At 68.0% G+C, this 57,216-nt stretch carries 45 protein-coding genes, 2 tRNA genes and 1 riboswitch (1 of these 48 only partly in view); of the genes, 22 read left to right on the top strand and 25 right to left on the bottom strand.

Annotation, left to right across the window (positions count from 1 at the left end; genetic code table 11):
* Together ACFRAU_RS09810 and ACFRAU_RS09805 are read right to left on the bottom strand one after the other, a co-directional pair.
* On the bottom strand, positions 1–147 hold the beginning of the coding sequence (locus tag ACFRAU_RS09810) for an RluA family pseudouridine synthase (RefSeq protein WP_377999833.1). Its footprint begins 807 nt before the window's first position; the window shows 147 of its 954 coding nt (coding positions 1–147); it begins with the start codon at positions 145–147; its stop codon lies beyond the left edge, outside the window.
* Between the two features lie 131 nt (positions 148–278).
* Entirely contained in the window at positions 279–854 is a 576-nt protein-coding gene (locus tag ACFRAU_RS09805; protein ID WP_377999767.1) for a TetR-like C-terminal domain-containing protein, read from the bottom strand.
* Between the two features lie 107 nt (positions 855–961).
* On the opposite strand from ACFRAU_RS09805, the gene ACFRAU_RS09800 reads away from it, so the two are divergent.
* Positions 962–1,465, top strand: coding sequence for a DUF4188 domain-containing protein (locus ACFRAU_RS09800; protein WP_377999766.1), 504 nt, complete (start codon positions 962–964; stop codon positions 1,463–1,465).
* A gap of 13 nt (positions 1,466–1,478) precedes the next feature.
* Here ACFRAU_RS09800 and ACFRAU_RS09795 read toward each other — a convergent pair whose 3' ends face one another.
* The gene (locus tag ACFRAU_RS09795; RefSeq protein WP_377999765.1) at positions 1,479–2,960 is read right to left on the bottom strand and encodes a PLP-dependent aminotransferase family protein; all 1,482 of its coding nucleotides are present in this window, start codon (positions 2,958–2,960) and stop codon (positions 1,479–1,481) included.
* Between the two features lie 60 nt (positions 2,961–3,020).
* On the opposite strand from ACFRAU_RS09795, the gene ACFRAU_RS09790 reads away from it, so the two are divergent.
* Positions 3,021–3,665: a YitT family protein gene (locus tag ACFRAU_RS09790; RefSeq protein ID WP_377999764.1), complete on the top strand. Its 645-nt coding sequence runs from the start codon at positions 3,021–3,023 to the stop codon at positions 3,663–3,665.
* Positions 3,666–3,700: 35 nt separating this feature from the next.
* Here the strand turns inward: ACFRAU_RS09790 and ACFRAU_RS09785 are convergent, their stop codons facing one another.
* From ACFRAU_RS09785 to ACFRAU_RS09770, 4 genes are all read right to left on the bottom strand, one after another.
* Positions 3,701–4,603 (bottom strand): Fpg/Nei family DNA glycosylase, encoded by a 903-nt coding sequence (locus ACFRAU_RS09785; protein ID WP_377999763.1) that lies wholly within the window; start codon positions 4,601–4,603, stop codon positions 3,701–3,703.
* A complete protein-coding gene (locus ACFRAU_RS09780; protein ID WP_377999762.1) occupies positions 4,596–9,719 on the bottom strand; it encodes a DEAD/DEAH box helicase in 5,124 nt (1,707 codons plus the stop codon). Before ACFRAU_RS09780 ends, ACFRAU_RS09785 begins: the two co-directional genes overlap by 8 nt.
* Before the next feature lie 51 nt (positions 9,720–9,770).
* Positions 9,771–11,261 carry an FAD-dependent oxidoreductase gene (locus ACFRAU_RS09775; RefSeq protein ID WP_377999761.1) on the bottom strand — a complete coding sequence of 497 codons (1,491 nt, stop codon included), beginning with the start codon at positions 11,259–11,261 and terminating at the stop codon, positions 9,771–9,773.
* A gap of 159 nt (positions 11,262–11,420) precedes the next feature.
* On the bottom strand, positions 11,421–12,086 hold the full coding sequence (locus tag ACFRAU_RS09770; RefSeq protein WP_377999760.1) for a DUF4232 domain-containing protein: 666 nt from the start codon (positions 12,084–12,086) through the stop codon (positions 11,421–11,423).
* A 459-nt stretch (positions 12,087–12,545) separates the two neighbouring features.
* Between ACFRAU_RS09770 and ACFRAU_RS09765 the strand changes: the two genes are divergently transcribed.
* From ACFRAU_RS09765 to ACFRAU_RS09755, 3 genes are read left to right on the top strand one after another with little or no spacing between them, the layout of a single operon-like run.
* Positions 12,546–15,719: an efflux RND transporter permease subunit gene (locus tag ACFRAU_RS09765; RefSeq protein ID WP_377999759.1), complete on the top strand. Its 3,174-nt coding sequence runs from the start codon at positions 12,546–12,548 to the stop codon at positions 15,717–15,719.
* On the top strand, positions 15,716–16,168 hold the full coding sequence (locus ACFRAU_RS09760) for a hypothetical protein (protein WP_377999758.1): 453 nt from the start codon (positions 15,716–15,718) through the stop codon (positions 16,166–16,168). Before ACFRAU_RS09765 ends, ACFRAU_RS09760 begins: the two co-directional genes overlap by 4 nt.
* A gap of 1 nt (position 16,169) precedes the next feature.
* Positions 16,170–19,307 carry an efflux RND transporter permease subunit gene (locus tag ACFRAU_RS09755; protein WP_377999757.1) on the top strand — a complete coding sequence of 1,046 codons (3,138 nt, stop codon included), beginning with the start codon at positions 16,170–16,172 and terminating at the stop codon, positions 19,305–19,307.
* Here ACFRAU_RS09755 and ACFRAU_RS09750 read toward each other — a convergent pair.
* Positions 19,297–19,884 carry an SRPBCC family protein gene (locus ACFRAU_RS09750; RefSeq protein WP_377999756.1) on the bottom strand — a complete coding sequence of 196 codons (588 nt, stop codon included), beginning with the start codon at positions 19,882–19,884 and terminating at the stop codon, positions 19,297–19,299. The two genes, ACFRAU_RS09755 and ACFRAU_RS09750, sit on opposite strands and share 11 nt — an antisense overlap.
* A 113-nt stretch (positions 19,885–19,997) precedes the next feature.
* Here ACFRAU_RS09750 and ACFRAU_RS09745 point away from each other — a divergent pair, with 113 nt between their 5' ends.
* On the top strand, positions 19,998–20,351 hold the full coding sequence (locus ACFRAU_RS09745) for a hypothetical protein (protein ID WP_377999755.1): 354 nt from the start codon (positions 19,998–20,000) through the stop codon (positions 20,349–20,351).
* 287 nt (positions 20,352–20,638) lie between these two features.
* Here the strand turns inward: ACFRAU_RS09745 and ACFRAU_RS09740 are convergent, their stop codons facing one another.
* A complete protein-coding gene (locus ACFRAU_RS09740; protein WP_377999754.1) occupies positions 20,639–21,244 on the bottom strand; it encodes a dihydrofolate reductase family protein in 606 nt (201 codons plus the stop codon).
* A 200-nt stretch (positions 21,245–21,444) separates the two neighbouring features.
* Positions 21,445–21,534, bottom strand: a tRNA-Ser gene (locus ACFRAU_RS09735).
* A 137-nt stretch (positions 21,535–21,671) separates the two neighbouring features.
* Between ACFRAU_RS09735 and ACFRAU_RS09730 the strand changes: the two genes are divergently transcribed.
* Genes ACFRAU_RS09730 through ACFRAU_RS09715 form a run of 4 tightly spaced genes read left to right on the top strand, consistent with a single transcriptional unit; the run spans position 21,672 to position 25,548 of the window.
* A complete protein-coding gene (locus ACFRAU_RS09730; RefSeq protein ID WP_377999753.1) occupies positions 21,672–22,715 on the top strand; it encodes a zinc-binding alcohol dehydrogenase in 1,044 nt (347 codons plus the stop codon).
* 3 nt (positions 22,716–22,718) lie between these two features.
* Positions 22,719–23,117, top strand: a complete 399-nt coding sequence (locus tag ACFRAU_RS09725) for a 6-pyruvoyl tetrahydropterin synthase family protein (protein ID WP_377999752.1) — start codon at positions 22,719–22,721, stop codon at positions 23,115–23,117.
* A gap of 7 nt (positions 23,118–23,124) precedes the next feature.
* Positions 23,125–24,318 (top strand): glycosyltransferase, encoded by a 1,194-nt coding sequence (locus ACFRAU_RS09720; protein WP_377999751.1) that lies wholly within the window; start codon positions 23,125–23,127, stop codon positions 24,316–24,318.
* A gap of 3 nt (positions 24,319–24,321) precedes the next feature.
* Positions 24,322–25,548 (top strand): DNA glycosylase AlkZ-like family protein, encoded by a 1,227-nt coding sequence (locus ACFRAU_RS09715; RefSeq protein ID WP_377999750.1) that lies wholly within the window; start codon positions 24,322–24,324, stop codon positions 25,546–25,548.
* A gap of 10 nt (positions 25,549–25,558) precedes the next feature.
* Here ACFRAU_RS09715 and ACFRAU_RS09710 read toward each other — a convergent pair whose 3' ends face one another.
* Positions 25,559–26,074, bottom strand: a complete 516-nt coding sequence (locus tag ACFRAU_RS09710) for a nucleoside deaminase (protein WP_377999749.1) — start codon at positions 26,072–26,074, stop codon at positions 25,559–25,561.
* 60 nt (positions 26,075–26,134) lie between these two features.
* Here ACFRAU_RS09710 and ACFRAU_RS09705 point away from each other — a divergent pair, with 60 nt between their 5' ends.
* From ACFRAU_RS09705 to ACFRAU_RS09690, 4 genes are all read left to right on the top strand, one after another.
* Positions 26,135–26,968: a phosphatase PAP2 family protein gene (locus tag ACFRAU_RS09705; protein ID WP_377999748.1), complete on the top strand. Its 834-nt coding sequence runs from the start codon at positions 26,135–26,137 to the stop codon at positions 26,966–26,968.
* Between the two features lie 12 nt (positions 26,969–26,980).
* Positions 26,981–27,616: a uracil phosphoribosyltransferase gene (upp, locus tag ACFRAU_RS09700; RefSeq protein ID WP_377994549.1), complete on the top strand. Its 636-nt coding sequence runs from the start codon at positions 26,981–26,983 to the stop codon at positions 27,614–27,616.
* Between the two features lie 69 nt (positions 27,617–27,685).
* Positions 27,686–28,063 carry a VOC family protein gene (locus ACFRAU_RS09695; protein WP_377994550.1) on the top strand — a complete coding sequence of 126 codons (378 nt, stop codon included), beginning with the start codon at positions 27,686–27,688 and terminating at the stop codon, positions 28,061–28,063.
* Positions 28,064–28,109: 46 nt separating this feature from the next.
* Positions 28,110–28,790 (top strand): HAD-IA family hydrolase, encoded by a 681-nt coding sequence (locus tag ACFRAU_RS09690; RefSeq protein WP_377999747.1) that lies wholly within the window; start codon positions 28,110–28,112, stop codon positions 28,788–28,790.
* Positions 28,791–28,846: 56 nt separating this feature from the next.
* Here the strand turns inward: ACFRAU_RS09690 and ACFRAU_RS09685 are convergent, their stop codons facing one another.
* The 6 genes from ACFRAU_RS09685 to ACFRAU_RS09660 form a co-directional block, all read right to left on the bottom strand.
* Positions 28,847–30,958 (bottom strand): ArnT family glycosyltransferase, encoded by a 2,112-nt coding sequence (locus ACFRAU_RS09685; protein WP_377999746.1) that lies wholly within the window; start codon positions 30,956–30,958, stop codon positions 28,847–28,849.
* A 6-nt stretch (positions 30,959–30,964) separates the two neighbouring features.
* Positions 30,965–33,106 carry a glycosyltransferase family 39 protein gene (locus ACFRAU_RS09680; protein ID WP_377999745.1) on the bottom strand — a complete coding sequence of 714 codons (2,142 nt, stop codon included), beginning with the start codon at positions 33,104–33,106 and terminating at the stop codon, positions 30,965–30,967.
* Positions 33,103–34,608, bottom strand: coding sequence for a glycosyltransferase (locus ACFRAU_RS09675; RefSeq protein WP_377999744.1), 1,506 nt, complete (start codon positions 34,606–34,608; stop codon positions 33,103–33,105). The genes ACFRAU_RS09680 and ACFRAU_RS09675 overlap by 4 nt, the downstream gene beginning before the upstream one ends.
* A gap of 251 nt (positions 34,609–34,859) precedes the next feature.
* A complete protein-coding gene (locus tag ACFRAU_RS09670) occupies positions 34,860–35,759 on the bottom strand; it encodes a hypothetical protein (RefSeq protein WP_377999743.1) in 900 nt (299 codons plus the stop codon).
* A gap of 5 nt (positions 35,760–35,764) precedes the next feature.
* Positions 35,765–35,916, bottom strand: a riboswitch (cyclic di-AMP (ydaO/yuaA leader).
* A 104-nt stretch (positions 35,917–36,020) separates the two neighbouring features.
* Positions 36,021–37,655: an ATP-binding protein gene (locus ACFRAU_RS09665; RefSeq protein WP_377999742.1), complete on the bottom strand. Its 1,635-nt coding sequence runs from the start codon at positions 37,653–37,655 to the stop codon at positions 36,021–36,023.
* A 3-nt stretch (positions 37,656–37,658) separates the two neighbouring features.
* Positions 37,659–38,399, bottom strand: a complete 741-nt coding sequence (locus ACFRAU_RS09660) for a response regulator transcription factor (RefSeq protein ID WP_377999741.1) — start codon at positions 38,397–38,399, stop codon at positions 37,659–37,661.
* Between the two features lie 197 nt (positions 38,400–38,596).
* On the opposite strand from ACFRAU_RS09660, the gene ACFRAU_RS09655 reads away from it, so the two are divergent.
* The 4 genes from ACFRAU_RS09655 to ACFRAU_RS09640 all read left to right on the top strand — a co-directional run bounded on the left by ACFRAU_RS09655 (position 38,597) and on the right by ACFRAU_RS09640 (position 43,244).
* Positions 38,597–39,718: a hypothetical protein gene (locus tag ACFRAU_RS09655; RefSeq protein ID WP_377999740.1), complete on the top strand. Its 1,122-nt coding sequence runs from the start codon at positions 38,597–38,599 to the stop codon at positions 39,716–39,718.
* A 598-nt stretch (positions 39,719–40,316) separates the two neighbouring features.
* On the top strand, positions 40,317–41,192 hold the full coding sequence (locus ACFRAU_RS09650; RefSeq protein ID WP_377999739.1) for a winged helix-turn-helix domain-containing protein: 876 nt from the start codon (positions 40,317–40,319) through the stop codon (positions 41,190–41,192).
* A gap of 46 nt (positions 41,193–41,238) precedes the next feature.
* Positions 41,239–41,766, top strand: coding sequence for a SixA phosphatase family protein (locus ACFRAU_RS09645; protein ID WP_377994560.1), 528 nt, complete (start codon positions 41,239–41,241; stop codon positions 41,764–41,766).
* 50 nt (positions 41,767–41,816) lie between these two features.
* Positions 41,817–43,244: a D-alanyl-D-alanine carboxypeptidase family protein gene (locus tag ACFRAU_RS09640; protein ID WP_377999738.1), complete on the top strand. Its 1,428-nt coding sequence runs from the start codon at positions 41,817–41,819 to the stop codon at positions 43,242–43,244.
* A gap of 27 nt (positions 43,245–43,271) precedes the next feature.
* Here ACFRAU_RS09640 and ACFRAU_RS09635 read toward each other — a convergent pair whose 3' ends face one another.
* Together ACFRAU_RS09635 and hisD are read right to left on the bottom strand one after the other, a co-directional pair.
* On the bottom strand, positions 43,272–44,087 hold the full coding sequence (locus tag ACFRAU_RS09635) for a nitrilase-related carbon-nitrogen hydrolase (protein ID WP_377999737.1): 816 nt from the start codon (positions 44,085–44,087) through the stop codon (positions 43,272–43,274).
* A gap of 62 nt (positions 44,088–44,149) precedes the next feature.
* A complete protein-coding gene (gene hisD / locus ACFRAU_RS09630; RefSeq protein ID WP_377999736.1) occupies positions 44,150–45,502 on the bottom strand; it encodes a histidinol dehydrogenase in 1,353 nt (450 codons plus the stop codon).
* A 72-nt stretch (positions 45,503–45,574) separates the two neighbouring features.
* Here hisD and ACFRAU_RS09625 point away from each other — a divergent pair, with 72 nt between their 5' ends.
* On the top strand, positions 45,575–46,480 hold the full coding sequence (locus ACFRAU_RS09625; RefSeq protein WP_377999735.1) for a LysR family transcriptional regulator: 906 nt from the start codon (positions 45,575–45,577) through the stop codon (positions 46,478–46,480).
* A gap of 151 nt (positions 46,481–46,631) precedes the next feature.
* A complete protein-coding gene (locus ACFRAU_RS09620; RefSeq protein ID WP_377994565.1) occupies positions 46,632–48,107 on the top strand; it encodes a purine-cytosine permease family protein in 1,476 nt (491 codons plus the stop codon).
* A gap of 78 nt (positions 48,108–48,185) precedes the next feature.
* Here ACFRAU_RS09620 and ACFRAU_RS09615 read toward each other — a convergent pair whose 3' ends face one another.
* The 5 genes from ACFRAU_RS09615 to ACFRAU_RS09595 all read right to left on the bottom strand — a co-directional run bounded on the left by ACFRAU_RS09615 (position 48,186) and on the right by ACFRAU_RS09595 (position 53,877).
* Entirely contained in the window at positions 48,186–48,875 is a 690-nt protein-coding gene (locus tag ACFRAU_RS09615) for a hypothetical protein (RefSeq protein ID WP_377999734.1), read from the bottom strand.
* 8 nt (positions 48,876–48,883) lie between these two features.
* Positions 48,884–49,531: a TetR/AcrR family transcriptional regulator gene (locus ACFRAU_RS09610; RefSeq protein ID WP_377999733.1), complete on the bottom strand. Its 648-nt coding sequence runs from the start codon at positions 49,529–49,531 to the stop codon at positions 48,884–48,886.
* A complete protein-coding gene (locus tag ACFRAU_RS09605; protein ID WP_377999732.1) occupies positions 49,528–51,564 on the bottom strand; it encodes a YhgE/Pip family protein in 2,037 nt (678 codons plus the stop codon). The genes ACFRAU_RS09610 and ACFRAU_RS09605 overlap by 4 nt, the downstream gene beginning before the upstream one ends.
* On the bottom strand, positions 51,561–52,307 hold the full coding sequence (locus ACFRAU_RS09600; protein ID WP_377999731.1) for an ABC transporter ATP-binding protein: 747 nt from the start codon (positions 52,305–52,307) through the stop codon (positions 51,561–51,563). Before ACFRAU_RS09600 ends, ACFRAU_RS09605 begins: the two co-directional genes overlap by 4 nt.
* 67 nt (positions 52,308–52,374) lie before the next feature.
* Positions 52,375–53,877: a dihydrolipoyl dehydrogenase family protein gene (locus tag ACFRAU_RS09595; protein ID WP_377999730.1), complete on the bottom strand. Its 1,503-nt coding sequence runs from the start codon at positions 53,875–53,877 to the stop codon at positions 52,375–52,377.
* A 130-nt stretch (positions 53,878–54,007) separates the two neighbouring features.
* Between ACFRAU_RS09595 and ACFRAU_RS09590 the strand changes: the two genes are divergently transcribed.
* On the top strand, positions 54,008–54,736 hold the full coding sequence (locus ACFRAU_RS09590; protein ID WP_377994573.1) for a FadR/GntR family transcriptional regulator: 729 nt from the start codon (positions 54,008–54,010) through the stop codon (positions 54,734–54,736).
* 142 nt (positions 54,737–54,878) lie between these two features.
* Here the strand turns inward: ACFRAU_RS09590 and ACFRAU_RS09585 are convergent.
* Positions 54,879–54,952: transfer RNA gene (locus ACFRAU_RS09585), tRNA-Arg, on the bottom strand.
* A 278-nt stretch (positions 54,953–55,230) separates the two neighbouring features.
* Between ACFRAU_RS09585 and ACFRAU_RS09580 the strand changes: the two genes are divergently transcribed.
* Complete coding sequence (locus tag ACFRAU_RS09580; protein WP_377999729.1) at positions 55,231–57,057, top strand: phosphoenolpyruvate carboxykinase (GTP); 1,827 nt, start codon at positions 55,231–55,233, stop codon at positions 57,055–57,057.
* The last annotated feature ends 159 nt before the right edge of the window (positions 57,058–57,216 follow it).

Below are 57,216 nucleotides of genomic sequence, written 5' to 3'. Positions count from 1 at the left end.
GGCGTCGAACCGGTCCTCGATGCCCTGGGGGTCGATGTGCCCCCAGCGGTGCATCATGTAGTCCATTGCGGTGTCCCAGGGCCCCTCGTCCGGGAGACGCAGGCGGGTCGCGTTCACGCCGTCGCGCACGGGAAGGGGGGATTGCATCACCGGTCCATTCTACTTTGCGCCCGAATCCCGCCTTCCCCGCCCCCACTTCGACGGTTCCCTGCCCACTCGACGGCCCGCGCCGTCGAACACGCAGGGAACCGTCGAAACGGCAAGGGACACCCCCCGGGTCAGGCGGCCCAGCCCCGGATCATCGCGTCCAGCGCCGCGGAATACGCCGACTGCCAGTCGGTTTCCGGCGGGCCGACGCGCGCCAATTCCAGGCTTACGAGGCCATGGACCTGTCCCCAGATAGCCGTGGCCACCGCTTCCACGGGCACCTGCAAGAGGGTGCCGGCGGACTGCGCCGATGCCACGGCCTCAGCCAGCGGAGCCATGGCGCCAGCGGCGACCTCGGGGCTCGGCTGACACTCGGTGTAGGCCGCCATGGCGCCGCCGAACATCAGGCGGTACAGGGCCTGGTGCTCCAAAGCCCAGGTCCTGTACGCCACGCCCAGGCCGCGGAGGCCGCCGGGTGCGGCGGCTTCCTGGGAATCGTGAAAGGACCGGAATCCATGGTCCATCACTGCGGTCAGGAGCTGCGACTTCCCGCCGAACAGCGAGTAGATGGCGGTGGTGGAGGTCTGTGCGGCTGCTGCCACGTCGCGCAGTGCCACCCGGCCTGGCCCCTCCCTGGCGACGAGATCGGCGGTCGCGGCAAGAAGCTCCTGCCGGAGGGCGTCGTTGTGCAGTACGGGTCTTGCCATGGGTCCCATTGTTTCATAACATCGTTTCATAACGGCGTTATGAAACGCGGTCAGCAAATGTCCCGAACAACTCTCCAGGGAACTTCGTTCCGGAAGTGAGAACCCCCATGAGTCAGAACGTATATTCCGGCCGCTTTACCGCGGACGTACAGCGCGGGTCTGTGACTGTCTTCCTCATCGGCATGCGTGCGAACCGGTGGTGGAAGGTGGGAACCGTGGCCAAGGTTGCGGCGGCAATGCCCAGGATGCTCCGCCACCTCGCCGGGAACCCGGCGTCGGGCATGCTGGGATGCGAGCAGTGGTTTGGGCGCACGACTGTCATGGTCAGCTACTGGGAAAGCCCGGAGCACCTGCAGAAGTTCGCGGCAGACCGTGAGTCACCGCACCTGGAGCCCTGGCGCCGGTTCATGAAGGAGGTGGCCGGTTCAGGGGATGTGGGCGTGTGGCATGAGACGTACCACGTGCCTGCCGAGGGGATTGAAACCATCTACAACGGGATGCCGCTCTTCGGCCTGGCCAAGGCTACGGCGCAGGTCGCCGTCGGGCCGGGCAGCAACACGGCGCGGCAGCGCATTGGGCGGCCGGGTAGATCCGCTCCCGCTGGAGCTTAGGCGCCACCGCAAGTCAGGCGATGGCGGTGGCGGGCGAGTCCCGCAGTGTCCGCCGGAGCTGCGGGGCGGCGTCCAGCCTGTCCTGGGCCGCCCGCAGCGCGAGGACTGCGGTCTCCAGCTGGTCCGGCGGCAGGGTGAACGGAATGCGGAGGAAGTTTTCGAACACCCCGCCCACACCAAAGCGCGGCCCGGCGGCAAGGCGGATGCCGAACTCCGGGGCGATGACGGTCAGGGCCGTGCTGCTGGGTGACGGCAGCCGGCACCAGGCTGCCAGGCCGCCGTCGGGCCGTTCCGCCTCCCATTGCGGCAGGTGCGCCTGCAGCAGTTCCAGCAGCGCGGACCGGTTCTCCCGGAGCGCAGACAGGCGGGCCGGCAGGGGGTCGGCCAGGTTCCGCACCAGGTGCGCCGCCGCAAGCTGCTCCACCACCGGACCGCCCAGATCCATCGTGGTCCGGACGGCCGCGAACCGCTGAATCAGGCTCTCCGACGCGCGGATCCACCCGGTGCGCATGCCCGCCCAGTGGGACTTGCTCAGCGATCCGATGGACACCACGGCCGGGCTGAAGGAAGCCAGCGGTGCCGTCGTGGCGCCGTCGAGGTTTAACTCACGGAGCGTCTCATCCACCACCAGGACAGTGCCCGACGCCGCAGCGGCGCGGACCAGGCGGCGGCGCTGCGCGTCGGGCATCAGCCGGCCGGTGGGGTTGTGGAAATCCGGGACCGTGTAGAACATGCGGGGCCGCTGCTGCGCGAGGGCTGACTCGGTCGAGTCCAGGTCCCAGCCCCGCTCCGGCGCAGGCGGCAGGGGCACCGGAACCATGCGGCAGCCGGTGGCGCGGATGGCGTCCAGCGCGTTCGGGTAGGTGGGCTGCTCCACGAGGACCCTGTCCTGTTTGCCGACCAGCGCCCGCAGCGCGACGTTGAGGGCATGCTGCGCGCCGGACGTTACCAGAATCTGGCTGGCCGTGGTGGGCACGCCGGCGTCGGCATAGTGGCCGGCAATCGCCTCCCGAAGGGCCGGCACGCCTAGGGCGTCGTAGCCGAAGCCCGGCAGCAGGGCGGGCAGCTCCGTGAGGGCGGCGGCGAAGGACTGGTGGACCGCCTCCCCGCTGGCCGGGAGCGACGCATACGCGAGGTCGATGACGCCGTCGGGAACAGCCAGGCCCGGCGCCCCCGATAACGCCGCCCGGGAGTCCCGTTCCTGGCCTGCTGTGTAGGCCGTCCGCGGCAGGCACGTGCGGCCGCGAGTGCCCTGGCCGCTGCTCAGGAACCCCTGTTCGCGCAGGCTTGCATACGCCGCCGTCACAGTGGTGCGGCTGACGGCGAGCGTCGCGGACAGCGTCCGCTCGCTGGGCAGCGCGGTGCCCAGCGGGATGCGTCCGTCCAGGACCAAAAGACGGACGACGTCGGCCAGCTCGCGGTAGGCGGGAGCGTTGCCGCGGTGCCACTGGCCCAGAAAACGGGCGAGGGCGGTGGGCGTGAGTGATCCGGACATGAGGCCAGTATTTCAAACTGGCCATGGAAAACAAGGCCAGTTATGCCGCAGGATGGTTCAATGATGATCCGCAGACTTGTACAGCTCTTCACCGGCCTCGCCATGTACGGCATTTCGCTGGCCCTGTTCATCCGGGCCGGACTCGGCCTGGACCCCTGGGACGTGTTCCACCAGGGTGTCGCCGGCAAGACGGGCCTGAGCATCGGCGTCGTGGTCATCATCATCAGCTTCCTGGTGCTCCTGCTGTGGATTCCGCTGCGGCAGCGGCCGGGCTTCGGTACCCTGTGCAATGCTGTCCTCGTGGGCGTCTTTGCCGACGTCGGGCTCGCCCTGATCCCCTCGTTCTCGCACCTCGGGGGCCAGATCGCGATGCTGGGCGGTGCGGTGGTGCTGAACGGGATCGCCTCCGCGTGCTACATCGGTGCCCGCTTCGGCCCCGGCGCCCGTGACGGGCTCATGACCGGCCTGACGCGGCGCACCGGCTGGTCCGTGCGTCTGTCCCGCACCCTGATCGAGGTGGTGGTGCTCGGTGCGGGCTGGCTCCTGGGCGGTTCGGTGGGCGTGGGAACAGTGGTTTATGCTCTGGCGATCGGCCCGCTGGTCCAGTTGCTGCTGCCCTATTTCATGGTTCCGGCCGCCCTCGGCAAAACCGTCGATCCAAAGTCCGGGGACCGCGCGGGCCAGTCCGAGGTGGCCACCTCCTGACGCTGGCTGGCTACCCCGAGCCGTCCCGATAGTGTTCAGGCGTCGGAGCCGCCCAGCAGCGGCTGGCATGTCGGGCAGAAGTAGATGTCGCGCTCCTCGGTGACCGCCGGGGGCGCGCTGCCGGGATTCCCCGCCGCAGCCATTCCCGCACCACTCTTGCCAGGCACACTCTTCCCCAGCGCGCCGTGCCGGATGGGCGTCCGGCAGCGCAGGCACGGCTGGTGCTCGCGCCGGTACACCCAGTAGCCCGGACGGCCGGCTGCCCGGCCCACCGGAGTTCCGCGGGCGTTGAGCAGGGTGGTCCGGCGGCCCGGTCCCAGGTTCGCCTCGAGGAGCTGCTTGGCGTCGGCGAACATGGCCGGCCAGTCCTTCACCGCGGCAACAGGCGACGCCGGGTGGATGCCGGCCAGGAAGCACACCTCGCAGCGGTAGATGTTCCCGATGCCCGCGAGGTTGCTCTGGTCCAGGAGGGCCACGCCCACCGGCACGTCCGGCCTCGCCAGCACCCGGCGCTCGGCCTCGGCCGGGTCCCAGTCCGGGCCCAGCAGGTCCGGGCCGAGGAACCCCACAGCCCTGTCCTCCTCGCTGGTCCTGATCACCTCGAGCAGGCCAAGGGAAAACCCGACGGCGTCTGCCGCGGCCGTACGGAGCACGCACCGGGCCGTGAATCCCGGCTTCCGCCACCGGCCGCCCGGCGGGTAGACCTGCCAGCTGCCCTCCATCTTCAGGTGCGAGTGGATGGTCAGCCGCTCCTGGGCAGGTCCGGCCAGCCGCATCAGCAGGTGCTTGCCGCGGGGAACAACCTCCTCCATGGTCCAGCCGGCCAGGTTCAGCGTGGCGAAACGGGGCACGCGGAAGTCGGACGCGAGAAGTTTCTGGCCTGCAAGGGCAGCGTGCAGCTGGTTGGCGGCACGCCAGACGGAGTCACCTTCAGGCACGGATTCTCAGCCCCTTTGGTGTGGAGTAGGCCCCGGCGGCCGTCAAGGCCGATGCCGCAGCGGTGTCGAGGATGCCGTGGCCGTTGACCTTTTCCATCACGAGCTTGTCCACCGCGCCCCGTTTCACCACGTCCACGAGGGCACCGGCAGCCGCGGCGAGGACGGATTCGTCTTCGGCAAAGACCAACAGCGTCTTGCCGCCACGTTCGACATACAGCACCAGCGCGCCGTCGACCAGCACCACCAGCGCACCGGCTTTCCGCCCCGGCCGGTGCCCGGTGCCTGCTTCGACATTGCCGGCCGGCCACGGCAGGGCGGCGCCATAGGGGTTGGCCGGATCTGTTGCCGCCAGGGCCAGCGCCACGGGTTCCGGCTTGGCCAGCTGGGCGTCCTCCGTGTACGAGCGCAGCCGGTCGACGGTTGCGGGCACGGCGAACTGGGCAGCACCGAGATGCTCGATGAAGTACCCCCGCCTGCAGCGTCCCGCCTCCTCCAGCCGGGCCAGGACCTTGTACATGAGTCCGAATCCGCCCAGGATGTTCTCCGCCATGACCGAGCCGCGGGTCACCACGCCATACCTGTCGAGCAGCAGCTCCGCGGTGGCGCGGGCGTGGACAGTGGGATCGAGTTCAGGTGTCGGGAGTGCAGACCAGCGCCCAGCAGCGAGGGGCGGGGTGGGCACCGCGCCGCCGGCGGACCCGTACCGTCCGCCGGACAGGCCCGGCGAGCCGAGCAGGCCCGCGCCGTGCGACCGTCCCAGCCGGCTGAGGCGCGGCGCCCTGGCCCGCGGCGACCGCGCAACCTGCCGGTGGGCGGTGTGCCCGCCGGCGATCAGCGACCGGACCGGGGCGAACGTGTCCCCGGTGACCCGGCCGGCCCACGCCAGATCCCAGATCGCCGACACGACGTCCTGGTCGCCCAGTACCGCGTCCATGCCGCCGGCAATGTCCGTCAGCTGCCGGAAAAAGTAGCCGCCACCGTTGGCCTGCAGATGGTCCAGCAGCCGCCGCTGGGCGTCGCCCGGTTCAAAATCCGGGGCCGGATTCAGCGTCAGCTCCACCGAATCCGCCAGGTGCAGGCTGATCCAGCCGTCGTTGCCGGGCAGCGCACCGGCGCCTGACCAGAGGACCTCGCCGGCGGCCATGAGCTCGTCCAGCATGGCGGGCTGGTAATTGGACACCCTGCTGGCGAGCACCAGCGGTTCCCAGGCCGAAGCCGGGATGGGCACGCCGGAAAGCTGGTCCACGGCAGTGATGATGCCGTCGAGTCCGCGCAGCCCCGGCTGTCCCCGTCCAGCGCCGGGCGTGCGGATGTTCTGCCAGGCGGGCAGAAACCTGCCGTAGGCGGTGACGTCGACGGGCTCCACCTCGGCCCGCAGCGCAGCGAGCGAACGGCGGCGGAGCTTGCGGAGGACCTCTGCGTCGCACCATTCGCTGCCGGCCAGTGCCACTGTCGCGGAGGCGACGGCCGACGCCGCCGCGGCCTCCGCGACGGGGTCAAGGCCGGAATCGCGATCCGACTCGGCAGCTGAGCCTTCGCCAGCGGGCTCTGCGGCGGGAGGCTCCGTGTGGGGCCGGAACTCGCCCTCAACCACGCGGCCGTCGGCCGCCAGCCGCTTCAGGGCAGTTCCGACGACGGCGGCACCAAGTCCCAGCCTGGCCGCGGCTTCGGTGGCGGTAAACGGGCCATGGGTGCGGGCATAGCGGGAGACGAGGTCGCCCAGCGGGTCCGCCACCGGCTCGATGAAGGCAAGCGGGACGCCCATGGGCAGCGGAACACCGATGGCGTCGCGCAGCCTGGCCGCGTCTTCCACGGCGGCGAAGCGTTCGGCGCCGGCGATGGTCACCTTGATGGCCCGGTTCGCCCGCTGCAGGGCCGTGAGGTGGGCGGCGGCCTCGGACACTGTGGCCTCGGACACTGTGGCCTCGGACGGCGGGGTGTCTGCGGGCCTGGTTTCGACGGGTTCAACCAGCGGAGCTTCGACGGGCTCAACCAGCGGAGAGTCGGCGGGCTCAGCCGGCGGGGCGAGTCTGGCGGCGACTTCCCCGGGGTCCAGGGGGCCGAGCAGCCGCAGAAGATCGGCCACGCCCTCCATGCCGCGGACTTTCCGGTCGGGGGCAAGGCGCTGCAGTTCGCGTTCGGTGGCGTCGATGACCCTGGCGTCCAGGAGTTCGCGCAGTTCCACCCGGCCGAGGAGTTCGTTGAGCAGCGTGGAGTCGAGGGCCAGCGCGGCCGCCCGCCGTTCGGCGAGCGGGGAATCGCCTTCGTAGAGGAACTGCGCCACGTAGCCGAACAGCAGCGACTTGGCGAAAGGGGACGGCTGCTGCGTGGTGGTCTGGACGATCCGGAGCTCGCGCCGCTCCACCGAGGCGGCGATATCCTTTAGCGCCGGCAGGTCGTACACATCCTGCAGGCATTCACGGACGGTTTCCAGCACGATCGGGAACTGCGGGTACTTCCGGGCAACATCCAGCAGCTGGGCGGACCGCTGCCGCTGCTGCCACAGCGGCTGCCGCTTTCCGGGCGTCTGCCGGGGCAGCAGCAGGGCGCGCGCCGCGCACTCGCGGAAGCGCGACGCGAACAGGGCACTGCCGCCCACCTCCGCGGTGACAATCTGCTCCAGCTCCTCGGGGTCGAACAGGAACAGCTCCGCGCCGGGCGGCTCGTCCTCCATCATCGGGACGCGGAGCACAATGCCGTCGTCGGCGGCCATGGCTGATCCGTCCAGCCCGTACCGCTGGTGCAGCCGCTGGCCGACCGCGAGGGCCCAGGGTGCGTGGACCGGCATGCCGAAGGGGCTGTGCAGGATGACCCGCCAGTCGCCGAGTTCGTCGTGGAACCGTTCCACCACCAGGGTTGTATCGCTGGGGACCACTTCCGTGGCCAGCTTCTGTTCGGACAGGTACTGCAGGAGGTTGTTGGCGGCGTAGTCGTCAAGGCCGCTGGCCTTGCAGCGCTCGGTGGCAGGGCCGACGTCGGACGCCGACAGTTCGCGGACAAACGCGCCAAGGGCTCGGCCCAGGTCCACGGGGCGTCCCAGCGAGTCACCCTTCCAGAAGGGCAGCTTGCCGGGCTGGCCGAACGCCGGCGAGACGAGCACGCGGTCGTGCGTGATGTCCTCGATCTTCCAGCTGGTGGCACCCAGTGCGAAGATGTCGCCGACGCGGGATTCGTAGACCATCTCCTCGTCGAGTTCGCCGACCCGCCGGCCGCCCTTGGCCGTGCCTGAGCCCCTGCCGTCACCCGCTCCCGCAGGTGAGGCCGAGCCCTCCGTCTCCGTGCCGATGATGTAGACGCCGAACAGCCCGCGGTCCGGGATGGTGCCGCCGGACGTGACCGCCAGCCGCTGGGCGCCCGGCCTGCCCTCGATGGTCCCGGCGTTGCGGTCCCAGACGATCCGCGGGCGGAGTTCGGCGAACTCATCCGAGGGGTACCGGCCGGCCAGCAGGTCCAGCGTGGCCTCGAAGGCGGACCGGGGGAGCGTGGCGAACGGTGCCGAGCGGCGGACGGTGGAGAACCATTCCTCCACGTCGATGCTGCCCAGCGCGGTGGCCGCGACGGTCTGCTGGGCCAGGATGTCAAGGGGGTTGGCCGGGACACTGAGCCGCTCGATCTTGCCGTCCAGCATGCGCTCAACGGTGATGGCGGTGTGCACGAGGTCAGCCCGGTGCTTGGGGAACAGGTAGCCCTGGGAGATCTCGCCCACCTGGTGCCCGGCACGGCCCACCCGCTGCAGCCCGCTGGCCACCGAGGGCGGCGACTCGACCTGCACCACGAGGTCCACGGCACCCATGTCGATGCCGAGTTCCAGCGAGGACGTGGCCACCACGCAGCGCAGCCGGCCGGACTTCAGGTCGTCCTCGATCAGGGCACGCTGGTCCTTGGACACTGAACCGTGGTGGGCGCGGGCCAGCAGCGGATCGGCCCCCGCAGTGCTGCCGGCCTGCGCCATCATGTGGGCGGGTGTGGCGGTCGACGCCGGAACGCCTCCGGGTGGGGGCGGGGCGGGGTCATCCCAGCCTCCGCCAACGCTCAGGAGCTGGCGTTCCGCGTGGATCTCGTTGAGCCGCGCGGTCAGGCGTTCCGCCAGCCGGCGGGAGTTGGCAAAGACGATCGTGGACTGGTTGGCCAGCACCAGGTCCACGATCTTTTCCTCCACATGGGGCCAGATGGAGGCCTGCGGCTGCAGTCCGGAAGCCGGCCCGGAATCGAAGGCCCCGGCTGCGCCCTGCAGATCGGACATGTCCTCCACCGGGACGGACACCGTGAGGTCCCAGTTCTTCCGCGAGGGCGGGGCCACGATCTCCACCGGGGCGGAACCGGCCAGGAACTGCGCCACGAGTTCCCGCGGCTCGACGGTGGCCGAGAGCCCGATCCGCTGCGCCGGTGCGGGGAGTAAAGCGTCAAGCCGCTCGAGCGAGACGGCGAGATGGGCGCCCCGCTTGGTGCCGGCCACGGCGTGGACCTCGTCCACGATCACGGTGTCCACCTCGCTGAGCGTTTCCCGTGCCCTGGACGTGAGCATCAGGAACAGGGATTCGGGGGTGGTGATCAGGATGTCCGGCGGGTTGCTGAGCAGGGCGCGGCGGTCCGAGGCGGGGGTATCCCCGGACCGGACTCCGACGGTGATCAGGGGAGCCGGCAGGTCAAGCCGCTTGGCAGTCTGGGTGATGCCGATGAGGGGCGACCGGAGGTTCCGTTCGACGTCGACGCCAAGCGCCTTGAGCGGCGAGATGTACAGCACACGGGTTTTCCGCTTGGGCTTCCGCGCCCGTGACTGCCTGGTCTTGGTGCCGGCCGGAGGCTCTTCGAGGCCGGGCAGCGCGGCAGGATCAGGGCCGGCAGCCTCGGGCAAAGCGGCAGCCGGTGCAGCCGACCCGGACACCAGGAGCCTGTCCAGCGCCCACAGGAACGCCGCCAGGGTCTTGCCGGAGCCCGTGGGCGCGACCACCAGGGCGTGTGAGCCGGACGAGATCGCGTTCCAGGCGCCCTGCTGGGCGGGGGTGGGCTCGGAGAAGGCACCGAGGAACCACTCCCTGGTGGGCTGGCTGAACTGGCCCATCGGGTCCCCTGGTGAAGTGCCGGTGGACGTGCCGGCAGGCTCCCGCGGTTGCATGCCTCCATCATGCCTCACGGCACTGACACTGAATGAAGCACCGGGGATGCCTTACCCGGCCGGCGGAAGGTCCCGGGTGGCCGGCCCCTCCAGCACCTGCCCCGTGCTGCTGAACCGGGAGCCGTGCAGCGGACAGTCCCAGGATTTTTCGTTGTCGTTCCAGTGCAGGATCCCGCCCAGATGCGTGCAGACGGCAGACAGGCTGCACGTCGTTCCATCAATGGTGGAGGTCGCCACGGGCTTCCGTTCGCGCATGGCCACGGTGCCCGTGCCCTCCGCCGGCGTGGTGCCGTCCGACGGAGGCAGCTGCCGGACCCTGCCCCAGTCCTTGGCCAGCGTAGCGGCCACGCCCGCGTTGAGGGTTACGGCCGAGGCAGCGCCCGGGGGTGACGTCACTCGGCGGTGGATGGTGTTGGCCCACGGCAGCTGGCCGCCGAGGATGTCCGCCGCGATGCCCAGGGATGCGGCCACCGCGTTGGTCATGCCCCACTTGTTGTAGCCGGTGGCGAAGAGGATGCGCCCACGGCCGCGGGGCAGCTTGCCGAAGAACGGCATGAGGTTGGTGGCCTGGTAATCCTGCGCGGACCACGTGTGCGTGACGGTGGCATCCGGGAAATGCTGCCGCGCCCATGACAGGACGTTCTCCAGATGTGCCTGTTCCGAGCGGGCTTTGCCCACCGGGTGCCCGTTGCCGCCCACCAGCAGGAGATTCCTTCCGTCCGCCGGGTAGTCCCGGAGGGAACGCACGGGCTGCTCCACGGAAATGTACATGCCTTCCGGCGGTGCCGCGCCTCCTGCCAGCTCCAGGGCTGCGGCGTAGGAGCGGTTCGGCTTGAGCTTGGCGAAGTAAAGGCCGCGGTTCAGGATGGGGCTGCCCGTTGCCAGCACCACCGAGTCGGCCTGGACCGATCCGCGGTCAGTGTGGACGGTCGACGGTCCCGCGCCCGTGACGTTCCGGACCCGGACCCCCGTGACGATCCGGCCGCCGTGGCCCCGGACATCCGCTGCCAGCGCGGTGAGCACATCCATGGGGTTGATCTGGGCCTGCCCGCGAAGGCGTACTGCTCCCCGGATGGGAAACGGCAGCCCCGCGTCGCGTACGTAGTCCACCTCCAGGTCGGCGGCGAGGGCAGCCGTGAGCTCCCCGCGGACTGCCTCCGTGCCCTGCTGTGTGGCGGCGTAGGTGTAGGCGTCGCGCAGCTGGAACGGCACCCCGCGCTGCTCCATGTACCGCAGCAGCCACGCCTGCCCTTCCCGGTTGCCGGACACATAGGCGTCCACCACTTTCTGGGGGTACTGCTGCCGGAGGGCGGAAAGCACGGTGCCCTGCAGCAGGGTGACCTTGGCGGTGGTGTTGCCGGTGGCCGCGGCACCCAGTCCCCGTGCCTCCAGGACAAGCACGTCCTGTCCCGAGCGCGCCAGCAGCAGCGCCGTGGTCAGTCCGGTCAGGCCCGCACCCACCACCACGGTGTCAAAGGATTCGCCGGGGGTGAACGGGTCGCCGGTGAAAGTGTCGGTACGGTCCAACCAGAGTGACGTCACGTGTCTCTACCTGCCTTTGGCCTGCGTCTTTGTCGCGGGGCGTTCCCGCGGCAGGCCCGGCGCTGCCCGCCAGGACCCCGACGTAACCGTAAGTGTACTTACGAAGTTCTGGCCCGAACAGGCGTGGGACAGCGCAGGTTGCTTGGGGCAAGTTTTGCGCTAGCGGGCCTGGAATGCGCCGATGCTCAGCAGCTGAATGGAGGCATTGCTGCAGGCATCCGAGGGCCGGGCCACGAACAGCGACGCCGTGTCCTCCGGCGGGTAGATCCGGAATCCGGCGGCAGCGGTTTTGGTGCAGTCCGGGTAGTTCCCCGCCTGCGTGTAGCGGAGCACCGCGGTGCCTGACTTCCCCGGCGCCAGCAGGACGTCCTGGACGGCGACGGACGTGTCGCGCTGGGCCGGGGCCCCGATCGGCTGCCCGTTAGGTCCGGTGGTCAGGGACACGCCCGCGAACCCCTTCAGGTGGCAGGAGGCCTTGCCGCTGTTGGTGAGGATCAGCTCCATGTAGACGCTGCCCGCGGCACCGCCGCCTGTGGCGTCCGTGGTGGCCTTCAGTCCTGAGGCCTTGCACAGCTGGGCGCCGGCGGCGGTGGACTGCGGTGCCGCTGAAGTCGTAGCCGGCTGCGATTGGGCAGGTGAAGCAGAGGACGACGGCGGTGCGGAAGTTTCGGGGGCCACCTGAGTGCTGGGGGTGGTTGAGCCGGGTGCCGGTTCGGTTGTCCCCTGGATGGCGGGCTGGCTTGGTCCGCAGGCGGTGAGTAGCAGCGCCAGTGCGGCAGCCGCCGTCGTGCATAGTAGTCCGTTGTTGGTTCGCTGAGGCCTCATGGCTCTAACATTGCGGGCGTTCCTCCCGGAGTCAACGAAGGCGCGGCGGTGGCCCTGATTTGATGCCCGGATTGTGACATCGGAGGTGGCGGGATTCGCCGTTCGGTCCAAAACGGTTCCAACCGACGTTGATGCAACGATAAACCACTTTGGTAGTGCTAAATAAGCCAATTTCGAAGGAAAAGTTGCGTTGATCTGCAGTTTTCGGTGTGCCAAAATGATCTTGGTCTCACTTGTCCACACCTTGTAGGAATTTGAGAAGCCAGCAAGGAAATACCGCTCGTAGTCTGGCCGCGGTCCGTCATCGCTCCCGCTGCCAGAAGTGTCCTCCGGCCAAGGAGGATGCGCAGGGTTGAGGGGGAGACAGCTCGGCACTCGTCCGCTGCAACGCCGCTGCGGACGTACCTGAAGAGGCGCATCAGTCATTGGTTTCCGGCAACGCCGCCGAAGCCAATAACGATGGGGGCTGAGGTTATGACCGGTTGGCTTGTCCGCTGGAGTCTTAAGTTTCGATTGATTGTTTTAGCCGCTGCTGCCGGCATTCTGGGGTTCGGATTAACCACCCTGCCGTCCATGCCAGTGGATAATTTGCCAGAATTCTCTCCACCCCATGTGGAGATCCAAACCGAGGCACTGGGCCTGTCCGCCGTGGAGGTCGAACAGCTTATTACCTCGCCCATGGAGGCCGACCTGCTGAACGGGGTTGCCTGGCTCGACGAAATACGTTCGAAGTCAGTCCCGGGGCTCTCCTCGATTGAAATGGTTTTTGAGCCTGGCACCGATATTCTCCGTGCCCGGCAGCTCGTTGCAGAGCGGCTGACGCAGGCTTTCGCGCTGCCCAACGTGTCATCCCCGCCGGTTCTGATGCAGCCGCTCTCCTCGACCAGCCGCGTCATGATGGTGCAGATGACCTCCCAGGACGTGTCACCGATCGACATGTCCGTCCTGGCCCGCTGGGACGTCAAGCCGGCGCTGATGGGTGTCCCGGGCGTGGCCAACGTTTCCATTTACGGCCAGCGTGAACAGCAGCTGCAGGTGCAGGTGGACCCGAAGCAGCTCCGTGCGAAGAACATCACCCTTAACCAGGTGGTCGAGACCGCCGGCAACGCGGTGTGGGTGTCCCCGTTGAGCTTCCTGGAAGCGTCAACTCCGGGCACAGGCGGCTTCCTCGAGTCCGCCAACCAGCGCATCGGCATCCAGCACGTGCTTCCGATCCGGACACCGGCAGACCTCGGCAAGGTCAGCGTTGAAGGCGCAACGGACAAATCGCTGACGCTGGCTGACGTCACCACACTGAGTGAGGACCACCAGCCGCTGATCGGTGACGCCGTCACCGGCAAGTCGCCGGGCCTGCTGCTGGTCATCGAGAAGTTCCCGGACACGAGCGTCGCGGATGTGACGCAGGGTGTTGAGGCGGTGCTGGACGGCCTGCGTCCTGGCCTTTCGGGCATCACCGTGGACTCCACGGTGTTCCGGCCGGCCTCATTCGTTGAGTCCGCCGTCGGCAGCCTGGGCCTGGCCCTGCTGGTCAGCCTCCTGGTGGTCACGGCGGCGGTCGGCATCGCATTCCGCTCCTGGCGGTACGCCGTGCTGGCCTTCGTTTCCATGTCCGTGGCGGCCATGGCTGCGGCGCTGGTGCTGCAGTTCCAGGGAGCGGTCCTGAACGTCATGGCGTTCGCCGGCCTGGTCCTTGCCCTGCTCGTTGTCATCGGCGACGTCATCACCGACCTGCACAGCTTCCGGCGGGAATCGGCCGACGACCGGGTATCCCGTGAAGCGTTGCTTGCCCACGGGCTGCAGCGGTCCCGCGTTCCCGTCCTGTTCGCCGGACTCACGGCGCTGCTCGCAGTGGCGCCGGCGCTGTTCGTGCCTGGCGTGGAGGGTGCGTTCCTGAAGCCTCTGGTGCTGTCCTACCTGCTGGCCACCGCCGTGGCAATGCTCGTCGCCCTGACAGTCACGCCCGCCCTTGCGAGCCTGCTGCTGCGGGGTCACCGGCGGCCCCGGCGCAGCTTTTCGGTGGTCCGCAAAGCGCGGCTCGGCTACGAGCGTTCGGCGCGGGCCTTCACCGGAACCGTGGCCACGGTGTTCGCCCTTGCGGCGGCGGCAATGGCCATTGCGGCACTTGCCATCGTCCCTGCTGCCACGAAGGAACTTCCGGTTGTGGCCGCTGTACCCGACCGGACCCTCCTCGTGGAATGGGAAGCGGCGGCAAGCACCGGGACTGACGTGATGAACAGGGTCATGACCAAGGCCAGCGAAGAGCTCAGCGGAATCCGCGGAGTCTCCTCTGTGGGCGGCCACGTTGGACGGGCCATTACCTCCGATACCTCCTCGGACGTCAACGCCGGCGAGCTGTGGGTGACCATGGAGGACGGCGTCAACGTCAGCAGGGTGCGCTCTGAAGTGCGGGAGATTGTTGAGGGATACCCGGGCATGACGGCGAAGGTCACCACCTACCCGGAGCAGCAGGTTGCTGCTGCCAGCGCGATCGACAACCGGCAGTTCAGGGTGCGCGTTTTCGGCGTGGACCTGGAGATCCTCCGGCAGAAAGCAGACGAAATCCGCGGGATCCTCTCGCGTACCAACGGCGTGGTTGACCCTCAGGTGGATGTCACGGTAGCCCAGCCTGTTGCGGAAATCGAGGTTGACCTGGCCAAGGCGCAGAAGCAGGGCGTCAAGCCCGGCGATGTCCGGCGGGCGGCTGCCACCGTTCTGCAGGGCATCGAGGTGGGGTATCTGTTCGAGCAGCAAAAGGTCTTCCAGGTGATCGTCAAAGGTACGGAATCCACCCGGAACAGCCTGACCAGCGTTACCGACATGATGGTTGACAAGCCTGAAGGCGGGCAGGTCCGGCTGGGCGACGTGGCCAAGGTCACGCTCCGCCCGAACCAGGCCGTGATCCATCATGACGACACCTCCAGGCGCATCGACGTCGTGGCGAACATCCAGGGCCGCAACCTGGGCGATGTCACCCGGGACGTCCAGGCCGCCATCAAGGGAATGCAGTTCCCGGTGGAGTACCACGCTGAGATCCCGCCGCAGTACGCCGAAAAGCAGGCCGCCGGTGCGTTTATCTGGTGGCTCGCCCTCGCGGCGGCAGCCGGCATCCTGGTCCTGCTGCTGACCGTCCTGGGCAACTGGCGGCTCGCCGGTCTGGTGTTCCTGCTGCTCCCGGTGGCACTGTCCGGTGGCATTCTCGCCGCCGATCTGGGCGGCGGTTTCGGCTCCGTCTACGTGCTGGTGGCGCTGGCAGCAGTCCTCGCCCTGGCAATCCGGGACGTGGTCATGCTGATGGGAACGTACCAGTCCCTGCAGTCCCGCGCCCCGTCGGATTCGCCGGCGCATCTCATGCGGCAGGCGGCCGGGGAGCGGCTTCTGCCAACGGTTCTGACCACCGTGATCACCGGACTGGCACTGGTGCCGCTGGTGCTGCTCGGCGGCCCGGTTGGCGGGGGCATGATCCTTCCGCTGGCACTGGTTGTGTGGGGCGGGCTTATCACTTCTGCCCTGCTGACCCTCTTTATTCTGCCGATCCTCTTCCTCCGCATTGGTCCACGCTCCAACACGGACTGGGGGAGCTCATTGGTGATCAACAACGGACCGGTTCTGGCAGAGAGGTCGGAATTGTCATGAAAAGCAATAGTAGTTTTGGGGTCTGGCGTTCTGTTCTGGTGCTGGCCTGCGCAGCGTCGATGGGACTCTCCGGATGCGCCGCGGTAAAAACGGCGGCGGCGCCCGCCGGGCAGGCGGCGTCCACCATGGAGAAGGCCGGCCCGGACCTGAACCGGCTGACCCTGACGGACAAGGCAGTGGAAAGGCTGGGAGTAACCACGGTCAAGGTGGCCAAGGGTGAAGGCAGTCCGCTGCAGGTGCCTTATGGAGCCCTGGTCTACGATGCCAACGGCAAGACCTGGGTTTACACCAATCCCGGGCCGCGGACCTACATCCGGGCCGCGGTGACGGTGGACAAGATCGCCGACAACAAGGTGCAGCTCCGCTCCGGTCCGCCTGCAGGAACCGATGTTGTCACCGTTGGTGCCGCGGAACTGTTCGGCGCCGAATTCGGCACAAAGGGTCACTGACATGCGCCGGATTGTCGGGTTCAGCCTGAAATTCCGCGCCTTGGTGGTGGCCATCGCGGTGGCAATGATGGCGTTCGGCGGCGTCCAGCTCAGCACGGCCTCGGTGGATGTGTTTCCCGAATTCGCCCCGCCGAAGGTGGAGATCCAGACCATCGCCATTGGCCTGACCGCCGCCGAGGTGGAGCAGCTGGTGACCGTTCCGCTCGAAGACGCCCTCAACGGCGTCGAGGGCCTGGACGAGATCCGCTCCAAGTCCGTGGAGCAGCTGTCCTCGATCGTGATGATTTTCGCCCCGGGGGCGGACCTGCTCAAGGCCCGCCAGCTGGTCTCGGAGCGGATCGCCACCGTCACGCCGTCGCTGCCCACCTGGGCGGCGCCGCCGGTGATGCTGCAGCCGCTTTCGTCCACCAGCCGGGTCATGAAGATCGGCCTGACATCGGACCAGCGCTCGCTCATGGAAATGTCCATGATCACGTACTGGAAGATCCGCGCCCACCTGCTGCGGGTCCCGGGCGTGGCCAACGTGGCCATCTGGGGTGAGCGCCTGCAGATGCTGCAGGTGCAGGCCATTCCGGAGAAGCTGAAGGCCAACGACGTCAGCCTGAACCAGGTCATGGAGGTCACCGCCAACGCCCTCGATGCCGGCCTGCTGCAGTACTCGCCGGGTTCCGTCATCGGTACCGGCGGCCACATTGAGACGCCTAACCAGCGGCTCAGCATCCAGCACGTGCTGCCGATCACCACTTCGAAGGACCTCGCGGAGATCACCATCGAGGAGAAGAACGGGAAGCCGCTCCGCCTCGGTGACGTGGCCAACGTCGTGGAAGACCACCAGCCGCTCATTGGCGACGCCGTGATCAACCAGGGCGAAGGGCTGATGCTCATCGTCGAGAAACTTCCCTGGGGCAACACCCTGGAAGTCACCAGGGGCGTGGAGGCCGCGCTGGATCAGATGAAGCCGGGACTCAGCAACATCACTGTCGACACGGAGATTTTCCGGCCGGCAACCTTCATCGAGGAGTCCCTGAATAACCTCAGCCGCGCGCTGATGCTGGGCTGCATCCTCGTGGTGCTGGTTCTGGGTGCATTCCTCTTCCAATGGCGCACGGCGCTGATCAGCCTGATCGCCATCCCGCTGTCGCTGGTGACGGCCGCGTCCGTCCTCTACCTCACCGGGGCATCGGTGAACACCATGGTCCTGGCGGGGCTGGTGATTGCGGTCGGGGTGGTGGTGGATGATGCGATCATCGACATCGAGAACATCATCCGAAGACTCCGGCAGCACAGGGCTGAGGGTGGCACAAGATCCACGGCATCGGTGGTCCTGGAGGCCTCGCTGGAGGTCCGCGGGCCGATCATCTATGCCACGCTGATCATCATCGCCGCGGCGGTGCCGATCTTCTTCCTCCAGGGTCTGACCGGGGCCTTCTTCAGGCCGCTGGCCATCTCCTACACGCTGGCCGTGCTGGCGTCGATGCTCGTGGCGCTGACCGTCACCCCCGCGCTAGCACTGATCTTCATGCGGAAAGTCCCGCTGAAGGAGCAGGAACCGCCTTTGGTGAGGGTGCTGAAACGCGGCTACCGCGTGGTCCTGGGCCGGATGGTAAGGCGGCCCGTGGCGGGGTATGCGACCTTCGGCACCATGGCGGCCATCGGCGCCATCACGGCACCGCTGCTCGGGCAGTCGCTGTTGCCTGACTTCAAGGAGCGCGACTTCCTGATGCACTGGCTGACCCAGCCGGGCACGTCGGTTTCTGAGGAGTACCGCGTCAGCCAGAAGGCCTGCGAGGAACTGCTGACGATCCCGGGGGTCCGGAACTGCGGATCTCACATCGGGCAGGCCTTTAACGCCGACGAGGTCGTGGGTGTGTACTTCGGCGAGAACTGGATCAGCATCGACCCCGCAGTCGACTATGACAAGACGCTGAAGTCAATCCATGAAGTGGTGGACGGCTATCCCGGCATCGTGCGTGACGTCCAGACCTACCTGAAGGAGCGGATCCGTGAGGTTCTCACCGGTGCCAGCAACGCCGTCGTCGTCCGGCTTTACGGGGACGACCTGGCGCTCCTGCGCTCAAAGGCGGCGGAAATCCATTCCATCTTCGACGCCACCGAAGGAGCCATCGACGTCCAGACGGCGCTGCAAAAGGACATCCCGCAGGTCAATATCGAGGTCGACCTGGCGAAGGCCCAGAGCTATGGGCTGAAGCCGGGCGACGTCCGGCGGGCCGCGGCAACGTTGGTCGCCGGCGAGGAAGTGGGCGACGTCTACCGGGGCGGCAAGGCATATGACGTCCAGGTCTGGAGCCCGCCGGAGGTCCGTTCCGATATCAGCAGCATCAGGAACCTGCCGATCGATACACCGGGCGGGCAGAAGATCCTGCTGTCCGATGTGGCGAGCGTCCAGGTCAAGCCGACACCGAACGTCATCCAGCGCGATGCGCACTCCCGGCGCATCGATATCCAGGCCAATGTGAAGGAAGGCACGCTGGCCAACGTGGTTGCGGCCATGGAGGACGGGCTCAAGAAAGTGGAGCTGCCTCCGGGATTCCGTACGCAGATCCTGGGTGAGTTCCAGGAGCGCCAGGCGGCGACCAACACCCTGCTGACACTCGCCATCGGGGCACTGGCCGTGATCTACCTGCTGCTGCAGGTGGCCTTCGGAAGCTGGCGGCTGGCGACGCTGGTGATCCTCACCCTGCCGATTGCCCTGGTGGGCGGAGTGTTCGCCGCCTTCATCGGCGGAGGTGTCCTGTCACTGGGCTCCATTGTGGGATTCCTGACGGTCATGGGCATCGCGGCCAGGAACGGCATCCTGCTCATCAACCACTGCCAGCACCTGGAGAAATATGAGGGCGAGAAGTTTGGCCCGGAACTGGTCCTGCGGGGCGCCGGGGAACGCCTCTCGCCGATCCTCATGACCACCCTGGCCACGGGGCTTGCCCTGGTGCCGCTGGTGGTCCTGGGGAACATCCCCGGGCATGAGATTGAACATCCCATGGCCCTGGTGATCCTCGGCGGGCTGGTGACGTCCACCCTGCTCAACCTTTTCGTGGTCCCGTCACTGTACCTGCGGTTCGCCAAGCCGAAGGCCAGCCGGAACCAGGCGCCGCCGGAGCCCGTCCTGGCTAACGCCTAGCCGCGAACCCGCTGGTCCATCCGCCGCCCACGCCCCGCCACCCGCGGAACGTGGGCGGCGGTGGTGCGGGCACGGACTGCGTACCGGTTCCCGCCCGCCGGCGCCGCAGCTCCAGCGCCAGGCTCTCCTGCCCGCGGGCCATTGCCCAGCGGTGGTTGGCCGAGAACCCGGGTTTGAGCAGCCAGCTGAGCCGCCTCAGTAGCGGCTTGGTGGCGCTGACCCGCCAGTCATAGGTGACCAGGACTTCCGGGCCGTCCTGTTCGAACGTCCAGCGTCCGGTCCCGTCCAAATCGCCGGTTGCGCGGATGGCGAAGCCCTTGCCGGTGATCGGTTCCGTGACGGTCAGCGTCCAGCGGAGGGTGTAGGGGAGCCAGCCCTTGGTGTGCAGCCTCGCCATCCGGCCCATGCCGTTCTCCTTGCCCGGATGGATGAGGTCCACCCGGAGGTATACGGACGGCCACCACCGGGCGAGTCCGACGGGGTCGCCCAGGATCTGCGCGACGTCCTCCGCACTCCCGGCCACGCGCCAGGCCGTGAAGAAGGTGTAGTCCGTGCTCCTGGCGCCCTTGGCGTTCATGTGTGCCTCCTGCAGCTCCTGCCCGCGAAAAGATCTGCAACCATTCAAGCGCGTGCCGGCCGTCCGCCATAGACTGCAGGCGTAAGTCACCACCCCGAAATTGAGGAGTAGCGATGAACTACAGCGGAAGCCAGTATGAGAAGGCCGTGACGGCAGGGGATCTTGACCGCAGTCATGTGGGCCAGACGGTGAGCTTTCAGTCGAACGATTTCACCGTGGTGTTCGGCAGGATCGCCGGAATTGCCCGGACCGAAGCCCAGGTGTACCTGACCCTGGACGGTGTCGGCGGCGGCACGCACCTGAAGGATGAGTACGACCTGCCCGTGGCGCACGAGGTGTATGTGCAGCTGGATCCGCTGAGCACGGCGGGAAAGACCATCTCGGATGCGGAGCGGGTCATTAAGGAGAAGCTGGACGAGATCAAGAGGAACCTCCTCGACCGGGAACAGAAGCCCGGCCAGGAGTAACCGGCCCCGGCTCTGGCCTTAAGCGAAGTACCCGCTGCACCGGAGTGCAGCGGGTACTTCCAGGCAACCGCTCCGTATATGGGGGAACACGGAGCGCTCCCGTCCAAACTAATGGAAAGCCTGCTTAGGTTTCAAACCGGCGCCACTTTTTCCCAAGCCCTCGGCGGTACTATCCCGCTACCGTCGCCGTAACGGGTCTCACGGATCTACGGCGTCGGAAGGCGGCCCGCTCTGCGAACCGGGGAATGAGCGGGCCGCCGCCCCGGCCAGCCGGCAGCCCTGGCCAGTCAGCTAACGCGGCGATAGCGGATGTGGGTGGCCAGCGGTGAGTGAAGCACCTCGGCGGGTTCGAAGCCGAAGGATTCAACCCCGTCGAAGATGCGCTCGCCCGAACCGAGCAGGACCGGTGCTATGTCGAGGGTGAGCTCGTCGATCACGCCGGCGGTCAGTGCCTGGCGGACGGTCGAGGCCCCACCGGCGATGTCCACGCCGTTGTCCCCGGCGGCCTGGCAGGCCGCGGAGTAGGCCGCGTCGAAGCCCTCGGTGACGAAGTGGAAGGTGGTCCCGCCGTCCATCCGGATCGGGTCATGTTCGTGATGGGTCAGCACGAACACCGGCGCGTGGTACGGCGGTTCGGCTCCCCACCACCCGGTCCATTCCTCGTCCCAGTCCCCGCGGATCGGGCCGAACATGTTGCGACCCATGACATACGCGCCCCGGGGGCGCATGAGCCACTCGTTCGCGACCCTGTCGGCATCGTTGGCCCGCGGGTCCCCGATGTGCCAGCCATGCAGCTCAAGCCCCCGCTTGCCCAGGGGGTTCTCACGGCTCTGGTCCGGCCCGGCGACGAAGCCGTCCAGCGAGATCGACATGTGGCAGGTGGTGTCCGGCACTGCGAACCTCCAGGGTGATTGCGACTTGCACGCGGTTGTGTGGCGGTTCTGCGGATCCTAGCACGTGCTGGAATCCCCGCCGGCCGCTTCCGGCGGCAGGTCGCCGACAGGGTTGCCGCTACGTTTGCCGCGGCACTCTTGCCTGGCAAAGCAAAAGACCCCGGTTCCCTTTGTTTACCAGGGAACCAGGGTCTTCTATGTGGCGGTGACGGTGGGATTTGAACCCACGTTGGCTTTTACACCAAACAACATTTCGAGTGTTGCACCTTCGGCCGCTCGGACACGTCACCAACCTCAATAGGGTACCGGAGCAAGGCCCGCATCCCCAAAACGGGATGCTTCTCCCGGCCGCGCAACCGGTCCGGCGCGGCCACGCCGGGATGCATCTTCCCGGAAATCGGGGACGGGCACTAGATTCATCAGCAAGATGAGTACTTTCCAGCAGCACACCGAAGCAACCGCATATTGGACAGTAGGCCCCGGCGAGGGTGAACTGCGCAGCGAGGCTCTGCCCGCCCCAGGCCCGGAGGAGGCTCTGGTGCGCTCGCTGTATTCGGGCATCAGCAAGGGCACCGAACTGGTGGTCCACCAGGCCGCTGTTCCGCCCTGCGTCGCCGAGGAGATGCGTGCCCCGCACCAGGAGGGTTCCTTCCCGTCGCCGGTGAAGTTCGGCTACCTGTCCGTGGGCGTGGTGGAGCAGGGCCCGGCGGACTGGCTGGGGCAAACCGTGTTCTGCCTGCATCCGCACCAGGACCGCTACGTGGTGCCGGTCGCCTCGCTCACCCGCGTTCCCGACGGCGTTCCTCCCCGCCGCGCGGTCCTCACCGGCACCGTGGAAACGGCCGTGAACGCCCTGTGGGAGGCGGGGCCACGGCTGGGCGACCGCGTTGCCGTAATCGGGGCCGGGCTGGTCGGCGGCATGGTGGCCACGCTGCTGCGCACGTTCCCCCTCGGCCGGCTCCAGCTCGTGGACCTCGACCCCGCCCGCAAGGACCTCGCCGACGCACTTGGCGTGGACTTCGCCCATCCGGACGACGCCCTGCCGGACTGCGACATCGTCTTCCACTGCTCCGCGTCCGAAGGCGGACTGGAACGCAGCCTGCAGCTGGTGGGGGACGAGGGCGACATCATCGAAATGTCCTGGTACGCCGACCGGAAAATCACCATCCCCCTGGGCGAGGACTTCCACGCCCGCAGGCTGTCCATCCGCGCCAGCCAAGTGGGCGCCGTGGCACGGGCCCGCCGGCACCGCCGGACCAGCGCCGACCGGCTGGAGCTCGCCGTGTCCCTGCTGAAGGATCCGGTGTTCGACGCCTTCCTCACGGGCGCCTCCAAGTTTGCCGGGCTGCCGGGCGTGGTCCGGGACCTGGCCGGCGGCCGGCTCGAGGCGCTCTGCCACGTGATCGAGTACCCCGCCGCAGCCGGTCCCGTCACTGACGACCACCACACCACCACAGAAACCGCGAGGTAACCGTTGTTCAGCCTGACCGTACGCCGCCACTTCATGATCGCCCACAGCCTTCCCCGGGAGGCGTTCGGGCCCGCCCAGGGCCTGCACGGGGCAACCTTCGTGGCGGAGGTGACGTTCCGCCGTCGGGCCCTCAACGACGACGCCATCGTGCTGGACATCGGCGCGGCCGGCGGGATGATCGAGGAGGTCCTGGCCGGCCTCAACTACCGCAACCTGGACGACCATCCTGACTTCGCCGGGAAACTGAGCACCACGGAGGCGCTGGCGCAGTACATCGCCGATGACGTCGCGGAGCGACTGCGTGACGACACGGACGGCCGGGAACTCGCCGGGCTGGACGTCACCCTGCGCGAAAACCCCGACGCCTGGGCGAGCTACTCCCTCGCGTTCGACCACCGCTAAGGCCGCCATGCCGCCGCCGCTTCCGGCCATCCGGCTCCTGGTTCCCGGGAACATCCGCCACAACTCCGGCGGCAACGTCTACAACGCCGCGCTGGCACGGGGCCTCGAGCAATTGGGCGTCGGGGTGACCATCCAGCCGGTTGCCGGCAACTGGCCGGTCGGCAGCAAGGAAGAACGACGGCGGCTGGCCGGCTTGCTCACGGCAGGAACCCCGGCAGGAACCATGGCTGGGGCACCCGCCGCCGCCGTCACGATCGTTGACGGTCTGGTCGCCTCCGGGGCCCCCGAAGCGATGGAGGCGGCCGCCGCCGGCGACCACGCGCCGTGGGTCCTGCTGCACATGCCGCTGGACGGGCACCCGGACCTGGAAGCCCGTGCCTTACGGGCGGCCGCCGGCGTGATCTGCACCAGCGGTTCGGCCGCCGCAGAGATCACCCGGCGGCACGGCCTGTCCGGAGTCCGCGCGGCGCTGCCCGGAACACAGCGTGCCCGGGTGGCGGACGGATCACAGCCGCCGCGCCTGCTGGCCGTGGCGGCACTGCTGCCCAACAAGGACCAACTGGTTCTCCTCGGTGCGCTGGCCCGGCTGCAGGACCTCGAGTGGACGGCAGCCCTCGTAGGCTCGGCCGCGGCCGACCCCGGCTACGCCCGCCAGGTAGCGGTGGCCGTGGAACGGCACGGGCTGGCCGGCCGCGTGCAGCTCCCGGGTGAACTGACAGGCGAGGCGCTGGAGCAGCAGTGGCACGCCGCGGACCTGAGCCTGCTGGTCTCCAAGGTGGAGGCTTTCGGCATGGCGGTCACCGAGTCGGTGGCCCGCGGGGTGCCCGTCATCGTCCGGGCCGGCACCGGGGCAGTCGAGGCGCTGGGGCTGGGCGCGGAACCGGAACCAGAACCAGAGGCCCGTGAAGGGGCGGAGCGCGCCCTGCCCGGTGCCGCCGTCGAACTCGGCGGCGAACCTGCCGAAGGGGAATCTGCCGATGGGGAAGGGGACTCTGCCGAGGGGAACCCGGAGCCGCTGGCCCTCCTGCTGCGCAGCTGGCTCACGGACCCGGCTTTGCGTGCCGACTGGCGCCGACGGGCCCTCGCCGGCAGGGAAGTCCTGCCCGGCTGGGACGCCACCGCACGGCAGGTGCTCGGCTTCGTGGCGCCGGAAGCACCGCGTGGCGGCCATTCCTCGCGACCGCCTGCTGATGGAGAATGAGGCATGACTACCCGCGTCCAGCCCGCCGGCACTCTGGAAACCGCTGCCGCCCTCACCCCGGAGCTGCTCCGCGCCTGGGCCTGGCGCCGGCAGGGGCTGGACGGAACGCTCGACGGCCATACGTCACAGGAGGTGCTCGCCGCGGCGGGCTGGGCGAGGTCAGTGGGCGGCGCCAACCCGTACCTGACCCTCTTCGCCCGCGCCGGAATCCGCCGCGGTCAGGTGGACGCGGACGTCCGCGAGCTCAGGATTCACGAACTGCCCACCGCCCGCGGCTGCACCTACGTACTGGGCCGGGAGGATTTCGACTGGGCGCTGAGCCTGGGCAAAAGTGCTGAAGAGGCCTTCCGGGTGCTGGCCAGGCTCGGCGTGGACCGCGGCGAGATCACGCTGCTGGAGGAACAGATCCTGCATGTTCTCGGCGAGGCGGACGGTCCGCTGGATCCCAGGCAGCTGAAGGAGGAGCTCGGGGAATCGGTGCGGAACCTGGGCGAGGAAGGCAAGAAAAAGGGGGCTGCCACCACGCTGCCCACGGCGCTGGGGCTGCTGCAGGCAGACGGCCGGATCCGCCGCGTCCCGGTCAACGGGCGGCTGGACCAGCAGCGCTACGCCTACACCCCGTGGGGCCTGCCGCCCAGCCGGCTCGGCCCCGAAGGTGCCCGCGAGGAACTGGTCCGCCGCTACCTGGGCTGGACGGGCGGCGCCACCATCAAGCAATCCCAGTGGTTCACCGGCTTCACCCTCACCGACAGCAAAACGGCGCTCGCCGCCGTCGGCGCCGTGGAGGTTCCCACCGCCGCCGGCGACGTGCTGTGGATGCTGCCGGCCGACGTCGAACGCCTCGCGGACTTCAGTCCTCCGGAAGGGGAACAGATCCAGCTGCTGGCCGGCACCGATTCGCTCGTGCTGCACCGCCGGAACGCGGGTGACCTGTTTGCGGACGCAGACCGGGACCTCAAGCTGCTGAACACCACCCTGGCGCTGCAGGCGGACCTTCCGGACCACCCCATCTTTGACCGCGGCAGGATCATCGGACTCTGGCAGTACGATCCCGGCAGGGAAAGGATCGCCGCCTGGCTCTTTGCGGGCCCGACCCCCGCCGTCGAACAGCGCATCGCCGAGGTTGAGGAGTGGATCCGGGAGGACATGGGCGACTTCCGCTCCTTCAGCCTGGACTCGCCCGCGTCCCGGCAGGAGCGGATCGACGCGCTGGACGCTGCTTGCGGATAACCCGGCGGGGTTAGCTTGACCTGCTGCCGGTGCGGTGAACCGCGAAAAACTCGCGCAGCAGCAGGCCGCATTCCTCCTCCTGCACGCCGGCGTAAACCTCCACCCAGTGGTTGAGGCGGCGCTCGCGCAGAATGTCGAACACGGAGCCCGCCGCCCCGGCCTTCTCGTCCCAGGCCCCGAACACCACGCGGTGGATCCGGGCCAGGACGATCGCTCCGGCGCACATGGCGCACGGTTCCAGGGTTACCACCAGGGTGCAGTCCTCCAGCCGCCAGCCGTCGCCGCTGCCGCCGTCGAGGGCAGCGCGTGCCCGCAGCCGCGCGGCGGCCTCACGGATGGCCACCACCTCGGCGTGCGCGGTGGGATCCCCGAGGGCCTCGCGCTCGTTGCGGCCGGCCCCCAGGACTGTCCCGTCCGGACCGATCACGACGGCGCCAATCGGCACGTCCTCGGTGGCCAGCGCCCGCCGGGCTTCGTCGAGGGCAAGGCCCATCCATTCGAGGTGTTGCGGATCTGCCGGGGCCATGGATCAATGATAGTTTCGAAGGATACTTAGCATCGGTCAACGCGAGTGCCGGGAGTAGCGATGAAGTCCCCCACTGAAAAGTACGGCAGGTGGCTCGGTCCCTACGCTGCCCTGTGGATCACCCTGGTCATCGGCGGTTTCCTGGTGGTGGCCCTGACGCTGCTCAGCGCCGAGGTATACGACAGTGTCGTGGACCAGAACGGCGTCTCGGGACTGGACAAACCCGCCCTCCAGCTTGCCAAGGAATACCGGAACCCCGGACTCGACTCAGCCGTGACGGCCTTTACGAACGTCGGCGGCGGCATTGGAATGCCCATCCTGGCAAGCATCCTCGTGGCCTGGCTGATCTACGTCAGCCGCAGCTGGCGGCCGCTCATCCTGGTGGGCGGCGCGGCGGCAGTCTCCGTCACCGCCACCAGCGTGGGAAAGACGCTGCTGGGCCGCACCCGTCCGGACCATATCGACGCCGTTCCACCGTTCGAGTTCTCGCCGTCGTTCCCCAGCGGACACACGCTGAACACCACGGTGGTGATCGGGATCGTGGTGTATCTGGTGTGCCTGCAGTTCCGGAAGCCGGCGGCCCGGACATGGGTGATCATCGCGGGGGCGGTGTTCATCATCGCCATGGGACTGAGCCGCGTGTTCCTCGGCCACCACTGGCTGACGGACGTGATGGCCGCCTGGCTGATCGGGGCGGCCTGGGTGGGCACTGTGATCCTGGCCCACCGGCTGTTCCACCTCATCCGCCGGCGGGAGCATGCCGGGCCGGCGCCCACGTTCGAGCATCCGGCCCATCTGAAGGGCAGCAAGGCTGAGCAGAAGGAAGCGCTGCAAGGGACTTCCGATGCCGGGGGAGGGGCCGAAACCCGGGGCGGGGAGACAAGCGCCGGGTGATAGTTTTGACCCATGCGCACACTCGTCGTGGACCATCCGCTGGTCGCCCACAAGCTCACCGTCCTGCGGGATAAGAACACCCCCTCGCCGGTCTTCCGCCAGCTCACCGAGGAACTGGTCACGCTGCTCGCCTACGAGGCCACCCGCGACGTCCGCACCCAGCCGGTCACCATCGAAACCCCGGTCGCCACCACTGTCGGCACCGCGTTCACCAAGCCCACCCCGCTTGTGGTCCCCATCCTGCGTGCCGGGCTGGGCATGCTCGAGGGCATGACCAAGCTGGTCCCCACGGCCGAAGTGGGTTTCCTGGGCATGGCCCGCGACGAGGAAACCCTGGACATCATCACCTATGCGGAGCGCCTGCCGGACAACCTTTCGGGCCGCCAGATCTTCGTCCTCGACCCCATGCTCGCCACCGGCGGCACGCTGCGTGAGGCCATCAAGTTCCTGTTCAAGCGCGGCGCCGCCGATGTCACCTGCATCTGCCTGCTGGCGGCTCCGGAGGGCCTGGCCAAGCTGGAGGAGGAGCTCAAGGACGCCAACGTCACTATCGTCCTCGCCTCCATCGACGAGAAGCTGAACGAGAAGGCCTACATCGTCCCGGGCCTGGGCGACGCCGGCGACCGGCTCTACGGCATCGCTGGCTAGACCTGCAGCACCAAAGTTCACCGGCGGAGCTCTTCCGGAGCGCAGTCCGCCCCGGCTAGCCTGTGCAGCATGGACTGGAAACTTGAACTCGTGTTCGTCCCCGTGTCCGATGTGGACCGCGCCAAGGACTTCTACGTCAACAAGGTCGGTTTCAATGCCGACTATGACGAGCGGCCCATGGACGGCATCCGCTTCGTCCAGCTGACCCCGCCCGGATCGGGCTGCTCGATCGCCATCGGTGAGGGCCTCAACGATGCTCCGCCGGGCACGGCTCCCAGCCTGCAGCTGGTGGTCAGCGACATCAATAAGGCCCACAGCCAGCTCAAGGCTAACGGCGTGGACGTCAGCGACGTGGACGTCCAGGACTGGGGCCACTTCGTCTACTTCGCGGACCCCGACGGCAACAAGTGGGCGGTGCAGTACCTTCCAAACCGGCCGAACGGCTGAGTAACGAAGGGCGTGTCCGGGAACCGGATAAGGCAGGATGGAAGACATGAGCCTTCCTGCCCAGTCCGCCACCATCACGCTGACAGCCCGAGCCGTCCTGTTCGACATGGACGGCACGCTCGTTGATTCCACTGCCATCGTGGAGCGCGTGTGGACTGAATTCGCCGGCCGTTATGGCCTTGACATCGCGGAAATCCTCCGTACCTCCCACGGGGTGCAGGCGCTGGACACGGTCCGCCGCTTCGCCCCGGAGGGCGCCGACGTCCACGCCCTGGCCGCCGAGCTGGGACACATGGAACTGACCGAAACCGACGGCATCGTCGCGGTGCCGGGTGCGCTGCAGCTGCTCGAGTCGCTGCCGGCCGACGCCGTGGCCCTGGTGACGTCGGCGTCGCGAGACCTCGCCACCGTCCGGATGGCGGCGGCAGGGGTGGAGCTTCCGGCGGCGATGGTCACCTCCGAGGACGTCTCCCGCGGCAAACCGCACCCCGAGGGCTACCTCCTCGGCGCGTCCCTGCTCGGCGCCGACCCCTCGGAAGCGGTGGTGTTCGAGGACGCTCCCGCCGGCATCGCGGCAGGAGTCGCCGCCGGCATCAGGACTGTCGCCGTGGGCTCGAACACCGGCGCCCTTCCTGACGGCGTCCTGCATATCCCGGACTACACCGCCGTCACTGCGACGGTGGAAACGGACGAGGATGGGCGCCCGGCGATCTCCCTGCGCCTGTAGCCGGGCCTGTTCGGTCCGGAGGCCAGTCAGGCTGTACCCGTCAGAGCCGTAACCCGTCAGGACAGATCGTAGACCGTGGCACCGCCGATGGTCTCAGCCTGGAAGTTCGCCGCCACCCACTCCGAGATGCGCGCCGCGGCATCGGAGCCGGTTTCACCCTGCATCATGCTTCCGCCAATGAAGTAGTGGATCTTGCCGTCCGCCACGAGCTGCTGGAACTGTTCCAGCGTGGGCGCGGGATCGGTCCCGTTGAAGCCTCCGACGGCCATGACCGGCAACTCGGCGGCAAGCTGGTAGCCGGCGGCGTTGTTGGAACCCACGACGGCGGCGGCCCAGGTGTACTTTGCCGCGCCGGTTTGCAGCGCGGTCACCAGGGCGTCCGACGGTGTGCTGGTGCCCAGCAGGCCTCCCATTCCACCGCCGCCCCCTCGGCCGCCGAATCCGCCCGCTGCCCGGGTGGCGGAGTTGGCCGTGCCCGGATTGGCGGGCGTGCCCGGCCCGGCGAGCGTTCCCTGGCGGCTAAAATTGCCCGGCCCGGCCAGGTTGCCGCGGGCCCCTGTTGCGGCTGGCCCGGCGCTGACAATCGCGCCGGAATGCGCAGTCGCCGCGGTGGTCAGGGAGTAGGCCAGCGGCGCGGCCAGCACCGCCGCGACCGCGGCAGCCGCCGTCGAGCGTTGCAGTGCCTTGCCAGCTCCGGCGGGTGCGGGCGGGACCAGCAGCAGAACCACGGCCAACAGCGCCAGGAGCAGCACCACCCAGCGGAGCCACGGGACGTAGGCGGGGGAGCGGCCCAGCAGCTGGAAGGCCATGGCGCCGGCGGCCGCCACCGCTGCGGCGAGCGGCACCGCCGCGGCCGGCAGGGAACGGCGCTGCCAGAGCAGGACGCCGGCCAGCCCGGCCAGACCCGCGATTCCCGGTGCCAGGGCCACCATGTAGTACGGGTGGATGATGCCGGCCATGAAGCTGAACGTCAGTCCGGTGACCACCACCCACAGGCCCCAGACCACGACGGAGGCCCGGACGGCGTCGGTCCGCGGCGCCCGCCTGCCGAGCCACAGCAGTGCTCCGGCGAGAACCAGGACCGATGGCAGCAGCCAGGCGATCTGCCCGCCGAACTCGCTGTTGAAGAGCCGCAGCAGCCCCGGTGTTCCCCAGCCGTTCCCGCCGCCGACGCTTCCGGTCTCGTCGCCGTTGAGCCGGCCCAGGCCGTTGTACCCGAGCGTGAGTTCCAGGATGGAGTTGGTCTGCGAGCCGCCGATGTAGGGCCGGTTTTCGGCGGGGATGAGCTCGACGGCGGCCAGCCACCACCCTGCCGACACCGCCAGCGCCGCTCCGGCACCCGCAAGGTGCAGCACGCGCTTCCCGAGACGGACCGGGGCGGCGAGCAGATAACCGGCCGCGAGCCCCGGCACAACGAGCAGGACTTGCAGCTGCTTGGTCAGGAAACCGAAGCCCAGGAACACGCCGGCCAGCAGGAGCCAGCGGAAGCGCGCGTCCTGGATGGAGCGCAGCACCGCATAGGCTGCCGCGGTCATGAGCAGCACCAACAGCGCGTCCGGGTTGTTGAAGCGGAACATCAGGGTGGCCACCGGCGTCAGGGCCATCACCGCGCCGGCCAGCAGGCCACCGAGGTGGGCCAGCCGGTCGTCGCCGGTGGCAGGCCTGGCGGCGCGGCGCACCGCCAAATAGAGCAGCCACGCCGTAGCCACGCCCATCAGGGCCTGCGGCACCAGAATGCTCCACGAATTCAGGCCGAAGAGGCGCACGGAGAGGCCTGTGATCCACAGCGCGGCCGGCGGCTTGTCCACGGTGATGGCGTTGGCGGAGTCGGACGAGCCGAAGAACCACGCTGCCCAGTCCTGGGACCCGGCCTGGGCCGCCGCCGAGTAGAAGGCGTTGGCCCAGCCGGAGGCGCCCAGGTTCCACAGGTAGAGGACGGACGTTCCGAGCAGGAGTCCTGCAAGTTCCAGCCGGGAGCGCAGTTCCTGCCGGGGCAGCCGGGGCAGCCGCTGCCGCGGTACGGTCTGTGACTGTGGGGTCTGTAACTGCCCGGTCTGCTGCTGCCCGGTCCGTTGCTGCCTGGTCCGTTGGAGGCCGGGGCGCAGAAGCCAGCGGCGGCGGATCCGGGATTCTGCCGTGGATGGCGAACGTGGAATGGTGTTGGCCATGATTGCCTAATCGGTCAGCTTGTAGACGGTGGAGCTGCCCACGGTCTGGGCCTCGAAGTTGGCCGCAACCCAGGTGGCCACCTCGGAGTTTCCGCCGCGTCCGCCGCCTCCGCCCATCCCGCCGCCGGAGATGAAGTAGCCGATCTCGCCGTTGGCCACCATCTCCTGGAACTGCGCGAGCGTGGGGTAGGGGTCGCCGCCGTTCCAGCCGCCCAAGGCAATCACGTTGGTGCCCGTGGCGAGTTCCAGACTGGCTGCCTGGCTGGCGCCCGACACAATCCCGGACCACTTGGCAGTGCTGGCCTTGAGCAGCGCGGTGAGTTCGGAGTTCGCCGTGCCGGAACCGTCGGGACCCATCGCACCGCCGGGAACCGCACCGCCGGGAGCGTTTCCGCCGAAAGCACTGCCGGCGTCGGTTGCGCCGTTGGGGGCCAAACCGGAACCGTCCGGCAGCCCGGAACCGTCCGTCAGGCCTGAGCCGGAGCTGCCCGGCCCGGTGAGGCCGGCGCGTCCGTTCTGGCCGCCAAAGCCGCCCATCGCGGACGCGGTGGGTCCCGACGTCGGGATCGATCCGGAGTGCGGCTGGGCTGCCGTGGCGAAGGTCCATGCAGTGCTGCCCAGCCCGCCGGCCAGCAGCGAAACCGCCACGACAGTGGCAGTCGCAGTCTTGCGGAGCCGGGCCGGAACAGCCTGGAGCGAATCGAGCCGGAGCAGCAGCGCGGCGGCGGCCAGCACACCGAGGATCACCACGGCCACCCTCATCCAGGGCAGCCACGTGGCGTCGCGTCCCAGGAGCACCGCGGACCAGACCGACCCTGCCAGGACCGTGGCGGCCAGCGTGATCCGGGCGGGCAAGTAGTTACGGCCGCGCCACAGTTCCACTGCACCGATGCCCACCAGCGCGGCAATCGCCGGGGCCAGCGCAACAGCGTAGTACGGGTGGACAGTGCCGCTCATGAAGCTCAGGATTCCGGCGGTTACCAGCAGCCAGCCGCCCCAGAGAACCAGTGCCGCGCGGGTACGGGACGTACGTGCCTCGCGGCGGGTAAACCACAGGCCGGCACCCAGCAGGATCAGGGCCGACGGAAGCAGCCAGGACACCTCGCCGCCGAAGCTGGTCCCGAACATCCGGGTGATCCCCGCGGCTCCGCCAAAGCCGACATTCCCGCCGAAGCCGCCGCCACCGCCGCCCCCGCCGGGCATGCCGCCGCCACCGATGCCGCCTTCGGAGCCGGTGATGCGGCCCAGACCGTTGTAGCCGAAGGTCAGTTCCAGGAAGCTGTTGGTCTCGGACCCGGCCATGTACGGCCTGGCCGAAGCCGGCGTGAGCTGAAACAGTGCGATGTAGCTGCCGGCCACCAGCGCAATGCCGCCGGCCGCGGCGAGCAGATGCAGGAAACGCCTGCCGAGGGTGGTGGGGGCGGCCCACAGGTAAGCCAGGGCCAGGCCGGGAACGATCAGGAAGCCCTGCAGCATCTTGGTCAGGAACGCCAGGCCGATCACTGCGCCGGCGGCGGCCAGCCACTTCCAGCCGGCCTTTTCGATGGCACGGGTGGTCAGGTACGCGGCGAGCACCAGGCACAGGGTGAGCAGCGCGTCGGGGTTGTTGAACCGGAACATCAGCGCCGCCACCGGGGTCAGGGCCAGTGCGCCGCCGGCGAGCAGGCCCGCGGCGGGGCCGGACACGCGCTTGATCGTGAGGTAGAGGAGTCCGACGGCGGCCACCCCCATGAGTGCCTGCGGCACCAGCATGCTCAGCGGCGAGAAGCCGAAGACCCGGCCCACCAGGGCGGGAATCCATAGGGCCGCCGGGGGTTTGTCCACGGTGATGGCGTTTCCGGCATCGAGGGAGCCGAACAGCAGCGCCGTCCAGTCTTTCGTGCCCGCCTGGATGGCGGCGGCATAGAACGAGTTGGCGTATCCCGTGGCTTCGAGGTTCCACAGGTACAGCACGGCGGTGAACGCCAGCAGCGCTGCTGCCGAGGGCCGGATCCAGCGAGGCTGGTTTCCCAGCAGCAGCCGGGATGCCATGCCGGCCGGGCGGGTTTGCTCGGGGACGGCCTGGCGGGGAGCCTCGGGCACGGCCGGGGCAGTTTGGTCTGTTGTCGGGACTGTCGTCTGGTCTGGGGGAGTGACGGTGGTGCTCATGACTGTGCCATTTCTGTGGTCGGGTCGGATGCCTGCGGGAGGGATGCCTCGGAAGCGGCAGGATCTGCGGGAGCGTTGGTGGGGGAGGCGGCAGGATCTGCGGGAGCGTTGGTGGGGGAGGCGGCAGGATCTGCGGGAGCGTTGGTGGGGACCGGCCGCCGTCGGAACACCCACAGCCGGAACAGCAGGAACTTCAACGCGGTGGCCGCGAGGTTCGCGGCGGTGACGGTCGCCAGCTCAACCCAGCGGTCCGGCGTCGTGCCTCCGGGCAGGGCGCCACTGTGGACCAGGGCGAGCGCGCCGGAGGTGAGGGCGAGCCCGATCCCGAAAACCAGCAGCCCTTCGAAGTGGTGGCGGGCAACATCGCTGTTGCCGGCGATGCCGAACGTGAAGCGCCGGTTCGCGGCGGTGTTGGCCACGGCCGTGGTGAGCAGGGCCAGCAGGTTGGCTAGCTGCGGGTCCATCAGGTTGCGGCAGAGGTAAAAGAGGACCAGGTACGCCAGGGTGGATGCCACGCCGATGGTGCCGAACCGCACCAGCTGGCCGAACAGGCTGCCGCCCGGGCTCTGCTCCTGGCTGCGAGATGCGGCCGGAAGGGGGCCGCGGGCAAGGGCCGCGCGAAGCTCGGCGACGGGGATGCGGCCGCTGACCATGTCCTTGCTGAGCCGGGCCATGCCGCGGACGTCGGCGAGTGCCGTCTGGACGATGTCCACGCTGGAATTGGGGTCGTCGGTCCAGTCCACAGGCACTTCGTGGACGCGGAGGCCGCACCGTTCGGCGAGGACCAGGAGTTCGGTGTCGAAGAACCAGGCGGTGTCCACGGTGTGCGGCAGGATCTGCTGGGCGATGTCGGCGCGGATGGCCTTGAAGCCGCACTGCGCATCGCTGAAATGGGCGCCCATCAGGGACTGCAGCATGAAGTTGTAGCTGCGGGAGATGAATTCGCGCTTCGGCCCGCGGACCACGCGGGAGTTGCGGGTCAGCCGCGTGCCGATGGCAAGGTCCGAGTGGCCGGAGATCAGCGGGGCAAGGAGCGGGCCCAGTGCGGCCAGGTCCGTGGAGAGGTCCACGTCCATGTAGGCCAGGACAGGCGACGGCGAAGCCAGCCAGACTTTCCGCAGGGCGTTGCCGCGGCCCTTTTCCGCAAGGTGCACCACGGTGACCTCGCGGAGTTCCCGGGCCACGCGTTCGGCCGCTTGGAGCGTGCCGTCGGTGCTCGCGTTGTCCGCAACGGTGATGCGGAACGAGTGCGGGAACGTGCCGCGCAGGTGGGCGTGGAGCCGGCGCAGGCACTCCTCCAGGTCGCGTTCTTCGTTGTAGACCGGGATGGTCACGTCCAGGACCGGTACCGCGGTGGAGGTATCGATCGGCGACCGCCGCGTATGCCTGATGAGGGTCTGGGACGGGGCATCTCCGGCCGCGCCGGCTCCATGGAGCGCGTGCGGCCGGGTGTGCAGCGGTGGGTGTGGCTGGGTTCCGGAGGCCTGGTCAGTGATGGTCATGCATCAACAGTGGCGGCCGCTGTTATGAGGGTTTTAGGGCGAAGCTGTGCAGGGGCTGTGGAAGTTCTTCAGCGCTCGCTGGCGGCCGGAATGAGCGGCCGGTGGTGGCCGCATTTCTGCACCTCTTTGCCGGCCGCGGGTGGGCACGGACGGCAAGAGGGCCCCGGATCCTGGCGGATTCGGGGCCCTCGGGTCACCTTAAAGCGGTGCAGAAATGCTCGCCGTCAGCCGGTTCGGCCGCGGCAAACCGGTCAGTACCAGTTGTGGGCGAGGTGCCAGTTCAGGGCGCCACACGGGGAGCCGTAGCGCTCCTTGATGTAGTCCAGGCCCCAGTTGATCTGGGTGCGGTAGTTGGTGCGGTAGTCCGCCCCGGCGCTCGCCATTTTCTCTGCGGGCAGCGACTGGACGATGCCGTAGGCGCCGCTGCTGGCATTGGTGGCCGTGGTGCGCCATTCCGATTCCTTGGTCCAGAGCCGCTGCAGGCACTGCATCTGGTCTGCGGACCAGCCAAAGGATCCGAGCTTGGCGGCTGCGTAGGCCTGTGCGCCGGAGGGATCGTTCAGGGCCACAGGCGCAGCGGCCCGGGCCTTTGCGGCCGCCTTGGCCGCGGCAGCTTTCGCTGCGGCAGCCTGGACGGCGGCGGCGTTGGCCTTGGCAACCGCGGCGGCGTTGGCAGAGGCGGTGGCCTTAGCCGCGGCGGCCTTTGCGGCAGCGGCCTGGGCGGCGGCGGCCTTAGCGGCGGCAGCCTTCTTTGCAGCGGCAGCCTTGGCCGCAGACTCCTTGGCAGCGGCCTGGGACGAGGACTGCGGAGCGATGGACGCCGCGGACGGGGCCGGAAGGGCGGAGATCAGCGTCTTGTCGAAGCTCAGCGTCTGCCCGGCGTCCGCGGTGGCCGCTGCCGGCTCGGCGGCGGAAGGCGTGGCCTGGTCGGCCGCGTGGCCTGCGGCGCCGACGCCAACGAGCACCGCGGCGGCAGTGGTCAGGACAGCCGCCCGGCGGCCAAAGGACGGAAGGCCGGAAGTGAGACGGCCCCAGGCCGTCGTAGGCCGGGCCGGTTCGGCGCGGTGCCGGGAAATGCCCTGGCGTGACGTCGTGCGGTCAGACTGATCTGAGGCGCGTTCAGGGCGCGCCTGAGTCTTAAATTCAGACATGGTGGATTGCCTCTCACACCTGCGGAGTTAGCTGTCGGGTTCGGATGAGGTCATCCGGCCGCACGGAAATTCACGTGTCGGCTTCACCCCAAGGGCTGATGCGGAAAGCCCGGGACTCTGGTTCCCCCGCCTCTGCCTGATGTAGCGGAATCCGGGAAGCGGCAGAGCTGGGCGTCAATCCGGAGATGCGGCGCTAGTGGCGGCCGCACCATATCGACGGTACAGGAGGCTTCTGATTAAGTCACATTTAGGTAACGGGAGTCACGGCGTCGGCGCGGCGCCTTGCATGGGCAGCCGGACCGCAAATTCCGTCCGGCCGGGCCGGGACGTGACCTCCACCGTGCCGCCGTGCGCTTCCACGATGGACTGCACGATTGACAGTCCCAGGCCGCTGGTTCCCTCTGCCGAGGCGACGCCAGGTTCTGCCTGCGAAGGCCCTGTTTCTCCCCGCGAATCCGCGGTACGGAGGGCTGTTTGCGCACTGGCGCCACCGGTGGCAGGACCCTTCGCCCTTGCGGAGGCAGGCGCCAGGGGCGGCTGCGCCGGCGTCGCCCGTGAGGCGTCTGCGCGGGCGAAGCGCGCGAAGACCTTGTCCACGAATTCCGGCGGGATGCCGGCGCCGTCGTCCGTGACAGTAATCACAGCGCTGCCGTCAGCCGACCGCATCACGCCGGTGGTCACCGTGGTGCCGGGAGGGGTGTGCTTGCGGGCGTTGGAGAGCAGGTTCACGAGGACCTGGTGCAGCTGCGAGTCGTCGCCCCGGACCGACACGGGTTCCTCCGGGAGGTCCAGATGCCAGGCCCGGTCCGGCGCCATGACTTTTTCGTCACTGACGGTCTCGACCACCAGCTGCGTGAGGTCCACGTCGCTGAGCTTGAGCGGCTGGCCCTCGTCGAGCCGGGCGAGCAGCAGGAGGTCCTCCACCAGGGCGGTCATGCGTTCGGACTGGCTCTGCACGCGTGCAAGGGACCGCTGGCCGTCCGGGGTGAATTTTTCGGTCATGCGCATCAGCTCGGTGTAGCCGCGGATGGCCGTGAGCGGCGTGCGGAGTTCGTGGGAGGCGTCCGCCACGAACTGCCTGACCTTCATTTCGCTTTCCTGCCGCGCCTCCAGCGCATTGGAGACGTTGTCCAGCATCTGGTTCAGGGCGTGCCCCACGCTGCCCACTTCGGTTCCGGGATGGGCGTTCGACGGCGGGACGCGGACGGCGAGTGCCACCTCACCGGCGTCCAGCGGCAGGCGCGACACCTGCGTGGCCACCTCGGAGAGCTGTTCCAGCGGTTTCATGGTGCGCCGGATGAGCACCGTCCCGGCCAGGCCGATCAGCACGAGGCCGCCCAGCGAGACGATGGTGATGGTCCAGACCAGCGAGGTCAGGGTGTTCTGCTTTTCGGCGAGGGGAAGCCCGGTGACGATGACGTCGCCGTAGGGCGCCTGGGCGGCCACGAGCCGGTAGGTGCCCGAGGACAGCTTCCGTTCAACTGGCACGCCGTCGCGTCGGAGCTCCAGGAGGACCTGGTCGTCCGCGGCGGACAGCGAGGCGAGGGTGGCGTCGCTGTCAATGAAACCGGCGCTGATGACGGTGCCGCCCTCGATCCGGGCCGTTACCGTCCCCACCCGCTGGCCGCGTGCGCCCAGCGGATCGGGTTTGGTGCCGGGGTTGCCCAGCGGTGGCCGGCCAAAGTCGCTGGACCGCCGGGCGGCCTCCGTAAGCTGCTTGTCCAGCTGCTGGGTCAGGAAGGAGTCCATCGAGGCGTAGCTGAACAGGCCGATGGCGCCGCAAATCGCCACCAGCAGGGCCATGGCCACGAGGACCAGGCGGGTGCGCAGATGCCAGGTGCCCGGCTTCAGCCAGCTTCGGCGCTGGGTACGGACTGCACCGGAAAGGTTTGCCACGGCCTACTCTGCCGGTTTGATGACGTAGCCCGCGCCGCGGACCGTGTGGATCATCGGCGGATGCACGGCATCCACCTTCTTGCGCAGGTAGGAGATGTACAGTTCGACGATGTTGGCCTGGCCGCCAAAGTCGTAGTTCCACACCCGGTCCAGGATCTGGGCCTTGCTGACCACACGCTTGGGGTTCTCCATCAGGTACCGCAGCAGCTCGAACTGGGTGGCCGTCAACTGCAGCTCGTCGCCGGCGCGGGTGACTTCACGGGTGTCGAGGTTCAGGACGAGGTCGCCCACCACAAGCTCAGCGGAATCCATGGCGGCCACACCGGAGCGCTGGACCAGCCGGTGCAGGCGCAGCAGGACCTCCTCGATGCTGAACGGCTTGGTGACGTAGTCGTCGCCGCCCGCGGCGAGGCCCACGATGCGGTCCTGGACCGCGTCCTTGGCCGTGAGGAAGAGTGCCGGGACCTCCGGCGCGAAGGCACGGATCCTGCCCAGGAGCTCGACGCCGTCGAACCCGGGAAGCATCACGTCAAGCACCAGCACGTCCGGGCGGAACTCCTTGGCGAGTTTCACTGCCTCGGGACCGTCGGCAGCGACGGCCACGGACCAGCCGGCCATGCGCAGGCCCATGCTCATGAGCTCTGCGAGGCTCGGCTCGTCGTCGACCACCAGGGCGCGGATGGGGGAGCCGTCCGGGTGGGTCAGTTGGGGAAGGTTGTTGGTCATGGAGTGCGAAGTGGCCATGTGACAACTCTCCGTTCTGGTGTTTAGCCGCCGCTTTGGCAACCCTGTGCGCCGGCTGTGAATCCCAGCCTAGCGAGCTGAAAGGCAGCGCGTGCGCATTTTTCAGGTCACAGCCATGGCTCTTGCGCCGCACAGGCCAAACACAGGAAGGCTTTCCAGTCTGGAACGGACACTTCCGCACCCCTAAGGAGATAACAATGAGCGGACAGCAGCATTCACCTGTTCCGGAAACCACGCCCCTGCCCCCGGCGCCGCAGCCGGACGGGCATTCCGCCGGCTGGGGCTTTGGCGGGGGAACGCCGACGCCGGCCCCCGCGAACGCCGGTCCGGCACCTTCCGCTTACGCAGCGGACGACAATCCGGACGACCCCCATTCAGCCGGCGCCCGACCCGCGGAACCCGCAACTGAACCGGTGACGTCCCTCGGCACGTTCTCCTCCGGCGGTGCCGCTTTCCATGCCGCACCGCACGCCGTCGTGTCGAACTCTCCCGCCCCGGGCGGCGATCCGAACACCCAAACCCCTTCCTCCCAGGCCGCAGATGCCCAGGGACCGAACTCTCCGGCCCCGTACCCTGGCTGGGGTGCCGGTGGGGCCCAGCCTCCGGCCGACGGCACCGCGGGCGCGGGCTGGGGAGGGCCGCCGTCGGCCGGAAAATCCGGCGGACCGGCTGCCAGCGGCAAGCCGTGGACCATGAAGCGCGGGCTGGTCGTGGCCGGTGCGGCGACGGTTCTGGCCGCCGGCGCAGGAGCCACCGTGTACGGCCTGGGCAGCAACGCGGCCGCTGCCGGCGGAACGGCCGCCGGCCCGCAGGGCGGTTTGGCGCAGGGCGGAACACAGGGCGGGTTGAGCCAGGGCGGTGCCCAGGGCGGCCTGCCCCAGGATGGCGGGTCGATGGGCGGCCCGGGCGGCATGCAGGCGCCGGGCGGCGACTTCGCGCCCAACGGCCTCGGCGGCATGGGCAGCGGCGTCTCTGCGGCGGTTCATTCGGAGTACGTCGTCGAGGAGAACGGGGAGTACGTCTCGAAGGTAGCGCAGCTCGGTACCGTTTCCACCGTTTCCTCTGGTGCGGTGACAGTAAAGAGTGCCGACGGGTTCACGCGGACCTACACACTCAGTGACGACACGGTGGTGAGCAATATGTTGCAGAGGCGCCAGCAGTCAGCAACCGGCGGCCTCACAGTGGCCGACATCGTCTCCGGAGCCACTGTGCGGATTGTTGCCGGCAAGGATGGCTCGGCGTTTCCGGCGGAGAGCGTTCAAGTGAGCGGGACCGCGACGCAGTCGGGCGGAACCAGCGGATCAAGCCAGTCGAGCTGACTGACGGGAAGGCGCAGCGCCCAGGTGAACCGGGCGCTGCTGCCGTCGTTCTGGCGGATTTGACCACGACCCCAAACCCGCGCGTGGGCAAAAAAACTTCGCCCGGGCTACGTCATAGCTGGACAATCGGCTTATCGCCGCTGCGGGTTTCCAGCAATTCAGATGTCATTGAATATTCAGCGCGAATTTACGGAAAAATCGAAGAAGATTCCGTAGAAGCAGCTTTCCGACCGTCCGTTCAGGAAAAAGGATCAAAAAATCGGCGGCTTTCAAAACTGTGATTTGTCGCACAAACCGGCCGTTTGTCTCAGCATGCGGACGGTTCCGTCCATTGTTACTTGCAAGTTTTCATTGTTACGTTGCACACTTTCAAATGTGAACAAGAACTCAACAGCACCTGCAGCCGCAGAATATTGGCCCAGCACACCCGCTGCTGCCGACATGCGCTGTTGTCGAATGCACGCCTAACTTTCACCACCCCACGAAGTTTTTAGGCATTCGCCCCCAGCCCAGCGTAGGGCGCCCCTCCCCAGAATCATTGCGGGGAACCAAGCATTCGAGCCGCGATGACGGCCATTCACATTTGAGGTAAGCAAACATGACCGTTGCATCCGGATACGTCCACATCTCAGTCCGTAACGCCAACAAGGCTGGCCAGGCGCAGGGACTGCGCCAGGGATTCGGCGCCCGCCCCGCTTTCGGCCCGGCAGGCCCGGCCAACAGCATTCCCGCCGCCCCGGGTTACGCGCCCCAGGGCTACAACCCGAACTCCTACGGCCAGTTGCGCGCCGTGCAGGCGGAGGAAGCCGCACCGCTGACCGCGCCCACGCCTCTTGTGGCCCCGGCCGCCACCGCGCCGGTCCGCCCGGTTCCCAACGACAACGTCGCCCGCGGGTTCGTCCTGTACATGGGCATTGACGAGGAGACCGCGGCCGCCGCCGGCACCTCGATCGCCAAGCTTGCCCAGGAGATCCGGGCCTACGCCCAGTCCCTGGTTACCGGCGCCGAAAGCTACGCCGCCGTCGCTGTGGCGCCGGCCAGCGCGCCTGGCTCGGCGCTCGACGTCGTCCGTTCCACTTTCGGTGACCCCACCGTCAACGCCCGGCAGCGCACCGAGACTGCCCGCGTCCAGCCAGCCCAGGATCCCCGTCCCTCCGGTGTCCTGATCGATCTCGCCCGCCGCGAGGTGCACCTCGACGGCGAGTCCCTGAACCTGACGTTCAAGGAATTCGAACTGCTCAACTACCTCGTGGAGAACGGCACCCGCACCGTGGGCCGCGACGAACTGCTCGAGGGCCTGTGGCGCAACGCCGAAGAGGTGCCGAACGAGCGCACCATCGACGTCCACATCCGCCGCCTCCGCTCCAAGCTGGGACGCCTTGCCAACACTGTGCGCACGGTCCGCGGCCAGGGCTACCGTTTCTACGAGCACCCGGAGGTTGTTGTCTGGGCCGCTCCGGAGTACTCGATCTAGCCTCCTCCGCCCGAACGGCCCAGGCGGCTGGCGTTAGGCTTGGGCCATGAGTGCGCACCATAAGAAGCGGTTGGTCCTTATGCGCCATGCCAAGGCTGACTGGCCCGGCGGGGTGGCTGACCACGAGCGTCCCCTGGAGGAACGGGGCCACCGCGAGGCTCCGCTTGCCGGTAAATGGCTGCTCAAGCACAACATCGTCCCGGACTTCATCCTGTGCTCCAGTGCCCTGCGGACACGGCAGACATGTACATGGGTTTGCAGTGAACTCGGCGAGAAGGCCCCGACGCCGAAACTTGAGGACGGGCTGTACGGCGCCTCCGCGCTGCGCATGCTTGCGGTCATCAACCACGTGCCGGACACCGTGACCACCCTGATGGTGATTTCCCACATGCCCGGCGTGCAGGACCTGGCCATGCACCTGGCCTCACGGGATTCCAACCACGACGCCTACATGGATGCCGCCACACGCTTTCCCACCAGCGGCCTGACCGTGCTGGAGACGGACAAGCCCTGGGCCGAGCTGGACGGCCAGGACGCCAGGCTCACGCACTTCAAGGTCCCGCGCCCACACTAGCGCGGACGAGTAGGCTTGTCCCCAGCGTCGTCTAATGGGGAAGGGCCGCCATGCTGAATTCTGTAACCGCCCGGTGCCGGGCCGGTGCCCGGCGGTGCGCTGCCGCCGTCGTCGTTCTCCTGATGCTCTGCGCCGGGGCGCAGCAGGCAGCCGCGGCACCGTCCGGTGAGCCGCTGTCCACGCAGGTTGTTTCGAACCCCGGCAATGCATGGGTCCTGGTCAACAAGTCACGTCCGCTGAATCCACGCCAGTTCGCGCCGTCGGACCTTGTCAGCTGGAACGGCACCGGCCATCTGCTGCGGCACCAGGTCACGGGCGCCCTGGGCCAGCTGTTCGCCGGGGCGCGTGCTGCCGGCTACTCCCTGGAAGTCATCAGCGGTTACCGGTCCTATGCCTCCCAGAGCGCCCTGTACAGCTCGTACGTGCAAATGTACGGGCAGGCCTACGCCGACCAGATTTCGGCGCGGCCGGGCTACAGCGAGCACCAGACCGGGCTGGCGGCGGACGTCGGCAATGCGGGCGGCGCCTGTGGGCTGACGGACTGCTTCGGGACCACTCCGGGCGGGCGCTGGGTGGCGGCGAACGCCCACCGCTACGGTTTCATCGTGCGCTACCCGCAGGGTTACTCCGGCATCACCGGCTACACGTACGAACCCTGGCACCTGAGGTTCGTCGGCGTTCCGCTGGCCACCGACATGAAGAGCCGCGGCATCGCCACCATGGAACAGTACTTTTCCGCCCGCCCCACCGTCAGGAGCGGGGCCGACGTGCTAGCCGCCGATTCCAGTGGCGTGCTGTGGTCCTACCCGGCCAACGGCCGGGGCGGCTTCGGCACCCGCGTGCGGATCGGGCCGGGCTGGTCCGGCCTTAAGGCCGGCTTCGTCGCTGACTGGAATGCCGACGGCGTGAACGACATCGTGGCCCAGTGGAAGACCGGGACGCTCTCCGTGTACCGCGGCAAGCTCTCCGGCGGGTTCCTCAGCCCCGTCCGCGTGGGCAGCGCCGGGTGGCAGTCCATGAACATCACCGTGGGGAAATGGCACAGCGGCCAGCGGTATCCGGGCGTGGTGGGCACGGCAGCGGACGGCGCCATGTTCTTCTACCCGAACGCCACGGGCGGTGCGCTCGGCGCGCGGCTGCGGCTCGGGCAAGGATTCCAGGGCATGAAACTGACCATGGCCGACTTCGACAACGACCGCCGCCAGGACCTGCTGGTCACCAGGGCGTCCGGCGAACTCCTGCTGTACAGGTCCGACGGCGCCGGAAAGTTTGTTGCGGAAGCCCGCCGCCGGGTCGGGACCGGCTGGAATGCGCTGGCCCAGTCCCACGCATCATTCGGGTTCCAGGGGCCGGGGACGCGCGGACTCACCGCCAAGACCACCGACGGGCGCCTCGTGTATTACAGCCTGGGCAACAGCCAGTTCACGGGTCTCCGGCCTGTCGGACCGGGCTGGCAGCCGTACAACATCTTCCGGTAGCCGGCGGCTTCCCCGGAACATGCGTCCCTAGCCGTGGGGGTCAGCCCGTAGCCGTGACGAATATAGGGCCGGGCGCCGGTCGCTGAGGGTATCGTTGCGCGGTCCGATGCGGGTGCGTCCGGCTGGCACGGTGATGACCGTATCCAGCCGGCCCGCAGCGTCACTCACGCCGGCGGGCCATCCGTCGCAGCCGATCGCTGACGTGCCCTGGGTCCAGGTATGGCCGCGCTCCGTGCCGGCACGGTCACAACAGACGATGGCCACGCATGATGCTCTCGCCGCCGCCATGGCTTGGACCACTTCCGGGGCATGTTCGCCGGCTGGCCGCGGCACCAAAGGCCAGTTCGTGGGAACTGCGATGATCTCGGCCCCGCCGAGGGCCAGCGACCGGGGCATTTCCGGAAACTCGAGATCGTAGCAGATCAGCACCCCGAGCGGCCCGAGCGGGGTCGGCACGACCGGCGGCGGCGCGCTGCCCGCCTCGAAGAGCGACTGTTCCTCATCCCAGAGATGTGTCTTTCGGTACACGGATATGACACCGGCGCGTGTCATGATGGCGGCGCTGTTGAAGAGGGAATGCTCGCCGCGTTCGCAGAATCCCAGGACCAGCACCATGCCCGGATCGAGCAGCGACGCCCACTCCCCGAAGACGGGATCGTCGGAGGCGAGGGCGCATCGCCCAGCCTCGTCGGGCCGGAGGTAGTAACCGCTGGTGGCCAGTTCCGGCAGGACGAGTAGCTGCACGCCGTCTTTTACCGCAGCCTGGATCGCGTCCGCGATCATGCGGAGGTTTGCTGCGAGGTCGCCTATGCGCGGTGCCAGTTCGTGGGCCCGCACAGCCACGCGGCGTTCACCTGGCGCTGTGGCAGCAGGTGGCGTTGTCTGGTCCCGGGGTTCGGCAGCCATTACGCGAGCGCGGGCGGGGTTTGTCCGGTCACCAGCTCGCCGGCCCGTTCGAGCCGCATTGTTGCGGTGGCGCGGTGTGCCGCCATGCCTTCGGACTCCGAAATGACGGCAACGGCCGTGGCAAGCTCAGATGTAGCTTCGCGGGCGACGCGCTGATAGGTGAGCGGCTTAAGGAACCGGGATACCGACAGCCCGGCAGAGTGCTTCGCACCGCCGGCCGTCGGCAGCACGTGGTTGGTTCCGGCCATTCCCTTGTCGGAGTAGGCCACCGTGCTCCATTCGCCGATGAAGAGCGATCCGTAGTTGCGGAGGGCCGCGTGATAGTAGTCATTGTCGGCGGTCAGGATCTCCAGGTGTTCCGGTGCCAGGTCATCCATCAGCGTCACTGCGACCTCACGGCTGGATGCCAATGTCACCGATCCGTAGTCGCGCCAGGCGGCGCCGGCGATCGGCGCGGTTTCGAGTGTCGCAAGCTGGCGCTCCACCGCCGCGATGACCTCCAGGCCGAGTTCCCCGGATGTCGTGACGAGGGCGGCGGGGGAGTTGGGCCCGTGTTCGGCCTGGCCGAGGAGGTCGGCCGCGACCAGTTCGGCGTCCGCGCTCTCGTCAGCGATCACCGCGACTTCTGAGGGGCCGGCGAGCAGGTCGATGGCAGCCGTACCGAACAACTGGCGCTTGGCTTCCGCGACGTAGGCGTTGCCGGCCCCCACCAGCATGTCCACGGGTAGATCGCCGAGCAGCCCGAAGGCCATCGCGGCCAGCGCCTGAACGCCGCCGAGGACAAAGAGACGGTCGACGCCGGACAGGTGTGCGGCGTAGACCACGGCATCGTTGGCGAAGCCGCCCGGCTGCGGGGGAGTGCAGGCCGTGACGGCCGGAACCCCTGCCGCCTTGGCCACCCCCACCGTCATGAAGGCGCTGGCCGTCAGCGGGAAACGCCCGGCAGGCAGGTAGGCCCCGACGCGCGAGACGGGAATGTACCGTACCCCGGCGCGGAGCCCGGGTATGAGTTCGGTATCGAAGTCCCGGAGGTGCTCCCGCTGCACTCGGGCAAATGCCTGGGTGCGCGCGGCCCCCAGCTCGATTGCTGCACGCAGGTCCGCCGGGAGGCGGTCCCCGCTGGAGGCGATCCGGGCGGCGGGCAGTTCGATGTCGCCGCCGTCCCAGCCGTCAAGTTTTTTTGAGTAACGCAGGACGGCGTCAATGCCTCCTGCTTCGATCTCGCCGAGCATTTCCGAGACGGTGGTGATGACGGCAGGATCGCGCTGCGCTGCAGGCGCGTCCACTGCCGGCTCTTTGAGGTGGCGGTAGGAGCCATGGAGGTTTTTGAGGACTGCTGGGGTAAAAAGCATGCAGTGATCCTAGGCATGTGCCGTAATACCGCACAAGAGCTATGAAACCTATCAAAGGTATAGCTTGTTCCTATGACACTGACACAGCTTCGCGCTTTCCTGATGGCAGCGGCCCTGGGATCGTTTACGGCTGCGGCGCTCGAACTGGGCACCACGCAACCGACAATTTCCGAACTCGTGCGCAAGCTCGAAGCCGTTTGCGGCCTGCAGTTGTTCGTGCGCGGCGGCCGCCGGCTCGTGCTCACGTCGGCCGGGCAGGAACTGCTGCCCTGGGCGCGGCGCGCAGTGGAAGGAGCCGATGGCGCGGAGCAGTCGCTGAGTGCGCTGCGCGGGCTCAGCGGAGGGGTGGCCTCCATGGGGGTGCTGCGGAACGCGTCCTACTATTTTCTTTCCGATCTGGCGGTACGGTTTCATGCCGAGCGGCCCGGGGTGCGCACCCGGCTGGTGGGCCAGAATTCCGTCGAAGTGGCCGACGCCGTGCGGTCGGGCGAACTCGAGGCAGGGCTTGTGGTGCTTCCCGTCAACGACGACGGCCTCGCCGTCACGCCGCTGCTGCGCGACGAGGTGCTATGGGCCAGTTCCGACCCCGAGCGCGTGCGGCAGCCCATAACCGTGGAGGCGATCAGGGAAGCTCCGCTTATTCTCTACGACGCCCACTACGGCTGGCAGGATCCGACCCGGCGCCAGTTGGCGGAACGCGCCCAGCTGGCAGGAATAAGGCTGGAGCCGATGATCGAGGTCGAGAACGTGGAGTCCGCCCTGCGGCTTGTGGCCCGCGGTGTGGGCGAAACCCTCATTTCACGCGCCGTTTCGGTGAGCGACATCTTCCCGCAGGGGGTGTCCACCGTCCCCTTTGCTGATCCCCTGTACGACACCATCGCCGTGGTGGTCCGCGAGGACGCCGCACTCTCGCCCGCCACTGCCGAATTGGTGCGGTTGGCGACCGAGATGGTGATGAAATCGGCCCAATCGCCGTAGCCCATAGGGAGTTCCTATGCTGTCCAAAGGTTTATATCGTCTTGTGCGATGCCATGATCGTTCCTAGTCTCGTGAAACCGGGGTTTTACCGGCGTCCGGAAAGTCCCATGGATGCGGCGCCTCGCGTATCTGACCACATTTGAGGAGAACCATGAGCCAATCCGCCATGGATGTTTCGCAGTCGGCGGGACAGCCGGAACTTGTCGAATCCCGTTCCATTGACTGGGTACCCCTGACCGAGCGCCGGGGCAAGTCCTGGAGCCTGTTCCCGCTCTGGTTCATGTCCAACGCCAACGTGACCACTCTGGCGACGGGCATGCTCGGGGCAGCGCTGGGTGCATCTTTCCTGACCTCGCTGCTGGCAATCTGCCTCGGCGTTGCGGTCGGAACTGTGTTTACGGCGTTCCATTCAGCCCAGGGCCCCCAGCTCGGGCTGCCACAGATGATCCAGTCGCGGGCCCAGTTCGGGTTCCGTGGCGTCGCCGTAATTTGCGCCATCGTGGTCTTCAGCCTCGTCGGATTCAACATGTTCAACCAGATGCTGGCAGCACAGGTACTGACCATGACCACCGGTGTCGATGCGAACCCCCTGTGGTACTTCATCATCAGCGGTCTCGCGCTCGTGCTCGCCATTTTCGGCTATCACTGGATCCACAACACGCAGAAATGGCTGACCCTGGTCTTTCTCCTGACATTCGGCGTCTTTACAGCGGCCACGCTCGTTTTCCTGCCGCTCGACCCGGCCCAGTTCTCCCTCGCGGGATTCGACTGGGTGCCGTTCCTCCTGCAATTCGGGGCTGCAGCAGCCTATGCCCTGGGCTGGGCGCCCTATGTCTCGGACTATTCCCGGTACCTTCCCCCGGAGACAAAGCCGGGCAGGACGCTGTTCTACACCTACGGAGGGGTCTTCGTCGGAGCGGTGTGGCTGATGGCGCTTGGTGCATTCGTTGCCGCCGTTTTCCACGGGGCATCGCCGCTTGAAGGTGTCCGCGACGCCGCGGACCAGATTCTTCCCGGCGCGGGGTTCTGGCTGCTGATTGCAGCGCTCCCCGGACTGGTCAGCGTCATCACCATTAACATCTACGCCGCGGCAATGGAACTCATTACTATCGCCGATTCGGTCAGGCCGGTCCGGCCCACGCGGGCCCTGCGCATCCTCGGGTGCACCATCATCGCCCTGGCGGCCTTTATCGGCTCACTCCTGAGCACCGGTGACTTCCTTGCCAACTTCGGCAGTTTCCTGGTGATCCTGCTGTATGTGCTCGTGCCCTGGACCTCCGTCAATCTCGTCGACTACTACTTCGTGCGCCGCGGACACTATGCCATCGGGGAGATCTTCACGCCCCGCGGAATTTACGGCACCTGGGCCTGGCGCGGGATGACCGCCTACCTGATCGGCATCGTCGCGATGGCACCCTTTGCCGTCACTGCCTGGTACGTCGGCCCTGTGGCCCAGGCCCTTGGGGGAGCAGACCTTGCCCTGTTCGCTGGCTTGGCGGCTTCCGCCATCGCCTACCTCATCCTCGGCCGCACTATCGACTTCGAAGCGGAGCAGCGCGCTGCCGAAGCCGGCCGCAGGACAACCGGACAAGAGGCAGTGCAGTTCTGGAATCCGAGTTCACACTAGCGGCTCGTTTGCGGCCATGAAGTGCTGTCCGGCCGGGCGCACCTGAGCCCCCCGTCAGGGCAGGCTTGTACGGCTGCTTCAGCGGCGCGGAGCCCTGCCGGTTGCCGTCCCAGTCCCTGCCCCACGCGGCGCTGCCACCTTCGGAGGCGGCGTCCGCTGGGGCGCCGTCTGCCGAGTTGCAGCTTGCTGGTTCGGGGTGCGCTGTGCCGGCTGCCTGGCACCCGCCGGGAGTCTCGCCGCGGGGCGGGCCGGTGCCTGGGCCGCCCGGGTGGTGGACGCGGAAGCCGGCCTTCTGGTGGCGCTGGCCGGGTTGGTGGTCCGGGACCTGGACGTGCCGGCGGGCCTGGCAGAGGAAGCGGGGCCCGCCCGCCGCAGCCGCCGTCGGGAGGGCCAGACGGCTGCGCAAAAGAGCACCAGCAGCGTCAGACATCCCGAGGCCGCGGCCAGATAGAAGTAGATGTCCGAATCCCGGGTGGTCACGGCCTGGCCCAGGGCTGCCGGACTTTGGTTGAACGCCAGCCCCCACATGCGCAGGAAGGCGATGCTGCAGCCGATAAACAGGCTGGTTCCGGCCCCGCCCGCTAGCAGGGCAAAGTATCGGCGCCGGGCAAAGGCTTCGGCCACGGACGCCACATACCCCACCGCAACGGCGCCGAGGAATGCCACCAGCGCGGCTTCCTCCAGCGTGTAGGCGGTCAGCACGAGCAGGCCTGCCGCTGCGGCAAACGCGCCGATCGCTGTCTTTCCGCTGTTACCCATGTGGCCCATGGGACTAATCATCCCTGAGGACCGGGCCCCTTCAGCACGTAGCCGCGCATGATTGTCATGATGGCTGCAACGCTTTGGTCACGGCTCCGTTCGGGGTTGTACGTCTGACGGTCCAGCCCCACCACAAAGCAGGCCCCGAACACTGCCGCTTCCAGGCTTCCCCGGGAAATGGTGGCGTCCACCGGGTACTGCGCAGCAACGCTTGCGATTGCCGCGCCGATCACCTGCAGCAGCCGGCCCCGCAGCTCGGCGAAGGTGTCCTGCCACTCGCTCGGGGTGCGCCATTGCTCACCCACCCACAGCCTGGCGAAGGACGGATACTCGGCCATGAAGTCCATGGCCTGGCCGATCATCGCCTCGATGCCGGCCAGCGGGTCCGCCGTCCCGCCCGTCACGCTGAGCAGCCTGGCCTCGAGGATGTCCACGCCGTGCCGCAGCAACTGGGCTATCAGGTCGGACTTGCTGCCGAAGTTGTAGTAGACGGTCCCCTTGGACACGCCTGCCGCGGCGGCGATCTCGTCCACGGTCACGCCTGACGCGCCGCGCTCCCCGATCAGGTCCATGGATGCCTCGAACAGCTTCTGCTTCGTGGCGTTGGTCCGGCCGGGGCGGAGCTTCCTCGGTGCAGCTCCCTGGTCCGCCTCCAACGTGCTCATACAGCGATCTCCGGTTTCAGGGTCTTAAGGGTCCAGAACTTGTTCTTGCGGACGGCCAGCGTTGAAAGGGCCATCCCCAGCAAAGTGTAGCCAAACAGCCCCGCCACGGTGCCCGGGACCAGGGACAGGTCCGCGCCGTAGACCAGGTGGCGCATGCCATCCACCACGTACCCCATGGGCAGCACCCGGTGGACGGCGTGCAGCGGCTCCGGCGTGGTCTGCCAGGGGAAGGTGCCCCCCGAGGAGACGAGCTGCAGCACCAGCAGGATGAGCACTGCCAGCTTTCCCGGCGAGCCGAGCAGCGCCACCACGCCCTGGATGATGGCGCTGAACGCCATGGCGGCAGCCAGCAGGAACAGCCACATCAGCCACGGGTGGGCAGGATGCAGCCCCAGCCCCACGTTGACGACGACGGTAAGCAGGCTCGCCTGGACCGCGGACACCGCCAGGAACGGAAGCCACCCCCCGACGGCGATCTTCCAGGCCGGCGCGTTGGAGGCCAGGGCGCGCTGGGTGATGGGCCGCATGGCCTGGACCAGCATGAAGATGCCGATCCACAGGGCCAGGGTCATGAAGAAGGGAGCGAGTCCTGCGCCGTAGGAGCCGGCCTTCGCCTGCGAGACGTTGCTGACGGACACGGGGTCGGACATTACGGCCGAGAGGCTGCTTTTCTGCGAGTCGTCGGGGTGGGGGACCTTGCCGGCGCCCTGCGACAGCCCGTCAGCCAGTTTTCCGGCGCCGGCTGCGGCGGTGCCCGCTCCGCTCTCCAGTTGCGCCGCACCGCCGTCGAGCGTTTGGGCACCCGCCGACAGGGCGGCGGAACCGTCCACCGCTGTCTGCTCTCCCGAAGCCAGTGTCGAGGCGCCGGCTGCCAGCCGGTCTGCGCCGGCAGACGCCGTCGAGATGCCGCCGGTCAGTGCCGGTGCGGCGGCGGCCAAACGCGCCGCGCCGGCGCTGACCGCCGCTGATCCGTCGGAAAGCTGCCTGATCTGCGCGGCGTCTGCCTGGATCTTCGCCTTGGCCTCGGTGACCGGGCCGGACGCGGCAGCGGAATCAACGTCCGCGAGCACCTTGTCCGCCTGTTCCCGGGTCAGTACACCGGCGGCCACCAGCCTGTTGTTGGACTCCAGCAGCCGGCCGCGGAGGCCGCTTTCAGCAGCGTCGAGCTGACCGACGGCGTCCTGCACCTTGGTGTTCAGCGCCGCGTTTCCTGCCGCCACCTGCGCGGCACCGGCAGCGAGGCGCTGCGAGTCCGCCGGAAGCCCGGCGGTCCTGTCCCGCAGCTCTGCCAGCCCGCCGCTCAGCTGCGCGGCGCCGGCCGACAGCCCGTTGGCGCCGTCACGCAGCCTGGCCTGGCCGTTGTACAGGTCGGCGGCTCCGGTTGCCAGCTTCCCGGTTCCCGCATGGAGGGTGACCGCACCGTCGTGCAGCCGGGTGACGCCGTCGGCCAGCTGGGCGGCGCCGCCGGCCGCCTTGACCATCTGCGTGTGGATGGTGCCGAACCCGGTGAGGAGTTGGTTGGCCGTCTCCGCCCCGACCTCCTTGGCCACGGACGCGTGCACGGCCGTGGTCAGCTTGTCCACGATGGTGCTCAGCAGGTAGTTGTTGGCGTCGTTGGTGGTGACGTTTAGCATGGCCTGGGTCGCCGAATCGAAGCTGCCGGGCGAGGCGAGGTTGGCGGAGAAGTCCTTGGGGATCTTGAGCGCGAACGCGTACTTTCCGTCGCTGACGCCCTGGTCCGCCTCTGCCGTGGACTGGACCGTCTGCCAGTTGAACACGTGGCCTTCGAGGAGGCTGTCCGCCACCTTCTGCCCGGCCTGCAGCCGCGTCCCGTCACCGGTGGCCGCCCCGGCGTCCTCCACCACGAGTGCAGCGTCGATCCGGTCGAGGTTTCCGTATGGATTCCAGTTCGCGTAGAGGTACACCGCGCCGTAGAGCAGCGGCACCAGGGTGAGGGCCAGGATGGTCAGCTTGGGCAGCAGCCCGCCGGTCATGCGCTTGAGTTCGGAGCGCGCCAGTCGCAGGACAGTCACTTGGCCACCCCACCCGTCACGCCGGACTCACCCGTAACGCCGGAGTTTTTGTCCACATAATCGGACCTCGGGGGTGTTTTGGAGCCATTATCTGGACGAAAACTCCCCGGGGAAGGACGGCTGGCGGCGTTGCCGATTGCCGCGGACGGTCCGGTCCAGCTATCCGGGAGGGCAGTAACGGTTGCGACGACGGCGAGGGGCCGGCCGCCGTCGTACGCCAGTTCGCTGAGCCGCGGCAGCCAGCCGGCAGGGTCGGCGCCGTGCCGGTCGGGGGAGTCCACGACGAGGAGGTCCGTGGCGGGGTTGGCGAGGGCCAGGGCTGTGAGGAGCTCGGTGCGGCGAGCCGGCGGGAGCTGCTCCGTCCACATGCCGGCGACATCCTCGAAGCGGTTGACCTTCAGCCACGGCTTGCTCAGGAGGGCGCCGCGGTAACGGCGTGGAATCAGGGCCAGATCCTCGGTCACCAGGTCCGCGACGCTCAGGTGCTGTTCGGGTTCGTTGACGCCGGGGGAGTCCACCAGGGCGCTTGAACGCCGCAGCGGCCTGATCCCTGCCGTGCCGTCCCAGCTGGCAGTGCCGCCGTCGGGCTTCATCCGGCCACTGAGGACAAGCGCGAGCGCCGTCCGCTGATCCTGTCGGTCGCCGGTCACCAGCAGCAGTTCGCCGCGGGCCACCTGGAGTGAAGCCGGCGGCAGGAGGTCGAGCCGCCGGCCTTTCACGCTGAGCTGTCGTGCGCAGAGCAAAGGGAGCCTTTCGCAGAAGTTATCTGCATCAAGGCTAACTGAACTGACTAGTCAGTTCAAATAAAAATTAGAGGCCGTACTTCTCCAGCAGCCGCAGCCAGACCTCGCTGATGGTCGGATACGAAGGCACAGCGTGCCACAGCCGGTCCAGCGGAACCTCCCCGACGACGGCGATCGTCGCGGCGTGCAGGAGTTCGGCGACGTCGGGTCCGGCGAACGTGGCGCCGAGGAGCACCTTGCGGTCCTCATCCACCACGAGCTGCGCCCAGCCCTCGTAGTTCCGGGCGTGCAGGGAGGAACCCGCCACGGCGATGGGCAGCTCCACCGAGGACGCGTTGTAGCCATCCTTGCGGGCCTGCTGCAGGGACCTGCCGACGTTGGCCAGCTCGGGGTCGGTGAACACCACGTTGGGAATGGCGTGTTCGTCCGCAGTCTGCGCGTACCGGCTCCACGGTTCGGGTTCCCCGCGAAGTTCGCCTTTTGCCCGGGCCGCAATGGCGGCGCCGGTGGCCCGTGCTTCGTACTTGCCCTGGTGGGTGAGCAGGGCCTTGCCCGCGGCGTCGCCCACCGCATACAGCCAGGGACCGCCGTCGTTGCCTGACGCTCCGGCCACCACGCCGGTTGAGTCGGTGCTGACGGTCAGGGGTTTGCCGTCGCTGGCGGTCAGCCCCACGTTTTCCAGACCGATTCCGTCGAGCGCGGGCCTCCGGCCGGTCGACACGAGCAGCTTGTCCACGGTGACGGTGTCGCCGCCGTCGGGTTTGCCGCCGTCGGGTTTGCCGCCGTCGGGTTTGCCGCCGTCGAGCGTGAGCGTCAGGGTACCGTCGGAATTCCTGTGGACGCTGCGGGTCTTGGTGTCGAGCCGGAGCTCCACGCCGTCGGCCCGCAGGCCGGCGGCGACCAGTTCCGCGGCCTCGGCCGGGAAGCTGCGCAGCAGCCCGCTGCGGGCCACCAGCGTCACCGTGGATCCGAGACGGGCAAAGGCCTGGGCAAGCTCCGTGCCGGCGACGCCGCCGCCCAGCACGCCAAGCCGCTCGGGGATCTCCTTCGCCGAGGTCGCCTCCCGCGTGCCCCAGTACTCAACCCCGGCCAGCCCGTCAACGGGCGGCTGGTTGGGCGTGGAACCGTTGGCAAGTACGACGGCGTGGCGGGCCGTGAGTGCGTAATCGTCGCCGTCCAGCCCGGCCACTTTAACAGTCCGTTCGCCGGTGATCCGTGCCCGGCCGCGGATGAGCTCGATGCCTGCACCCTCCACCCACTCCACCTGGCTGCCATCCTGCCAATGGGAGGTGAAGGAGTCGCGCCGCTTGAGGACCGCGGCCGCATCGAGTGTTCGGGTCACGGCTTCGCTGGCACCGGGAACTGCCTGGGCTCCGTGGAGCGCGGTGCCCGGGCGCAGCAGCGCCTTGGATGGCATGCAGGCCCAGTAGGAGCATTCGCCGCCCACCAGTTCGGCCTCCACCAGGACTGCCGTCAGGCCTCCCTGCACCACCCGGTCCGCGGCATTTTCCCCTGCCGCGCCGGCGCCGATCACAATGACATCGAATTCCCGTTCAACAAGACGTGGCATGGCAACAGCCTACGCCCGCCATTGCCACGGATTTCGGCAGGCGGTGCCGTAACAATGGACCCGCCTGTCCGGGGACGTGGGACATCCGCTACGGTGAGGAAAAGTACGGACAGTGCAAAAGGAGCCCTCCATGCAGCCCTCCAACGTGGTTCCGCCGGCCCGCTTCAGCGCCCAGGCCCGCCTGCGTGCCCTGCAGTCGGACATCATGGAACTGATCCTGGACCGTGAACTGGAGCCCGGAGACGCCCTTCCCACCGAAAATGAGCTGTGCCTCGCCCTCGGTGTGGGCCGGAATACCCTGCGGGAGTCGCTGAAGGTCCTGCAGGCGCTGGGGGTCATTGAGATCCGCCACGGGTTCGGGATGTTCGTGGCGCCCAGCAATTTCGAGTCCCTCGCGGACGGGCTGATCTTCCGGGGCCGCCTGTCCCTGCGGCACCACGGCCTGGAGGCGCGGCAGCTCGTGGACGTCCGGCAGGCGCTGGAGGCGGGCCTCATCGGCAGTGCGATGGATGAGATGACCGCAGACCAGCTGGCTGCCGTCGAGGAGTCCGTCATCCGCATGGAGCTGAGCGCCGCGGCAGGGGAGCCCTTCGTCGAAGCCGACGCCGAATTCCACCGCAGGCTTTTTGAACCCCTTAACAACGAGCTCCTGCTCAACCTGCTGGGCGTCTTCTGGAAGGTCTACCGCAAGATCTATACGGAGGTTGGCCCCGGGGTGGAGGACCTGCCCGCGATCGCGGCGCTGCACCGGAACATTTTTTCGGCTGTCGCTGCCGGGGACAAGGGGCGGGCCGCCCGCGAGCTGACCCACCACTTCGACGGCTTCCGGCGGCGGATAGAGGAGGCTGTTGGTGCATAGGAACTTATGTTCTAAACCGCGTCGGTCCTGAACTGCGGGAATACCCGCCTGCCTTGGCCGGGCGTTTGCCCTGGCTTCGGGCAGGGGGTCCGCGTTAACGCAGAAGGTCCGCACCGGTTTCCCGGTGCGGACCTTCTCTCTGTGCGCCCAAAGGGATTCGAACCCCTGACCTTCTGTTCCGTAGACAGACGCTCTATCCAGCTGAGCTATGGGCGCATCTTCCGGTTCCTTTCGAGCTTTTCGCTCGCCCCGAACCTCGAATAACTTTACGCGAGGACAGCCGCAGTTCCAAATCGAGGACCATGTAATTTACACAACTAGACCGGTCTATGTGACCTTCGTCACTAATTTCGAGTTTTCTAAATCCAAATTCCTTGAATTTCCGCGGAAATTGCCTCCCGGCGGGCAGGACATCCGATGTCTGACCGCGAATTGGTCCAGATCATCAGACCTAGCATTTAGCACACACCACTGACCCGAAGAAGGGAACTGCAATGGCCCACCTGGCGCGACTGCCGCTGCTTGAGAAAGCACCCACCACCCATGCCGGTCTGCTGGCCTGGGTTGAAGAGGTCGCTGGGCTGACCCAGCCGGACCGGATTCACTGGGTCGACGGCTCCGAGGAAGAAAACACCCGCCTTACCGACGAACTCGTCGCGGCCGGCACCCTGAAGCGGTTGAACCAGGACCTGTTCCCCAACTCCTTCGCAGCCTTCTCGGATCCTGCCGACGTGGCCCGTGTTGAAGAGCAGACCTTCATCTGCTCGGAGAAGGAGCACGACGCAGGCTTCACCAACAACTGGATGGCCCCGGCGGAGATGAAGGAGAAGCTGCGCGGGCTGTTCTCCGGCTCCATGCGCGGCCGCACCATGTACGTCATCCCGTTCGTCATGGGCCACCTCGATGCTGAGGACCCCAAGTTCGGCGTCGAGATCACCGACTCCGCCTACGTGGTTGCCTCCATGCGCATCATGGCCCGCATCGGCACGGACGTCCTGAACCGGATCACCGAAACCAACGCCTTCTTCGTCCCGGCCCTGCACTCCCTGGGCGCTCCGCTGGAGCCCGGCCAGGCAGACGTCCCGTGGCCCTGCAACCCGGACAAGTGGATCGTGCACTTCCCCGAGGAGCGCTCCATCTGGTCCTTCGGCTCCGGCTACGGCGGAAACGCGCTGCTGGGCAAGAAGTGCTACGCCCTGCGCATCGCCTCCGTCATGGCGCACGATGAGGGCTGGCTGGCCGAGCACATGCTGATCCTCAAACTGACGTCGCCGGAAAGGAAGACGTACTACGTCTCGGCAGCCTTCCCGTCCGCCTGCGGCAAGACCAACCTCGCCCTCCTCGATCCCACCATCAAGGGCTGGAAGGTCGAGACCCTCGGCGACGACATCACCTGGATGCGGTTCGGCAAGGAAGGCGAGCTCCGCGCCGTCAACCCGGAAGCGGGCCTGTTCGGCGTCGCCCCGGGCACCGGCTGGGGCACCAACCCGAACGCCATGCGCGCCATCGCCAAGGGCAACAGCATCTTCACCAACGTTGCACTGACCGACGACGGCGGCGTCTGGTGGGAGGGCATGACGGAGGAAACCCCGGCGCACCTGACCGACTGGCAGGGCAACTCCTGGACGCCCGAGTCCGGCAAGCCGGCAGCCCACCCGAACTCGCGCTTCTGCACTCCGATCGACCAGATCGACATGCTGGCCGAGGAGTACCACAGCCCGAACGGCGTGGAACTGTCCGCGATCCTCTTTGGTGGCCGCCGCAAGACCACCATCCCGCTGGTCACCGAGGCCCGCGACTGGACCAACGGCATCTTCATGGGCTCCACCCTGTCGTCCGAGACCACCGCTGCTGCGGCCGGTGCCGTCGGCGTTGTCCGCCGCGACCCCATGGCCATGCTCCCGTTCATCGGCTACGACGCAGGCGACTACCTGAACCACTGGGTGAACCTGTCCGCCAAGGCCAACCCGGAGCGCCTGCCCAAGATCTTCCTGGTGAACTGGTTCCGCCGCACGGCTGAGGGCGGCTTCGCCTGGCCGGGCTTCGGCGACAACGCCCGGGTCCTGAAGTGGGCCATCGAGCGGCTCGAAGGTAAGGCCGACGCCGTGGAAACGCCCATCGGCTTCGTCCCGACCGGCGACGCCATCGACCTCGACGGACTCGACATGACCCCGGCGCAGGTTGAGGACGCAGTGCGCGTCGACCCCGACGAGTGGAAGACCGAGCTGGCATCCATCGAGGAATGGTTCGCCAACTTCGGCGATTCGCTGCCCGCCGCGCTCCAGAAGGAGCTCGACGGCCTGAAGGCCCGCCTGGCCTAGTCCCCACTGCCTCCCCGATCTCGCAAGCTCGATTGGGCCCCTCGGCAGCGTGGGCCCATCTGGACTAGACCACGGCGGCCCCGCACCTTTTTCTTAATAGGTTGGGGGGCGGCGGGGGGACGGGGGGGTAATAGGGGACCGACACAAAAAGCCCAGGGG

The sequence above is a fragment of the Arthrobacter sp. NPDC056691 genome, assembly GCF_042791415.1.
GTDB lineage: Bacteria > Actinomycetota > Actinomycetes > Actinomycetales > Micrococcaceae > Arthrobacter.
This window is presented reverse-complemented; position numbering and strand designations above follow the sequence as displayed.

Excerpts from the sequence above, each read along its gene's own strand:
- ACFRAU_RS09805 (WP_377999767.1), bottom strand. The coding sequence starts at position 854 with ATGGCAAGACCCGTACTGCACAACGACGCCCTCCGGCAGGAGCTTCTT.
- ACFRAU_RS09800 (WP_377999766.1), top strand. The coding sequence starts at position 962 with ATGAGTCAGAACGTATATTCCGGCCGCTTTACCGCGGACGTACAGCGC.
- ACFRAU_RS09795 (WP_377999765.1), bottom strand. The coding sequence starts at position 2,960 with ATGTCCGGATCACTCACGCCCACCGCCCTCGCCCGTTTTCTGGGCCAG.
- ACFRAU_RS09790 (WP_377999764.1), top strand. The coding sequence starts at position 3,021 with ATGATGATCCGCAGACTTGTACAGCTCTTCACCGGCCTCGCCATGTAC.
- ACFRAU_RS09780 (WP_377999762.1), bottom strand. The coding sequence starts at position 9,719 with ATGCAACCGCGGGAGCCTGCCGGCACGTCCACCGGCACTTCACCAGGG.
- ACFRAU_RS09770 (WP_377999760.1), bottom strand. The coding sequence starts at position 12,086 with ATGAGGCCTCAGCGAACCAACAACGGACTACTATGCACGACGGCGGCT.
- ACFRAU_RS09765 (WP_377999759.1), top strand. The coding sequence starts at position 12,546 with ATGGGGGCTGAGGTTATGACCGGTTGGCTTGTCCGCTGGAGTCTTAAG.
- ACFRAU_RS09760 (WP_377999758.1), top strand. The coding sequence starts at position 15,716 with ATGAAAAGCAATAGTAGTTTTGGGGTCTGGCGTTCTGTTCTGGTGCTG.
- ACFRAU_RS09755 (WP_377999757.1), top strand. The coding sequence starts at position 16,170 with ATGCGCCGGATTGTCGGGTTCAGCCTGAAATTCCGCGCCTTGGTGGTG.
- ACFRAU_RS09750 (WP_377999756.1), bottom strand. The coding sequence starts at position 19,884 with ATGAACGCCAAGGGCGCCAGGAGCACGGACTACACCTTCTTCACGGCC.
- ACFRAU_RS09745 (WP_377999755.1), top strand. The coding sequence starts at position 19,998 with ATGAACTACAGCGGAAGCCAGTATGAGAAGGCCGTGACGGCAGGGGAT.
- ACFRAU_RS09730 (WP_377999753.1), top strand. The coding sequence starts at position 21,672 with ATGAGTACTTTCCAGCAGCACACCGAAGCAACCGCATATTGGACAGTA.
- ACFRAU_RS09720 (WP_377999751.1), top strand. The coding sequence starts at position 23,125 with ATGCCGCCGCCGCTTCCGGCCATCCGGCTCCTGGTTCCCGGGAACATC.
- ACFRAU_RS09715 (WP_377999750.1), top strand. The coding sequence starts at position 24,322 with ATGACTACCCGCGTCCAGCCCGCCGGCACTCTGGAAACCGCTGCCGCC.
- ACFRAU_RS09710 (WP_377999749.1), bottom strand. The coding sequence starts at position 26,074 with ATGGCCCCGGCAGATCCGCAACACCTCGAATGGATGGGCCTTGCCCTC.
- ACFRAU_RS09705 (WP_377999748.1), top strand. The coding sequence starts at position 26,135 with ATGAAGTCCCCCACTGAAAAGTACGGCAGGTGGCTCGGTCCCTACGCT.
- upp (WP_377994549.1), top strand. The coding sequence starts at position 26,981 with ATGCGCACACTCGTCGTGGACCATCCGCTGGTCGCCCACAAGCTCACC.
- ACFRAU_RS09695 (WP_377994550.1), top strand. The coding sequence starts at position 27,686 with ATGGACTGGAAACTTGAACTCGTGTTCGTCCCCGTGTCCGATGTGGAC.
- ACFRAU_RS09690 (WP_377999747.1), top strand. The coding sequence starts at position 28,110 with ATGAGCCTTCCTGCCCAGTCCGCCACCATCACGCTGACAGCCCGAGCC.
- ACFRAU_RS09685 (WP_377999746.1), bottom strand. The coding sequence starts at position 30,958 with ATGGCCAACACCATTCCACGTTCGCCATCCACGGCAGAATCCCGGATC.
- ACFRAU_RS09680 (WP_377999745.1), bottom strand. The coding sequence starts at position 33,106 with ATGAGCACCACCGTCACTCCCCCAGACCAGACGACAGTCCCGACAACA.
- ACFRAU_RS09675 (WP_377999744.1), bottom strand. The coding sequence starts at position 34,608 with ATGACCATCACTGACCAGGCCTCCGGAACCCAGCCACACCCACCGCTG.
- ACFRAU_RS09670 (WP_377999743.1), bottom strand. The coding sequence starts at position 35,759 with ATGTCTGAATTTAAGACTCAGGCGCGCCCTGAACGCGCCTCAGATCAG.
- ACFRAU_RS09660 (WP_377999741.1), bottom strand. The coding sequence starts at position 38,399 with ATGGCCACTTCGCACTCCATGACCAACAACCTTCCCCAACTGACCCAC.
- ACFRAU_RS09655 (WP_377999740.1), top strand. The coding sequence starts at position 38,597 with ATGAGCGGACAGCAGCATTCACCTGTTCCGGAAACCACGCCCCTGCCC.
- ACFRAU_RS09650 (WP_377999739.1), top strand. The coding sequence starts at position 40,317 with ATGACCGTTGCATCCGGATACGTCCACATCTCAGTCCGTAACGCCAAC.
- ACFRAU_RS09645 (WP_377994560.1), top strand. The coding sequence starts at position 41,239 with ATGAGTGCGCACCATAAGAAGCGGTTGGTCCTTATGCGCCATGCCAAG.
- ACFRAU_RS09640 (WP_377999738.1), top strand. The coding sequence starts at position 41,817 with ATGCTGAATTCTGTAACCGCCCGGTGCCGGGCCGGTGCCCGGCGGTGC.
- hisD (WP_377999736.1), bottom strand. The coding sequence starts at position 45,502 with ATGCTTTTTACCCCAGCAGTCCTCAAAAACCTCCATGGCTCCTACCGC.
- ACFRAU_RS09625 (WP_377999735.1), top strand. The coding sequence starts at position 45,575 with ATGACACTGACACAGCTTCGCGCTTTCCTGATGGCAGCGGCCCTGGGA.
- ACFRAU_RS09620 (WP_377994565.1), top strand. The coding sequence starts at position 46,632 with ATGAGCCAATCCGCCATGGATGTTTCGCAGTCGGCGGGACAGCCGGAA.
- ACFRAU_RS09615 (WP_377999734.1), bottom strand. The coding sequence starts at position 48,875 with ATGGGCCACATGGGTAACAGCGGAAAGACAGCGATCGGCGCGTTTGCC.
- ACFRAU_RS09610 (WP_377999733.1), bottom strand. The coding sequence starts at position 49,531 with ATGAGCACGTTGGAGGCGGACCAGGGAGCTGCACCGAGGAAGCTCCGC.
- ACFRAU_RS09595 (WP_377999730.1), bottom strand. The coding sequence starts at position 53,877 with ATGCCACGTCTTGTTGAACGGGAATTCGATGTCATTGTGATCGGCGCC.
- ACFRAU_RS09590 (WP_377994573.1), top strand. The coding sequence starts at position 54,008 with ATGCAGCCCTCCAACGTGGTTCCGCCGGCCCGCTTCAGCGCCCAGGCC.
- ACFRAU_RS09580 (WP_377999729.1), top strand. The coding sequence starts at position 55,231 with ATGGCCCACCTGGCGCGACTGCCGCTGCTTGAGAAAGCACCCACCACC.